General features: G+C 68.6%; 53 protein-coding genes (1 of these 53 cut by a window edge). 20 read left to right on the top strand and 33 right to left on the bottom strand.

What is annotated here, in order from left to right:
* The 13 genes from I2487_RS13460 to I2487_RS13400 all read right to left on the bottom strand — a co-directional run.
* On the bottom strand, positions 1-670 hold the 5' portion of the coding sequence (locus I2487_RS13460; protein WP_207170176.1) for a LacI family DNA-binding transcriptional regulator. Its footprint begins 392 nt before the window's first position; the window shows 670 of its 1062 coding nt (coding positions 1-670); its start codon is at positions 668-670; its stop codon lies off the left edge, out of view.
* A gap of 61 nt (positions 671-731) precedes the next feature.
* Positions 732-1865 carry a Gfo/Idh/MocA family protein gene (locus tag I2487_RS13455; RefSeq protein WP_207170177.1) on the bottom strand — a complete coding sequence of 378 codons (1134 nt, stop codon included), beginning with the start codon at positions 1863-1865 and terminating at the stop codon, positions 732-734.
* A complete protein-coding gene (locus tag I2487_RS13450) occupies positions 1862-2554 on the bottom strand; it encodes a ThuA domain-containing protein (protein WP_207170178.1) in 693 nt (230 codons plus the stop codon). Before I2487_RS13450 ends, I2487_RS13455 begins: the two co-directional genes overlap by 4 nt.
* Before the next feature lie 8 nt (positions 2555-2562).
* Complete coding sequence (locus tag I2487_RS13445; RefSeq protein WP_255546403.1) at positions 2563-3795, bottom strand: Gfo/Idh/MocA family protein; 1233 nt, start codon at positions 3793-3795, stop codon at positions 2563-2565.
* Between the two features lie 159 nt (positions 3796-3954).
* Complete coding sequence (locus I2487_RS13440; RefSeq protein WP_207170179.1) at positions 3955-4458, bottom strand: DUF421 domain-containing protein; 504 nt, start codon at positions 4456-4458, stop codon at positions 3955-3957.
* 64 nt (positions 4459-4522) lie between these two features.
* Positions 4523-6748 (bottom strand): SMP-30/gluconolactonase/LRE family protein, encoded by a 2226-nt coding sequence (locus tag I2487_RS15780; RefSeq protein ID WP_207170180.1) that lies wholly within the window; start codon positions 6746-6748, stop codon positions 4523-4525.
* Positions 6749-6905: 157 nt separating this feature from the next.
* A complete protein-coding gene (mmsB, locus tag I2487_RS13430) occupies positions 6906-8087 on the bottom strand; it encodes a multiple monosaccharide ABC transporter permease (protein WP_207170181.1) in 1182 nt (393 codons plus the stop codon).
* A 3-nt stretch (positions 8088-8090) separates the two neighbouring features.
* The gene (gene mmsA / locus I2487_RS13425; RefSeq protein WP_207170182.1) at positions 8091-9632 is read right to left on the bottom strand and encodes a multiple monosaccharide ABC transporter ATP-binding protein; all 1542 of its coding nucleotides are present in this window, start codon (positions 9630-9632) and stop codon (positions 8091-8093) included.
* A 171-nt stretch (positions 9633-9803) separates the two neighbouring features.
* Positions 9804-10964 (bottom strand): multiple monosaccharide ABC transporter substrate-binding protein, encoded by a 1161-nt coding sequence (chvE, locus tag I2487_RS13420; protein WP_207170183.1) that lies wholly within the window; start codon positions 10962-10964, stop codon positions 9804-9806.
* Between the two features lie 80 nt (positions 10965-11044).
* On the bottom strand, positions 11045-12598 hold the full coding sequence (gene araA / locus I2487_RS13415) for an L-arabinose isomerase (protein ID WP_207170184.1): 1554 nt from the start codon (positions 12596-12598) through the stop codon (positions 11045-11047).
* Entirely contained in the window at positions 12595-13368 is a 774-nt protein-coding gene (locus tag I2487_RS13410; protein WP_207170185.1) for an L-ribulose-5-phosphate 4-epimerase, read from the bottom strand. The genes araA and I2487_RS13410 overlap by 4 nt, the downstream gene beginning before the upstream one ends.
* The gene (gene araB, locus I2487_RS13405; protein ID WP_207170186.1) at positions 13365-15044 is read right to left on the bottom strand and encodes a ribulokinase; all 1680 of its coding nucleotides are present in this window, start codon (positions 15042-15044) and stop codon (positions 13365-13367) included. Before araB ends, I2487_RS13410 begins: the two co-directional genes overlap by 4 nt.
* Before the next feature lie 153 nt (positions 15045-15197).
* The gene (locus tag I2487_RS13400) at positions 15198-16226 is read right to left on the bottom strand and encodes a substrate-binding domain-containing protein (RefSeq protein ID WP_207170187.1); all 1029 of its coding nucleotides are present in this window, start codon (positions 16224-16226) and stop codon (positions 15198-15200) included.
* Between the two features lie 146 nt (positions 16227-16372).
* Between I2487_RS13400 and I2487_RS13395 the strand changes: the two genes are divergently transcribed.
* The 5 genes from I2487_RS13395 to I2487_RS13375 all read left to right on the top strand — a co-directional run bounded on the left by I2487_RS13395 (position 16373) and on the right by I2487_RS13375 (position 21427).
* Entirely contained in the window at positions 16373-17539 is a 1167-nt protein-coding gene (locus I2487_RS13395) for a Gfo/Idh/MocA family protein (RefSeq protein WP_207170188.1), read from the top strand.
* Between the two features lie 80 nt (positions 17540-17619).
* Positions 17620-18834, top strand: a complete 1215-nt coding sequence (locus tag I2487_RS13390; protein WP_207170197.1) for a dihydrodipicolinate synthase family protein — start codon at positions 17620-17622, stop codon at positions 18832-18834.
* Entirely contained in the window at positions 18831-19751 is a 921-nt protein-coding gene (locus I2487_RS13385) for a sugar phosphate isomerase/epimerase family protein (protein WP_207173064.1), read from the top strand. Before I2487_RS13390 ends, I2487_RS13385 begins: the two co-directional genes overlap by 4 nt.
* A gap of 38 nt (positions 19752-19789) precedes the next feature.
* Positions 19790-20218, top strand: a complete 429-nt coding sequence (locus I2487_RS13380) for a universal stress protein (protein WP_207170199.1) — start codon at positions 19790-19792, stop codon at positions 20216-20218.
* 30 nt (positions 20219-20248) lie between these two features.
* A complete protein-coding gene (locus tag I2487_RS13375) occupies positions 20249-21427 on the top strand; it encodes a glycerate kinase (protein ID WP_207170200.1) in 1179 nt (392 codons plus the stop codon).
* Between the two features lie 150 nt (positions 21428-21577).
* On the opposite strand, the gene I2487_RS13370 is transcribed toward I2487_RS13375, so the two are convergent.
* The 5 genes from I2487_RS13370 to I2487_RS13350 form a co-directional block, all read right to left on the bottom strand.
* Positions 21578-22369, bottom strand: a complete 792-nt coding sequence (locus I2487_RS13370; RefSeq protein WP_207173063.1) for a SurA N-terminal domain-containing protein — start codon at positions 22367-22369, stop codon at positions 21578-21580.
* Between the two features lie 166 nt (positions 22370-22535).
* Positions 22536-22868 carry a DUF202 domain-containing protein gene (locus I2487_RS13365; RefSeq protein WP_207170202.1) on the bottom strand — a complete coding sequence of 111 codons (333 nt, stop codon included), beginning with the start codon at positions 22866-22868 and terminating at the stop codon, positions 22536-22538.
* Positions 22868-23260 (bottom strand): DUF202 domain-containing protein, encoded by a 393-nt coding sequence (locus I2487_RS13360; RefSeq protein WP_207170203.1) that lies wholly within the window; start codon positions 23258-23260, stop codon positions 22868-22870. The genes I2487_RS13365 and I2487_RS13360 overlap by 1 nt, the downstream gene beginning before the upstream one ends.
* A 90-nt stretch (positions 23261-23350) precedes the next feature.
* Positions 23351-24538: a pirin family protein gene (locus I2487_RS13355; protein ID WP_207170204.1), complete on the bottom strand. Its 1188-nt coding sequence runs from the start codon at positions 24536-24538 to the stop codon at positions 23351-23353.
* Positions 24539-24648: 110 nt separating this feature from the next.
* Positions 24649-25071 (bottom strand): organic hydroperoxide resistance protein, encoded by a 423-nt coding sequence (locus tag I2487_RS13350; protein ID WP_345941441.1) that lies wholly within the window; start codon positions 25069-25071, stop codon positions 24649-24651.
* Between the two features lie 119 nt (positions 25072-25190).
* Between I2487_RS13350 and I2487_RS13345 the strand changes: the two genes are divergently transcribed.
* The 5 genes from I2487_RS13345 (at position 25191) to I2487_RS13325 (ending at position 29312) form a co-directional block, all read left to right on the top strand.
* Positions 25191-26525: a galactokinase family protein gene (locus I2487_RS13345; RefSeq protein WP_207170206.1), complete on the top strand. Its 1335-nt coding sequence runs from the start codon at positions 25191-25193 to the stop codon at positions 26523-26525.
* A gap of 19 nt (positions 26526-26544) precedes the next feature.
* On the top strand, positions 26545-27204 hold the full coding sequence (locus tag I2487_RS13340) for a pyroglutamyl-peptidase I (protein WP_207170207.1): 660 nt from the start codon (positions 26545-26547) through the stop codon (positions 27202-27204).
* A gap of 124 nt (positions 27205-27328) precedes the next feature.
* Positions 27329-27511 carry a hypothetical protein gene (locus I2487_RS13335; protein ID WP_207170208.1) on the top strand — a complete coding sequence of 61 codons (183 nt, stop codon included), beginning with the start codon at positions 27329-27331 and terminating at the stop codon, positions 27509-27511.
* 115 nt (positions 27512-27626) lie between these two features.
* Positions 27627-28253, top strand: a complete 627-nt coding sequence (locus tag I2487_RS13330; RefSeq protein ID WP_207170209.1) for a hypothetical protein — start codon at positions 27627-27629, stop codon at positions 28251-28253.
* Between the two features lie 66 nt (positions 28254-28319).
* Positions 28320-29312 carry an SDR family oxidoreductase gene (locus I2487_RS13325; RefSeq protein WP_207170210.1) on the top strand — a complete coding sequence of 331 codons (993 nt, stop codon included), beginning with the start codon at positions 28320-28322 and terminating at the stop codon, positions 29310-29312.
* Positions 29313-29373: 61 nt separating this feature from the next.
* Here I2487_RS13325 and dnaB read toward each other — a convergent pair whose 3' ends face one another.
* Both dnaB and I2487_RS13315 read right to left on the bottom strand, forming a co-directional pair.
* Positions 29374-30735 (bottom strand): replicative DNA helicase, encoded by a 1362-nt coding sequence (dnaB, locus tag I2487_RS13320; RefSeq protein ID WP_036475756.1) that lies wholly within the window; start codon positions 30733-30735, stop codon positions 29374-29376.
* The gene (locus tag I2487_RS13315) at positions 30732-32297 is read right to left on the bottom strand and encodes a condensation domain-containing protein (protein ID WP_207170211.1); all 1566 of its coding nucleotides are present in this window, start codon (positions 32295-32297) and stop codon (positions 30732-30734) included. Before I2487_RS13315 ends, dnaB begins: the two co-directional genes overlap by 4 nt.
* 84 nt (positions 32298-32381) lie before the next feature.
* On the opposite strand from I2487_RS13315, the gene I2487_RS13310 reads away from it, so the two are divergent.
* Both I2487_RS13310 and glsA read left to right on the top strand, forming a co-directional pair.
* On the top strand, positions 32382-33164 hold the full coding sequence (locus tag I2487_RS13310; RefSeq protein WP_345941438.1) for an alpha/beta fold hydrolase: 783 nt from the start codon (positions 32382-32384) through the stop codon (positions 33162-33164).
* Between the two features lie 695 nt (positions 33165-33859).
* Positions 33860-34870 carry a glutaminase A gene (gene glsA / locus I2487_RS13305; RefSeq protein WP_207170213.1) on the top strand — a complete coding sequence of 337 codons (1011 nt, stop codon included), beginning with the start codon at positions 33860-33862 and terminating at the stop codon, positions 34868-34870.
* Positions 34871-34994: 124 nt separating this feature from the next.
* Here the strand turns inward: glsA and I2487_RS13300 are convergent, their stop codons facing one another.
* The 6 genes from I2487_RS13300 to I2487_RS13275 form a co-directional block, all read right to left on the bottom strand.
* Positions 34995-36116 (bottom strand): LLM class flavin-dependent oxidoreductase, encoded by a 1122-nt coding sequence (locus I2487_RS13300; RefSeq protein ID WP_207170214.1) that lies wholly within the window; start codon positions 36114-36116, stop codon positions 34995-34997.
* Between the two features lie 226 nt (positions 36117-36342).
* The gene (gene rplI, locus I2487_RS13295) at positions 36343-36795 is read right to left on the bottom strand and encodes a 50S ribosomal protein L9 (protein WP_036475753.1); all 453 of its coding nucleotides are present in this window, start codon (positions 36793-36795) and stop codon (positions 36343-36345) included.
* A gap of 33 nt (positions 36796-36828) precedes the next feature.
* Positions 36829-37068 carry a 30S ribosomal protein S18 gene (rpsR, locus tag I2487_RS13290; RefSeq protein WP_036475751.1) on the bottom strand — a complete coding sequence of 80 codons (240 nt, stop codon included), beginning with the start codon at positions 37066-37068 and terminating at the stop codon, positions 36829-36831.
* A 114-nt stretch (positions 37069-37182) separates the two neighbouring features.
* Complete coding sequence (locus I2487_RS13285; protein ID WP_207170215.1) at positions 37183-37767, bottom strand: single-stranded DNA-binding protein; 585 nt, start codon at positions 37765-37767, stop codon at positions 37183-37185.
* A 56-nt stretch (positions 37768-37823) separates the two neighbouring features.
* Positions 37824-38123, bottom strand: a complete 300-nt coding sequence (gene rpsF / locus I2487_RS13280; protein WP_036475747.1) for a 30S ribosomal protein S6 — start codon at positions 38121-38123, stop codon at positions 37824-37826.
* 174 nt (positions 38124-38297) lie between these two features.
* Complete coding sequence (locus tag I2487_RS13275) at positions 38298-39617, bottom strand: M18 family aminopeptidase (RefSeq protein ID WP_207170216.1); 1320 nt, start codon at positions 39615-39617, stop codon at positions 38298-38300.
* A 58-nt stretch (positions 39618-39675) separates the two neighbouring features.
* Here I2487_RS13275 and I2487_RS13270 point away from each other — a divergent pair, with 58 nt between their 5' ends.
* The gene (locus I2487_RS13270) at positions 39676-39861 is read left to right on the top strand and encodes a hypothetical protein (RefSeq protein WP_207170217.1); all 186 of its coding nucleotides are present in this window, start codon (positions 39676-39678) and stop codon (positions 39859-39861) included.
* A gap of 14 nt (positions 39862-39875) precedes the next feature.
* Here the strand turns inward: I2487_RS13270 and I2487_RS13265 are convergent, their stop codons facing one another.
* The 5 genes from I2487_RS13265 to I2487_RS13245 all read right to left on the bottom strand — a co-directional run bounded on the left by I2487_RS13265 (position 39876) and on the right by I2487_RS13245 (position 45347).
* Complete coding sequence (locus tag I2487_RS13265) at positions 39876-40661, bottom strand: response regulator transcription factor (RefSeq protein ID WP_207173065.1); 786 nt, start codon at positions 40659-40661, stop codon at positions 39876-39878.
* A gap of 97 nt (positions 40662-40758) precedes the next feature.
* The gene (locus tag I2487_RS13260) at positions 40759-42180 is read right to left on the bottom strand and encodes a sensor histidine kinase (protein WP_255546393.1); all 1422 of its coding nucleotides are present in this window, start codon (positions 42178-42180) and stop codon (positions 40759-40761) included.
* Positions 42173-43093 (bottom strand): DUF2705 family protein, encoded by a 921-nt coding sequence (locus tag I2487_RS13255; RefSeq protein ID WP_207170220.1) that lies wholly within the window; start codon positions 43091-43093, stop codon positions 42173-42175. The genes I2487_RS13260 and I2487_RS13255 overlap by 8 nt, the downstream gene beginning before the upstream one ends.
* The gene (locus I2487_RS13250; RefSeq protein WP_207170221.1) at positions 43090-44001 is read right to left on the bottom strand and encodes an ABC transporter ATP-binding protein; all 912 of its coding nucleotides are present in this window, start codon (positions 43999-44001) and stop codon (positions 43090-43092) included. Before I2487_RS13250 ends, I2487_RS13255 begins: the two co-directional genes overlap by 4 nt.
* A 35-nt stretch (positions 44002-44036) precedes the next feature.
* On the bottom strand, positions 44037-45347 hold the full coding sequence (locus I2487_RS13245; protein WP_207170222.1) for a DUF418 domain-containing protein: 1311 nt from the start codon (positions 45345-45347) through the stop codon (positions 44037-44039).
* 74 nt (positions 45348-45421) lie between these two features.
* Here I2487_RS13245 and I2487_RS13240 point away from each other — a divergent pair, with 74 nt between their 5' ends.
* Complete coding sequence (locus I2487_RS13240) at positions 45422-46288, top strand: potassium channel family protein (RefSeq protein ID WP_207170223.1); 867 nt, start codon at positions 45422-45424, stop codon at positions 46286-46288.
* Between the two features lie 101 nt (positions 46289-46389).
* On the opposite strand, the gene I2487_RS13235 is transcribed toward I2487_RS13240, so the two are convergent.
* Positions 46390-47475: an inositol-3-phosphate synthase gene (locus I2487_RS13235; protein WP_207170224.1), complete on the bottom strand. Its 1086-nt coding sequence runs from the start codon at positions 47473-47475 to the stop codon at positions 46390-46392.
* Between the two features lie 142 nt (positions 47476-47617).
* Between I2487_RS13235 and I2487_RS13230 the strand changes: the two genes are divergently transcribed.
* Positions 47618-49030 (top strand): glycosyltransferase family 87 protein, encoded by a 1413-nt coding sequence (locus tag I2487_RS13230; RefSeq protein WP_207170225.1) that lies wholly within the window; start codon positions 47618-47620, stop codon positions 49028-49030.
* Here the strand turns inward: I2487_RS13230 and I2487_RS13225 are convergent.
* Positions 49016-50440, bottom strand: coding sequence for a CCA tRNA nucleotidyltransferase (locus tag I2487_RS13225; RefSeq protein ID WP_207170226.1), 1425 nt, complete (start codon positions 50438-50440; stop codon positions 49016-49018). The two genes, I2487_RS13230 and I2487_RS13225, sit on opposite strands and share 15 nt — an antisense overlap.
* A 123-nt stretch (positions 50441-50563) precedes the next feature.
* Here I2487_RS13225 and I2487_RS13220 point away from each other — a divergent pair, with 123 nt between their 5' ends.
* The 5 genes from I2487_RS13220 (at position 50564) to trxA (ending at position 56436) form a co-directional block, all read left to right on the top strand.
* Positions 50564-51118 carry an NUDIX hydrolase gene (locus tag I2487_RS13220; protein WP_518523729.1) on the top strand — a complete coding sequence of 185 codons (555 nt, stop codon included), beginning with the start codon at positions 50564-50566 and terminating at the stop codon, positions 51116-51118.
* Positions 51119-51244: 126 nt separating this feature from the next.
* The gene (gene murJ, locus I2487_RS13215) at positions 51245-52951 is read left to right on the top strand and encodes a murein biosynthesis integral membrane protein MurJ (protein WP_345941437.1); all 1707 of its coding nucleotides are present in this window, start codon (positions 51245-51247) and stop codon (positions 52949-52951) included.
* A gap of 69 nt (positions 52952-53020) precedes the next feature.
* Complete coding sequence (locus tag I2487_RS13210; RefSeq protein WP_207170227.1) at positions 53021-54946, top strand: hypothetical protein; 1926 nt, start codon at positions 53021-53023, stop codon at positions 54944-54946.
* A gap of 144 nt (positions 54947-55090) precedes the next feature.
* A complete protein-coding gene (gene trxB, locus I2487_RS13205; RefSeq protein ID WP_207170228.1) occupies positions 55091-56095 on the top strand; it encodes a thioredoxin-disulfide reductase in 1005 nt (334 codons plus the stop codon).
* Positions 56096-56109: 14 nt separating this feature from the next.
* Positions 56110-56436: a thioredoxin gene (gene trxA / locus I2487_RS13200; protein WP_036475735.1), complete on the top strand. Its 327-nt coding sequence runs from the start codon at positions 56110-56112 to the stop codon at positions 56434-56436.
* Positions 56437-56476 lie beyond the last annotated feature (40 nt).

Raw genomic sequence — 56476 nt, 5'->3', positions numbered from 1 at the left:
CCTGCAGCTCGGGCCGTGCGGGGAGCTGCGCCTCGGCGAGTCCGGCGAGGTATCCGCGCAGCCGCTGCCCCTGGGTGGCCTTGTCCAGCCCGGCCCCGTGCTCCGCGCCGCCCAGTGCCACGATCCGCCGGGCGCCGCGGGCGATCAGGTGCTGGACCGCCTCGCGGGCGGCGGATCGTGAGTTGATGAAGACCCGGTCGGTGCGGTGCTGCTCCACCTCGCCGATCAGCACGATCGGCGGCAGGTGGTCCAGGTGCTCGACCACGCTGTCCTGCAGCCGCACGGGATTCAGGATCATCCCGTCGATCAGGTGCGTGCGGGCCCGGGTCACCAGGTCGTGTTCCCGCGCAGGCTCCGCGGCGGTCTCTTCGACCTGCACCACCAGTCCCCGGGCGTGGGCGGCCTCCACCACCGCGTGGGTCATGCTGGCGGAGAAGGCGGCCCGCAGGTCCGGCTGCGCCAGCCCGATGACTCCGGACCGGCCGTTGCGCAGCCCGCGGGCGCTGAGGTTGGGCACGAAGTCCAGCTCCCGCATGGCCTGCTCCACGCGCAGCCGGGTCGGCTCCCGCACCTGGGCGCTCCCGGTGAGCACATTGGAGACCGTCTTGGGCGATACGCCCGCGCGCTCGGCGACATCGCGCATCGTGGGCCTGGAGCTGGGCGGGTTCATGGCAGCAAGCCTAGGCCTCAATCCACCCGGGCCGAGACCGCAGGGCCCCCGAGGTGGGGACTCATCGCTGGTCCAGCGGCACCGCGCTCGGACGATCCGCCCGGGAGCTGACGGTCACCGAGGCGCCGGTCTCCGCGGCGGTGAGCACCCCGGCCATCACCTCGAGCACATGCAGACCCAGGGCTCCCTGCGCGCGTCCCCGCGTGGGGTCGCCGTCGAAGGCGCCGGACCAGAACAGATCGGCCAGGCCGTAGCCCCGGGCGGCCTGCACGTAGCCGCCGGTGGTCTCCAGCGTCTGCCACTGGCCGCGGTCGCGGGCGATCTGCACCTCCCCGGCGAAGTGGTTCGGGTCCGGGACCGCCATCGAGCCTTCGGTGCCGTGGACCTCGATCGGCGGCGCCTGGCTGGCGGTGCCGTCGAAGCTCATCACCAGGGTGGAGATGGCACCCGACTCGTGGATCAGCGCGCCGGTGATGTGGCTCGGAGTGCTCACGCTCAGCTTCTCCCCGGCTCTGGGACCTGAGCCGATCTCGCGCTCGGCGCGCAGCGCGCTGGAGGCGCCGATGACAGAGGCCACCGGACCCAGCAGCGTGACCAGGCTAGTGACGTAGTAGGGGCCCATGTCCAGCAGCGGCCCGCCACCGGGCTGGTAATAGAAGTCAGGGTTGGGGTGCCAGCTCTCGTGCCCGGCGGTGACCATGGTGGCCACCGCGCTGATCGGGGTGCCGATCTGACCGGCGTCCACGGCTGCGCGTGCGGTCTGCACCCCGGTGCCCAGCACAGTGTCCGGAGCGCTGCCCATGACCACTCCGGCCGCCTCGGCGGCGGCGAGCATCTGCTGACCCTCGGCCACGGTCGCGGCGAAGGGCTTCTCCACGTACACGCCCTTGCCGGCGGCGATGGCGGCCAGCGAGGTCTCGGCGTGGGCCCGCGGGATCGTGAGGTTGATGACGGCTTCCACCTCCGGGGAGGCCAGCAGATCCTCGACGCTCATGCCCTGGGCGCCGCCGGTCGCGGCGACCTCACGGGCGCGGTCGATGTCCAGGTCGGCGACGGCGACCAGGTTCAGGTCCTGCAGCCGATTCAGCGTCTGAAGGTACTGGCCGCTGATGTTGCCGGCCCCGATGATCCCGAGGTGGAGCCTCCGCGGCGACTCTTCCGCTGATCCCTGCGGTGACCCTGCCCCGGCGCTCATCGGCTGGCCCAGAGCATGCCGCGCTCGATCATGGTGCGCACGTTCGGGTTCGACAAGACCTCGACGCGGTGCCCCGGGGTCGAGACGAAGACCCGGCCCTGTCCCCAGCGGCGGGTCCAGATCGCCGGGTTCACATGCGGGCGCTCCCAGTCGTCGAAGTCGCGCTTGGGCAGCGTGGTGGTGGCGAGCACGTCGATGAGCTGGTCGTGGAGCACCCAGTACTGTTCGGTGACCAGGTCGAAGCTCTCGATGCCGGCGGTGATCGGGTGATCGGCGGCCTCAGGGACGATGTCGATGCGATGCGGGGTGTAGTAGTCGGACTGCTCCCCGGTGCGCTCGTCGGGGTGCACCGCCGGGTGGTGGGCGAACTGCCCGCCGATCAGCTGCAGGTATCCGTCGCTGGCCCGGTAGGAGTCGGCGATGCCGCCGTGCCAGCCCGCCAGCCCGGCGCCGCCGGCGACGGCGGCGCGCAGGCCTGCCAGCTGGTCCTTCTCGATGGTGGACATGGTCATGCACTGCACGATCAGGTCCACGGACTCCATGGTCGCGGCGTCGGCGTAGACCTCCGGGGATTCATGGATCGCCACCTGGTAGCCGCTGGCCTGAAGGAAGGGCAGGAACATCTCGGTGGCCTCCACGGGCTGATGCCCGTCCCAGCCGCCGCGGACGATGAGTGCGCTCTTGGTCATGGTCTCTCTCAGTCTTGGGGTTCGGGTCGATGGACCGGGGTGTAGCGACTGGCGTCCTGCGCGCTGGCCTCCACGGCGTGGAGCACCCGCTGGACCTTCAGCGCATCCGCGAAGTCAGGGCGCGGACCGGTGCCGGTCTCCAGGGCGGCGACCACGTCGGCCACCTGGTGCACGAAGAGGTCCCCGTAGCCCAGGCCGTGGCCCACCGGCCACCAGTGATCGGTATAGGGGTGCACCGCATCGGTGACCTGGATGGTGCGGAAGCCCTGGGCCTCCTGGTCGTCGCGGGCGTCGAAGTACTCCAAGGTGTTCATCGACTCGAAGTCGAAGGCGATGGAGCCCAGGCTGCCGTTGATCTCCAGCCGGTTGGCGTTGCGGCGTCCCTGGGCGAACCGGGTGGCCTCGAAGACGCCGATGGCTCCGCCGTCGAACCGGGCGGTGAACGCCGCGGCGTCGTCGACCGTCACCGGTCCGCGCGGCGCGCCGGCTTCAGCACGGCCGCCCAGTCCCTCGGCCGCGCCGGCCAGCGGGCGGGTCTCCACGAAGGTGTGCAGCATTGCCGAGACGCCTTCGATGAGCTGTCCGGAGACCCACTGGGCGGCGTCCACGGAATGGGCGCAGATATCGCCCAGGGCTCCGCTTCCGGCCTGGTCCTTGTCCAGCCGCCAGTTCAGCGGGGTGTCGGCGTCGCTGAGCCAGTCCTGGAGGTACTGGGCCCGCACATGCCGGATCTCTCCGAGCCGCCCCTCCTCGACGAAGCGCTTCGCCAGCGCCAGCGCGGGGGTGCGGCGGTAGCTGAATCCGCAGAAGGTCCGGGCCCCGTGGGGCGCGGCCTGTTCGGCGGCCGCCGTCATCGCCTCGGCCTCGGCCACCGAGTTGGCCAGCGGCTTCTCGCACAGCACGTGCTTGCCGGCGGCCAGGGCCGCCAGGGCGATCTCGGCGTGGGTGTTGCCCGGGGTGCAGATGTCGACGACGTCGATGTCCTCGCGTTCGACGGCGCGGCGCCAGTCGGTCTCGATCTCCGCGATCTGAAGCCGATCCGCGGCGGCCCGGGTGCGGGCCTCGTCACGACCCACGAGCAGGGCGAGCTCGGGCGGAGCCGGCATGGAGAAGAACCTGGGCGCGGTCCGCCAGGCGTGGGTGTGGGCGACGCCCATGAACGCATGCCCGATGATGGCCACCCGCAGAGGGCGCCCGGCGGACGTCGGGGCGGGCTGGTGAACTTCGGTGGACTCGGTCAATCGGACTCCTCGGCGGCAGCAGGAACGTGATCCGCGTCAACCTTACGCCTTGTGTCGCAAAACACATCACCGCGCAACTAATCATGTCCTGCGGCGCCGAGGCGTGCGACGGTCCGGCTCCGACACTCCGGCTCAGCGGGGTCGCTCAGTCGAGGTCACTCAGCCGAGGTCGCGCAGGGCGGAGCCGTCGCCCAGGCTCTGCGCCGAGATCACGCTGAGCGTGCCGTTGGTCTCCAGCACGACGGCGCCGATGCTGCTCAGGTCCCCGGAGCCGCTGCTGCGGATGGCCTGGTGCACCTCGGAGGCCGAGAGCCGGTTGCGACGCAGCTGCTCCTGCTGCATCTCTCCGTGCCAGAACACCACGGCAGGCCGCGCCGTGATGAGGGTCCGGAACTTCGGCGCCCGCGCGGAGATCCAGGCGAGGATGAACTGCAGTCCCGCGAGCAGGACCAGCGCCAGCGCACCCTCGGACCAGGACACGTCGCTGCTGAGCAGGATGGTCGCGAGCACGGAGCCCAGTGCCACGGTGACGATGAAGTCGAAGGCGTTGAGCTGACTCAGCGTCCGCTTCCCGGAGAGTCGGATCACCAGGATCAGTACGGCGTAGGCGGCCATGCCGATCAGCAGCACCCGGCCCAGATCTGACCATGTCTCGAACCACATGTGTGTCTCGCTCTCCGGCGCCGGCAGCGCCCCGGCGGGGTGCGGCCGTGGCCTCGGTGATGTCCTAGCCGCGCGGCTCCTCGCCGAAGAGCAGATCGTTCAGGAACGCGTTGCGGAACGTGCCCTTGGGATCCAGCTCCTTCGCGAGACGGGTGAAGTCGCCCAGCCGGGGGTAGAAGCTCGCGATGTCGGTGGTGGCGAAACGCTTGCCCCAGTGCGGCCGGGCCCCGAGCGGGAGCAGCTGCTCCTCCAGGCGCGGCAGCAGCGCGGCGACCTCCGCCTCGCGCTGCAGCCAGGTGAAGTGGAACCCGACGGTGTCTCGACCGGAGGCGCCGCTCATCCACTGCTCGTCGGCTGCCATCGTGCGGATCTCGCTGATCAGCAGCAGCGGTTCGATCTCGGAGCTGAGGGCGCGCATCCGGCGGAGTCCCTCCACGGCGTTCTCGCGCGGAAGCAGGTATTCGGTCTGCAGCTCGTCGCCGTTGCTGGGGGTGAAGTCCAACCGGAAGTGCGGCAGGCGCTGGTCCCAGCTGCCCCATCGTCCGCCCTGTTCCGTGGCGAACTCCGGGGGTCCTCCGGCGAGACCGATGTCCTCGCGCCGTGCGGCGACGCCGAGCACCTCGGCCGGGGGCTCCTGCGTGGACTTCATCCAGACCAGCCCGAAGTCCTCCCCGGCCCAGCGGGTGAACAGGCTGACGCTGTAGGCCGCGCCTGCGAGCTCCTCGAAGTTCTCCAGCACGCCCTCCCAGCTGACCCCGTCGTAGATGTCCTGGCGGACGTCGAAGCTGGGGATCACGTCGAGGGTGAGCGTGGTGACGACCCCGAGGGCGCCGAGGCTGACCACTGCGCCGTCGAAGTCTGCGTCGCCGCGGCTGAAGGTGCGCAGGCTGCCGTCGGCCAGGACCATCTCCAGGCTGCGCACGGAGGAGGCCAGCGGCGGATTGCGGTCACCGGAGCCGTGGGTGCCGGTGGCCACCGACCCGGCCACGGTGATGTGCGGCAGCGAGGCCATGTTCGGCAGCGCCCAGCCCTCGGCCTGCAGCGCGGCGGCGAGGTCCCCGTAGCGGGTGGCCGCGTCGAAGGTGACCGTGCCGGCCTGGGCGTCGAGGGTGAAGACCCGCGGCATCGCGGTGAGTTCGATCAGGGTGCCGGTGGTGTCGGCCACGGAGCTGAAGCTGTGCCGGCTGCCCAATGCCTTGATCCGGTCGGACTCGGCGACGATCCGGGCCAGCTCCTCGATGGAGCGCGGCCGGACCAGTCGGTCGGCGGAGTAGGTGAGGTTCCCGGCCCAGTTGGCCTGCGGCTCCTGCCCGGAGCTGCGCAGATGGCTCACCGCGGGGCGTCCCGCGACGCTGACCTCGGCGGTGATCACCCGACCGTCGTGCTCGATGGGCTCCTCGAGGTTCTCGGTGGCGGAGGTGACCATCACCCGGTAGGGCGGGGCTGCGCTGAGCGCGATGGAAGTGGGCTGCCGGACCGGAACGGCGATGCGTTCGAGCAGCTCCCCGGACGGTGAGTAGCGGTGCAGGCAGGAGGCTCCCCAGACCGCGGACCAGAGGCAGTCCTCGGCGTCGACGGTCATCCCGTCGGGGCCGCCCTCGCTGATGTGGATGAAGTCCTCCCCGGCGTCGAGCGCACCGGTGGCGATGTCCACCCGGTAGCGGCGGATCCAGCCGGTGGGGGTGTCGGAGAGGTACATCGTGGCGCCGTCGGCACTGAAGGCCGGGCCGTTGGGGATGGCCAGGTCCTCGAGCACGATGTGGATCGCCCCGTCGGGATCCAGCCGGAGCAGGAAGCCCTGCCCGGCGTCGCCGTCGTAGGCCATGGCGCCGGCCCAGAAGCGGCCGTGCGGGTCGGCCACGGCGTCGTTCATCCGCAGCGGCACCGAGGAGCGGCCGGCGGCGGGTTCGCCCAGGGTCTCGATGACCTGCAGCTCACCGGTGGCGGAGCGTTCCAGCAGGGCCAGGCCCTTGCCCAGTGCCGCGACCCAGCGGCCGTCGGGTGCGGAGCTGTGCTGGCGCACCGGGGCCACAGCGCCGAGCGGCTGGTCCAGGCTGCCCTGCGGGGTCAGTCCCGAGCCGGGCTCGGCCGTGGTGGAGTACAGGGCGCCGTCCAGGATGTCGACCAGCACGAAGGGGTGCTGGGCGGCGTCGGGCTGCCGCGTCTCCGGGACCGGGCTGATGCCGGTCTCCAGAAAACGCGCGCCTTCGCCGAGGAAGAGCCGACGCTCGTCCACCGGGGCCCATTCGCTGAGGACTACCGAGGTGTGCTGTGCGGAATCGATGGTCATTCCCTCATACTTCCAGACGTGGGCGGTGTCACGGTGCGCGATGTCGCCCGGACGTCCTCGAGTGCGCGATCCTCCCAGGAGTTCGGCCTGACCTGGCCGGATCACCTGATCGGATCGCACACTCGAGGACTGCCACGGGCTCGCCGCGGGATGGGCCTCAGGCGCTGACCGAGGACCGCTTCTTGCTCCAGACGTCGTAGGCCACGGCCAGCACCAGCACCACGCCTCGCACCACGTTCTGCGTGGACTGGTCGATGCCCATGATCTGCATGCCATTGGACATCACCGCCATGATCAGACCACCGATGATCGCGCCCTGGACCTTGCCCACGCCGCCGGTAACCGCCGCGCCGCCGATGAAGGCCGCGGCGATCGCGTCCAGCTCGAACATGTTTCCCGCCGCAGGCTGGGCCGAGTTCGAGCGGGCCGAGTAGACGATGCCGGCGATGGCCGCCAGCACGCCCATGTTCACAAAGAGCATGAAGTTGACCCTGCGGGTCTTGACGCCGGAGAGCTTGGCGGCGTCGAGGTTGCCGCCCATGGCGTAGATGTGGCGGCCGAAGACGGTGCGCTGGGTGACGAAGCCGTAGATCAGCACGAGCGCGGCGAGCAGCACCAGCACATAGGGCATCCCGCGCGAGTTGGCGAGCTGCCACCCGAAGGCCATGATGACGGTGATCACCAGAAGCACCCGGACGGCGAACAGCCACAGAGCTTCAACCGGCTGCTTGTATTCGAGCTTGCGCATCCGTGCACGCCACTGCTGGACAGCGAAGCCCACCGAGGCGAGCGCGAAGATCACCAGCGTGAAGAGGTCGTAGCCGGGTCCGCCGAGCAGCCCGTTGGAGAAGCCGCCAGCGATCTGTCGGTACTCCTCCGGGAAGGGGGAGAGTGAGACGTTGTCCAGCACCTGCATGGCCAGTCCGCGGAAGATCAGCATGCCTGCAAGGGTCACGATGAATGCGGGGATCCCCACGATCGCCACCCAGAAGCCCTGCCAGATGCCCACCAGGACACCGGTGATGAGTGCGGCGATGACGCCCACCCACCAGGGCATGCCCTCGCGGATCACGACCACTGCGGCCACGCCGCCGGTGAGCGCCACCACCGAACCTACGGAGAGGTCGATGTGGCCGGCGACGATGATCATCACCATGCCGATGGCGAGGATCAGGATGTAGGAGTACTGCAGCACCAGGTTCGTGATGTTTCCCGGGCTGAGCAGCGTGCCTCCGGTGAGCACCGTGAAGAGCAGGACGATGAGCACGAAGGCGATGTAGATGCCGCTCTGACGCAGGTTTCGCGTCATGAGCTCGATGAGATTTGATGTACCGGTCATGCCTCAGTCCTTCTCCATAGTCATGAGCTCCATGAGGCGCTCCTGGGTGGCATCTTCCACGGGCAGCTGCCCGGTGATCCGGCCAGAGGACAGCGTGTAGACGCGGTCACACATGCCCAGCACCTCGGGCAGCTCGGAGGAGATCACGATGATCGCCTTCCCGGAGGCCGCCAATTTATTGATGATCGAGTAGATCTCGTATTTCGCGCCGACGTCGATGCCGCGGGTGGGCTCGTCGAGGATCAGCAGCTCGGGTTCGGTGTAGAGCCATTTGCTCAGCACCACCTTCTGCTGGTTGCCTCCCGAGAGCTTGCCCAGGACCGACATGACCGTGGGCGCCTTGATGTTCATCGAGGTGCGGTAGCGCTCTGCCACCGCGATCTCTTCGTTCTCGTTGATCCAGCCGCGCGGAGCGATCCGCTTCAGCGCGGCCGAGCTCACGTTGCGGCGGATGTCGTCGATCAGGTTCAGCCCGTAGCGCTTCCGGTCTTCACTGACGTAGGCGATCCCCGCCTTGATCGCGTCGGAGACGGTCTCGATCTTCACCGGCTCTCCGTGCATATACACGGTTCCCGTGATGTCTCGGCCGTAGGACTTCCCGAAGACGCTCATCGCCAGCTCGGTGCGTCCGGCACCCATGAGTCCGGCGATCCCGACCACCTCCCCGGCGCGGACGTTGAGCGACGCTCCGTCCACCACCTTGCGTTCCCGCTGGGTCGGGTGCCTGACGTGCCAGTCCTCGATGCGGAAGACCTCTTCACCGAGGGTCACGTCCCGCTCCGGGTACATGTTCTCCATGTCCCGCCCGACCATGTCGCGGATGATCCGTCGGGTGAGGTCCTCACCGTTGGCGGAGGCTTCCGCCATGTCGATCGTCTCCACGGTGCTGCCGTCCCGGATGACCGTGGTCGAGTCGGCCACTGCAGCGATCTCGCCGAGCTTGTGCGAAATGATGATGCAGGTGACGCCTTCCTCGCGCAGGTCTCGGATGAGACCGAGGAGGTGGGCGGAGTCGTCGTCGTTCAGCGCGGCGGTGGGCTCGTCGAGGATGAGCAGCTTCACATCTTTGCTGAGCGCCTTGGCAATCTCGACGAGCTGCTGCTTGCCCACCCCGAGGTGGCCCACCGGGGTCACCGGGTTCTCTCGCAGACCGACCTTGTCCAGCAGGGCCGCGGCCTCAAGATTGACGTCGTGCCAGTTGATGATTCCTGCGCGACTCTTCTCATTTCCCAGGAAGATGTTCTCTGCCACCGAAAGGTGTGGCACCAGTGCAAGCTCCTGGTGGATGATGACGATGCCAAGGTCCTCGGAGTCGTTGAGTGAAGAGAAGCTCACCTGCTTCGACTCGAAGTGGATCTCGCCCTCGTAGGTGCCTGCCGGATGCACGCCGGAGAGCACCTTCATCAGGGTGGACTTTCCTGCCCCGTTCTCGCCGCAGACCGCGTGGATCTCTCCGCGGCGCACCTGCAGGTTCACGTCTTGGAGCGCCACCACCCCGGGGAATCGCTTGGTGATGGAGCGCATCTCAAGGATGTTCTCGTTCATGGGCCCTCCTTAGGACCTCTGCCGAAGGTCGGGCCCGGGGCTTCCGCCCCGGGCCCGACCGGCGAAACTGGTGAGCCGTGCTCAGCTCAGTGGCAGATCGAGCTGGGCACCCCCGCAGGGGTCCTGGCCGATCGATGTCCCCGCGCTATCGGGGTCGCTGCTCGATGAGGATCACTGCTGGCCGGACTCGACCTGCTCCTCGGTGTAGAAGTCAGACTCCACGAGGATCTCCTCGTAGTTCTCCTCGAGGATCATCTCCACCGGCAGCAGGTAGGAGGGGATCACCGCGGAGCCGTTGTCGTAGCTCTCGGTGTCATTGGCCTCAGGCTCTTCACCGTTGAGGAAGGCGTCGGCTGCGCTGACAGCTTCGTCCGCCAGGTTGCGGGTGTCCTTGAAGATGGTGGAGTGCTGCACGCCCTCCGCGATCAGCGAGACCGAGGCGATCTCGGCGTCCTGGCCGGTCACGATCGGCAGACCGTCCTCGATGGTGTCTCCCATGCCATCGCTGCGCAGGGCGTTGATGATGCCGCGAGAGAGCGGATCTGCCGGGGAGAGCACGCCGTGGAGCTCCTCATCACCGGCGTAGTCGCTGGTGAGCAGGTTCTCCATACGCTCCTGGGCGGTCTCCTGCTCCCAGCGCTGGGTGGCTGCCTGCTCGATCGTGGTCTGGCCGGAGGGAACTGCAAGGGTCCCGTCCTCGATGTATGGCTCGAGCACATCCATCGCACCGTCCCAGAAGAAGCGGGCGTTGTTGTCATCCAGGGAGCCGGCGAAGAGCTCCACGTTCAGCGTCTCCTCGGGGGCGTCATCGGCTTCCTCGAAGTTCTCGTCGAAGACTCCCAGGCCGTAGAGCAGAGCGTTGGCCTGCTCCTGGCCCACGGCGAAGTTGTCGAAGGTGACGTAGAAGTCGACGTTCTCGCTGTTGGTCAGCAGCCGGTCGTAGGAGATCACCGGAATGTCCGCCGCGGCGGCGGCGTCGAGCTGGCTGGTCAGCGCCGAGCCGTCGATGGAGGCGATGATCAGCGCGTCGTACTCCTGGGTGATCATCTGGTCGATCTGCTGCTGCTGGGTCGGGATGTCGTCATCGGCGAACTGCAGGTCAGCGGTGTAGCCGAGCTCTTCCAGGCCCTCCTCCACGGAGGCGCCGTCGTTGAGCCAGCGCTCGTAGGTCTGGGTCGGCATCGCGACGCCCACTGTCATGTCCTCCGGTGCGGCATCCCCTCCGCCGGCGTCGTCGCCGCCGTCGCTGCCCGCGCCTCCGCCGGAGCATGCGGTGAGGCCCAAAACCAGGGCGGCCGAGACGCCCAGCATCTTCATTGATCGGTTCTGCATGATGTTTCCTCCTGGGTTTCGTGCCTGCCCCTGCGGTAGGCACGTGGTGCGAGTGATCGATTCATATTCCAGCGCCAGGGCTAGAGCCCCTGCGCAAGTCGGTGGTAGGCCGCATTGAAGCGCAGCTCCTTCGCGAAGCCGCGGGCGGTGGTGTCGGCATCGATGACCGCCAGCTCCATGCCGGCGATCTCGGCGAGGTCCTCGAAGGCCTGAAGCCCGGCCCCGGTGGAGAGCACCGTGTGGTGGGCTGCCCCGGCGGTGAGCCAGCAGGTCGCCGAGGTCGCGAAATCGGGCCGCGGCTCCCAGACCGCGCGGGCTACCGGAAGATTCGGCAGCGGCTGATCCGGAGCCACCAGGTCCACCAGGTTCGCGGTCAGCCGGAAGCGTTCGCGCAGATCCGACATGGCGACGACGACGCCCTCGCCGGGATCGGTGTCGAAGACCATCCGGACCGGGTCCTCGCGGTCGCCGATGCCCAGCGGGTGGATCTCGATCCGCGGGGTGGTGGTGGTCAGTGAGGGGCAGATCTCGAGCATGTGCGCGCCGAGGATCTTTTCCTTTCCCGGGGTCATCTCGTAGGTGTAGTCCTCCATGAGCGAGGCACCGCCGTCCAGGCCGTGCCCCATCACCTTCGCGGCGCGGACCAGCAGGGCCGTCTTCCAGTCCCCTTCGGCACCGAACCCGTAGCCGGCGCTCATCAGTCGCTGCACGGCCAGACCGGGAAGCTGACGCAGTCCGCCGAGGTCCTCGAAGTTGGTGGTGAAGGCGGAGAATCCGCCCTCTTGAAGGAAGGAGCGCATGCCGGCTTCCTGGCGGGCGGCGTAGGCCAGCGACTCACGGCGGGCGCCGCCTTCCTGCAGCTCCTCGGCGACGTCGTAGTGCGCGTCGTATTCCGCCAGCAGCGCGTCCACCTGGGCATCGGTGACGGCGTCTACCCGTGTCACCAGGTCGTTGACCGCCCAGGTGTTGATCGAGGTGCCCAACCGGATCTCGGCCTCGGTCTTGTCTCCCTCGGTGACCGCCACATTGCGCATATTGTCCCCGAACCGGCACACCCGCATGTTCTGCAGCTCGTTCCATCCGGCTGCCGCACGTGCCCAGCTGGCCACCTCGGCCTGGACCCGGGGATCGGAGCTGTGCCCGACCACGGTCTTCCGGCGCACCCCGGTGCGGGTGGCGATGTAGCCGAACTCGCGGTCCCCGTGGGCGGCCTGGTTCAGGTTCATGAAATCCATGTCGATCTCCGCCCAGGGCAGCGCCATGTTCGCCTGGGTGTGGAAGTGCAGCAGCGGCTTCGCCAGCGCCTCGAGCCCGGCGATCCACATCTTCGCCGGGGAGAAGGTATGCATCCACACGATCACCCCGAGGCAGTTCTCATCGGCGTTGGCCTCCCGTGCGGCGGTGCGGATCGCGTCGCGCTCGGTGAGCACCGGTTTCCACACGATCTGGACCGGGATCTGGTCGGCGGCGTCGAGGGCGGCGGTGACCTGCTGGGACTGCTCGGCGACCTGATCCAGGGTCTCGGATCCGTAGAGGCCCTGGGACCCGGTGAGGAACCAGATGGACTTTCCCTCGAAGGGTGAGGCCGACGGGGCCGAACCGGGGGTGCTCGATGTATCGGCAGCGGTGCTCATGCGTGGTCCTTCTGTCCATAGACGTTCTGGTAGCGCGCGTAGAGCGCGTCGATCTGGTGCTGGGCGATCCGTTCGGGCTCTCCGTAGGCGCGGGCGTAGTGCACGGTGCGCGCGACCTCCTCGCAGAGCACCGCGGCCTTCACCGCCTGGCGGGCATCGGCACCGATGGTGAAGGGCCCGTGGCGGTCCATCAGCACCGCCTTGGACCGGGAGGCTTCCAGGGTCTCCACGATCCCGCGGCCGATGGAGTCGTCCCCGATCAGCGCGAAGGGACCCACGGGGATGTCTCCGCCGAACTCATCGGCCATCATGGTCAGCACACACGGGATCGATTCGCCCCGGGCCGCCCAGGAGGTCGCGTAGGGGGAATGGGTGTGGACCACCCCGCCCACGTGGGGCATGTGCCGGTAGACATAGGCGTGGGCGGCGGTGTCGGAGGAGGGGCTGAGCCCGATGGAGGTGTCGTCGTCGATCTTGACCCCGTCCAGGGTGCAGACCACCATGTTCCCGGGCTCCAGCTCGTCGTAGCTGACCCCGGAGGGCTTGATCACGAAGAGTCCTGACACATCACCAGAGACGTGGCCCGAGGCCTCGGCGGCGGCCTGGGCAGCCTCCTGCGGCAGGTCCACCCGCGCAGAGACATTGCCGGCGGTCCAGGCCACCAGGTCATTGCGCGGCAGCTCGGCGTGCAGCGCTGCCACAATCTCTCGGGCCTCGGCGATGGCCTCGCGGGCGGTGGGTGAGAAGTCGTTCAGGTGCAGGGCGCTCATGCGCTGACCTCCTGGTGGTGGGCTCGACGCCGGATGGCCTTGAGCCGGCGCATCACGTCGTTGCCGCCTCGGCCGAAGTGATCATGCAGCGTCCGGTATTCGGCGTAGAGCTCGTCATAGGCCGTGGCCGCCTCTGGCTGCGGGGTGTAGGCGTTCTTGCGGCGTCCGCCCATGACGGCGCCGGCGGCGGAGACGTCCGGGTAGGCGCCGGCCGCGACGGCGGCGTGGATGGCCGAGCCCAGGGCGGGGCCCTGGGTGGAGACGATGGTCGAGATCGGGAGCCCGGTGATGTCGGCGTAGAGCTGCATCAGGAAGGAGTTCCGCAGCAATCCCCCGGCGACGACGAGTTCGGTCACCGGGACGCCGGAGTCGTTGAAGGCCTCGATGATGGTGCGGGTGCCGAAGGCGGTGGACTCCAGCAGGGCGCGGTAGCCGTCCTCGGGCCTGGTGGCCAGGGTCGCACCGAGCATCAGCCCGGAGAGCTCGTGGTCCACCAGCACCGAGCGGTTGCCCGAATGCCAGTCCAGGGCGATCAGACCGTGCGCGCCCACCGGCTGCGTGGCGGCCTTCTCGGTGAGCAGCTCGTGGACGCTCAGGCCCCGGGCTTCGGCCTCCTCGCTGATGCTTCCAGGGACCTGGTTCGCCACGTACCAGGCGAAGATGTCACCGACGCCGGACTGTCCGGCCTCATAGCCCCAGAGCCCGTCGGTGATCCCGCCGTAGACGGCCCCGCACATGCCGGGCACCTCGGCCAGGTGGTCTCCGTTCATCACGTGGCAGGTGGATGTGCCCATGATGGCGACCATCTGTCCCGGTGCGACGGCGTCGGCGGCCGGAGCGGTGACGTGGGCGTCCACGTTGCCCACGGCCACGGCGATGCCCTCGGGCAGCCCGGTCCACTCCGCGGCGGCGGGGCTGAGTCCCCCGGCGCGCTCCCCGAGCTGCCCGATCCGGTGCTCGAGCTTCTCGGTGACGAAGCCGGAGAACTCGGGGTTCAGAGCGGAGAGGAACTCGGTGTCCGGGTAGCTGCCGTCCTGGTAGATGCCCTTATAGCCAGCGGTGCAGGCGTTGCGCACGTACTCGCCGGTCAGCCGCCAGACGATCCAGTCGGCGGCCTCGACCCAGTGGTCCATGGCCGCGTAGATCTCGGGATCCTCCTCCAGGACCTGCAGGCCCTTGGCGAACTCCCATTCGGAGGAGATGAACCCGCCGTAGCGATTGATCCAGGACTCCCCGCGGGAGTGGGCGAGCTCGTTGATCCGGTCGGCCTGGGCCTGCGCGGCGTGGTGCTTCCAGAGCTTCACGTAGGCGTGGGGCCGGTCGGCGTATTCGGGCAGCTCGTTGAGCGGGGTGCCCTGCCGAGTCGTGGGCACCATGGTGCAGGCGGTGAAGTCCGTGGCGATGCCGATGACCTGCTCAGCAGCGACCCCGGCTGCGCGCAGCGCCGCAGGGACCGCGGACTTCAGCACGTCGACGTAGTCGGCGGGGACCTGGAGCGCCCATTCCGGGGGCAGCGGCTCGTCGCGGTGGGCGGTGAGCGTGGCATCCATGACCGCGTGGCGGTATTCGTGGACCGCGGAGCCGAGCTCGGCGCCGTCGCTGATGCGCACCACCAGGGCGCGTCCCGAGAGCGTGCCGTAGTCGACACCGATGACGACTGCGTCCGCAGCAGGCATGGAACACCGTTCTTCCTTGAGCTGGATCTGACGTCGGGCAGATCCTGACCGATCGGCAGTTTTGAGGCGTGATCTGGATCACGTGATCTGCGTCTCAGCAATGTTAACGTTAACATCGCACTCCGCGTCAAGGCTTTCTCAAAATTTTCTGGATCAGCGGCGGAAGGCGGTGGATCCGCGTTCGATCAGTTCCGGGGAGATGAAGTTCGGCACGTGGGTCAGTCCGTCGGTGAGATCCAGCAGCAGCTCCAGCGCCGCGCGTCCGGCCTCCTCGAAGGGCTGGCGCACCGTGGTCAGCGGCGGGGAGAAGTACCCGGCGGCATCGACGTCGTCGAACCCGACCACCGAGATGTCTCCCGGGACGCGGATCCCGCGCTCGGCCAGCGCCCGGATCAGTCCCAGGGCGATGAAGTCGTTGGAGGCGAAGATCGCATCGGGCAGCGGAGCCCCGCGGAAGAGCTCCTGGGCGGCCTCGTAGCCGGCCTCGGCCGTCCAGCCTGCGGCCCGGATCATCGGTGGTGCGCTGAGATCAGCGACGGCGAGCGCCTGCCGCCACCCGACCACACGCCCGCGGGCGTCGAACCAGTCCATGGGTCCGGCGATGTGGGCGATCCTGCGGTGGCCGCGTTCGATCAGGTGCGTGGTGGCGCGGCGCGCGCCGAGCTCCTGGTCGATGCCCGCCACGTTCATGTTCCCGGCGGGCCAGAGCCCGGAGGTGACCAGCACCAGCGGCACCCGGGCAGAAAGCTGCTTGGCCGCCTCGGCCAGCGCGGGCACCGGGGTGATCACCACGATCCCCTCGATTCCGTGGCTGAGGAAGAACTCCAGCGTGGAGTCCACCGTCTCAGCGCGCTGATCACGGACCACACTGAGCGCGGTGGCGTAGCCGCGCTGCCGGGCGGCGTTCTCGATCGCCCAGGTCATCCGGGTGGGGCCGAAGTCGGTGTCCCCCTGGCTGACCACGCCGATCAGACCGGTGCTCTGGGTCTTCAGTGCCCGGGCCTGGCTGTTGCGCCGGTACCCCAGGGCGGCCATGGAGCGTTCGATCCGCTCCCGGGTGTCCGGGTGCACCGTCTCGGGAGCATTGAGCACCCGGGAGACGCTCTGGTGCGAGACACCGGCATGTTTGGCGACGTCGACCATCGACGGCCGCCTGGCACCCTTGCGCTTGGCCACGCTCACCTCGCGGCTCCTCTCCCCTGCTCGAGACGATCCTGCCACATCCGCGCACCCACGCGGATCCCGAATTGTGACGTTTGACACAACTAACTCGGTGAAATAGTTTGGAAAGCGCATTCCCACTCGTGCCTCCTAGGAGTTCCCTCACCATGTCTGAGCCCCGCGTCCTGCGCATCGCCATGAACGGCATCACCGGCCGAATGGGATACCGCCAGCATCTGCTGCGCTCGATCCTGCCCATCCGTGATCAAGGCGGCATCACCTTGGCCGACGGGTCCACCGTCACCGTCGAGCCCATCCTGATCGGGCGCAACGAGGCGAAGGTCAAGGAGCTGGCCGCGAAGCACGACGTCGAGCACTACGGCACCGATCTCGACGCTGTGATCGACGATCCCTCCGTGGACATCGTCTTCGACGCCTCGATGACCTCGTTGCGCCACGCCACCCTGTCCAAGGCCATCGGCGCCGGGAAGCACATCTTCACCGAGAAGCCGACCGCCGAGACCCTCCAGGAGGCCGTGGACCTGGCGCGTCAGGCCCAGGCGGCAGGCATCACCGCCGGGGTCGTGCATGACAAGCTCTACCTCCCGGGTCTGATCAAGCTGCGCCGTCTGGTTCAGGAGGGCTTCTTCGGCCGGATCCTCTCGCTGCGCGGGGAGTTCGGCTACTGGGTCTTCGAGGGGGACCACCAGCCCGCCCAGCGCCCCTCCTGGAACTACCGGCTCGCCGACGGCGGTTCGATGACCACTGACATGTACTGCCACTGGAACTACGTGCTCGAGAGCATCATCGGCCCGGTCAAGACCGTGACCTCCAAGACCGCCACGCACATCCCGCAGCGCTGGGACGAACACGGCGAGGCCTACACCGCCGACGCCGACGACGCCGCCTACGGCATCTTCGACCTCGAGACACCGGAGGGCGATCAGGTCATCGCTCAGATCAACTCCTCCTGGGCCGTGCGGGTCTACCGCGACGAGCTCGTGGAGTTCCAGGTCGACGGCACCCATGGCTCCGCGGTCGCCGGGCTGACCAAGTGTGTGGCCCAGCAGCGCGCCCACACCCCGAAGCCGGTGTGGAACCCTGACCTGCCGGTCACCGAGTCCTTCCGTGAGCAATGGAGCGAGGTGCCCGCCAACGCCGATCTGGACAACGGCTTCAAGGCGCAGTGGGAAGAGTTCCTCTCCGACGTCGTGACCGGTCGCGAACACCGCTTCGGCCTGCTCTCCGCCGCTCGCGGGGTCCAGCTGGCCGAGCTCGGACTGCGCTCCGCCGCTGAACGCCGCACCCTCGACATCCCGGAGATCACGCTGTGAGCGCCCCCGGCCTCGAGCGCATCACCGGCGCAGGCGGCAGCGCCGAGGAGAACCACCCCGTGCCGACCACCACGCCGGTGCTGCCCACGCTGCGGCTGCCCTCTCCGGAGGGACAGCTGCTGGACTACACCATGGCGGGTCCCGCAGACTTCGCTCCGCCGAGCCGGCCGCTGACCTCCCGGAAGGTCTACGCCGCGGCACACGTGGTGCCGGTGATGACCGCCGAGAACGTCCCCGGCGCGCCCGCGCAGCTGGACTGGGAGGCCACCCTGGCCTACCGGCATGAGCTGTGGTCCTACGGGTTCGGCGTCGCCGACGCCATGGACACCGCCCAGCGCGGGATGGGCCTGGACTGGGCCGCGACGAAGGACCTGATCCGCCGCTCGGCCGCCGAGGCCGCCACGGTGGTGCGCACGCAGCGCCACCCGGCGGTGGTGGGCCGCTCGGTGCGGGACCTGCTCGCCTGCGGCGCCGGCACCGACCAGCTGGACCCCGCATCCCTGGAACCCGGAACCGCAGGCCTGGATGCAGTGCTCGCCGCGTACCGCGAGCAGCTCGCCGTGGTCGAGGACTCCGGGGCCAAGGTCATCCTGATGGCCTCCCGCGCGCTGGCCAAGGTCGCCGGCGGCCCGGAGGACTACCTCGCGATCTACTCGCAGCTGCTTGACCAGGCCAAGGAGCCGGTCATCCTGCACTGGCTGGGCCCGATGTTCGATCCCGCGCTCACCGGCTACTGGGGCTCCACAGGCGTCCCGGCGGCGACCAGCACCTTCCTGCGACTGATCCAGGAGAACGCCGAGAAGGTCGACGGCGTGAAGGTCTCGCTGCTCGACGCCGCACACGAGAAGCAGCTGCGCGCCGCTCTTCCTCAGGGCGTCCGGCTCTACACCGGTGATGATTTCAACTACCCGGAGCTGATCCACGGCGAGGACGGCGTGCACTCCGATGCGCTGCTGGGCATCTTCGCGGCCATCTACCCGGCGGCCTCCGCGGCGCTGCAGGCCTACGACGCCGGAGACCCGGAGCGCGGCCTGGCGATCATGGACTCTACCCGGGCGCTGGGCCAGCACATCTTCGCCGCCCCCACCCTGTACTACAAGACCGGCATCGCGTTCCTGGCCTGGCTCAACGGCCACCAGAGCGGATTCCAGCTGGTGGGCGGGCTGCATTCGGGACGCTCACTGAGCCACCTGGCGCACACCTTCGTGCTCGCCGATCAGGCCGGACTGCTGCGGAACCCGCAGCTGGCGGCCGAGCGGATGTCCGCGCTGCTGAAGACCGGAGGGCTCGGATGAGCTTCGAACTCTCACTCAACACCGGCACCACCCCGCACCTGAGCCTGGAACAGGCCGCCGAGGCGGTCGCCGCCTCCGGGCTCAGGCACATCGGCCCCTGGCGGCACCTGGTGGAGCAGGCCGGCGGGGCCGAGAAGGCCTCGGCGATCATCGCCGCCGCCGGTCTCACCGCCACCACCCTGTGCCGCGGGGGGTTCCTCACCCCGGCGGACCCGGAGGGCCGCCGAGTGGCGCTGGAGTCGAACCGGGCGGCGATCCGTGAGGCGGCGATGATCGGCACCGCCGAGCTGATCATGGTGGTCGGTGGGCTGCCGGCCGCGGCACACCTCATCGATGCCCAAGACGGCGCCATGGAGCAGAGCAGCGCGGACAAGGACATCCTCGGCGCCCGCGAACGCGTGGCCGAGGGCATCGCCGAGCTGGTCCCCTACGCCGCCGAGCATGGGGTCCGGCTGGTGCTGGAGCCGCTGCACCCGATGTACGCCGCGGACCGGGCGGTGCTCTCCACCCTGGGCGAAGCTCTGGACCTCGCGGCCCCGCACCCGGCGCAGACGGTCGGCGTCGTCGTCGACACCTTCCATGTCTGGTGGGACCCGCAGCTGCGCGAGATGATCGCCCGGGCCGGCGCCGAGCACCGCCTCGCCAGCTATCAGGTGTGTGACTTCAACCTCCCGCTCGCCGCCGACGCGCTGAAGTCCCGCGGCATGATGGGCGACGGCTATGTGGACTTCCCCACGATCAGCCGCTGGGTGGCCGAGGCCGGCTACACCGGCCCGGTGGAGGTCGAGATCTTCAACCAGCAGATCAATGACCAGGACGCCGCGACCACGCTGGAGACCATGAAGCAGCGTTATGCCCAGCTCGTCCTGCCCGCCCTGCAGGGTGCGCGCCCAGCCGCCGAAGCTCCAGTACGCTGATCTGTGGTCACCCTCACACCTCAAAGAAGGAGAACACCATGACAGGTCCGATCATCGTCGGCGTGGACGGAAGCCCGACGGCCCAGCGCGCCGCCCAGAAGGCCCGCGATCTCGCGCTGAAGCTCGATGTCGCGCTGCATGTGGTGTCCGCGCACACCGACTCCACCATCGAACACGTCAACAGCGGCTCGGACCAGTGGGTGGTCTCGGGTGCCGACAACGCGCTCTACATCGCCGAGCAGGTGGTCCGAGGTCTGCGCACCCCCGGGCTGAAGATCCACGCGGGATCGGCTCAGGGCAAGCCCGCGGAGGCGCTGATCGACTACGCGGAGAAGGCGGGCGCCCAGCTGATCGTGGTGGGCAACCAGCGCATGCGCGGAGCCCGTCGGGTGCTGGGCAGCGTCGCGAACACCGTGTCACACACGGCAGGCTGCGACGTCTACATCGCCAACACCTATGTCGACTAGGACCCGCAGACACCGGGAGATCCGCAGACGATGAGCACCGCCGCCGCACCGCGCATCGTCTGCGTCCCGGACTCCTTCAAGGGCTCCGCGACCGCGGCCGAGGCGGCCGCGGCCATGGCTCACGGCGCTCGACAGGTCTTCGGCGCGGCCGAGATCCTCGAGCTGCCCTTCGCCGACGGCGGCGAGGGCACCCTGGAGGCGCTGCTGGCCGCCTGGGGGCGCACTCCGGAGACCGTGGAGATCTGTGACGCGCTGGGGCGACCGGCGACCGCGCAGTACGGGCGCTCTGCCGACGGGCGTACAGGGGTGATCGAGGCGGCGCAGGGCAACGGGCTTCCGCAGGTCTCCGATGTCGCGCCGCAGCCGCTGCGCGCCGACACCTTCGGAGTCGGGCTCATCGCTCGGGCGCTGCTGGCCGAGCCGGACTGCACCGAGATCCTGCTGTGCATCGGCGGCTCCGCGAGCACCGACGGCGGCACCGGGCTGCTGCGCGCCCTGGGCGCCGAGTTCCTCGACGCGGACGGGGCGCCGGTGGTCCCCGGCGGCGCGGGCCTGGCCGAGATCAGCTCCGTGGACCTCAGCGCGCTGGAACCCCGGGCCCGCCAGGTGCGCTGGCGGGTCGCGGTGGATGTGGACAATCCGCTCACCGGCGAGCGCGGGGCGGCGGCGGTGTTCGGGCCCCAGAAGGGCGCGACGCCGGAACAGGTCGGTCTGCTCGATGCTGGTCTCGCCCGACTCGCCGAGGTGCTGGGCGCGCTGGACGAGACCGATCCGGAGCTGCTGCGCGAAGCCGCAGGCTTCGGCGCGGCCGGCGGCATGCCGCTGGCGCTGAGCGTGCTGCTCGGGGCTCAGGTGCTGCCGGGTTCACAGATGGTGGCCGAGGCGCTGAACCTCGAGGAGACCCTGGCAAGGGCGGATCTCGTGATCACCGGGGAGGGCTCGCTGGACGCCCAGTCCCTCGGCGGCAAGGTGGTCCAGGCCGTGCAGCGCTGCGCCCCGGCCGAGGCAGCGGTGCTGGTGATCGCCGGGACGGTCCAGCTCAGCCCGGAACAGTGCCGCGCGGCCGGGCTCACCGCGGCGTTCTCGATCGCCCCCGGGGCGGCCTCACTGCAGGATCTGCTGGACCGGGCTGTGGAGCTGATCACCGACACCACGGCGCAGGCCTGCGGGCTGCTGAGCCACAGCAGATCATCACCCAGCCTGCCCTGACCCGGTGGGCGACGGAGCAGGCTGCGGGAGGCTGCGACGCGACGGGCTGGGACACGGCGGGCCGTGTCACGACGGGCCCTGACGCGACGGGCTGCGACTCACGGCCGCCGGTGAGCCATCGGCGGGCCGTGAGTCACGAGCCATCGTGGATCAGAGGTGCGTCTGCACGTCTGCGTCGGAGCGGAGCTCCGCCACATGAGCCTGTGCGGCCTCGCTGCGGGCCTCGTCGGTGAGCTGCGTCTCGAGGTCATCGCGCACCTCGTCGAACGGCGGGATCTCCGCCTCCTCAGCGCCCTCGGCACCCTCGGCACCTTCGGCGCTCTCTTGGGCGGCCACAGCCTCGTCGTAGGTCTCCCGAAGCTCCTCCTCCGAGGGCTCGGGGACATCGAGCTGCTCGAGGACCTGGTTGATCAGGACCTGGCTCTCGGCGTTTGAGGTGAGCTGCTCCTCGTCCATGCCCTGTTCTTCGTAGGCCTCGATGAACTCCTCGGAGGAGCCCATGCCGGCGGACTCGGCGGCGTCACTGATGATCGCGTCAACCTCCTCCTGGGAGGCCTCGTAGCCCTCCTCCTCGGCGTCCTGGAGCAGCAGCTCGTTGCCGATCATCGATTCCAGGGTCTGCTCCTTGAGCTGATCCTGGTCCGGCTCCTCTCCGGTCATCTGAGACTGCATCGCCATCTGCTGGAACTGGGACTCATAGAGCACGGTGAAGTCCTCGCCGGTGAGCTCGTCGCCGTTGACCTCCGCCACGACCTCGGGGATGTCAGAGGTATCGGCCTCTGGCATCTCGGGCTGCTCACCGCTGGCTCCCGCTTCAGGGCCTGCGGCCTCTTCCTGCGAGCTCTGCTCCTCGGCTCCGGCCTCGCCGGACTCGGAGTCGGGTGAGTCGCTGCATGCGGACAGGGCCAGCACGCCGGCCAGCGCGAAACCGGTGGTGATCATTTTCTTCGACAAGGCAAGGACCTCCTGTTGGTAGTCGAGCGCGAAACGTAGCACGGTGGGCTCAGCACAGAGACCAGGCCGCGTTCAGGCCGGGTTCAGGTCAGCGGCTAACGAACAGGTCAGCGCCCCGAGGGCAGGTCAGCGGAAAAGGGTTCACGCCAGCTGTTCAGCTTTGGGCCAGCACGGCCAGGATCCCCAGGAGGCCGAGCACCGCGGTGGCCAGGGTCGTGATCAGCACGGCGGGCACATCGGCCTCCACCTGCTCGGCCGCGATGCCGCGGGACTGCCGGGAATACCGCCGCCGCTGGGTGGCGTAGATGGCTCCGGCGACGACGGCGCAGCTCAGCGTCAATCCCACGGTCCAGAGGCCGTAGTGCGGCAGCCAGCGTAGGAAGACCGCGCCCACCACGGCGAAGAGCATCATGGTCCGGCCCCAGGAGAGCACCGTGCGTTCGGGCTGGAGACCCGGATCCGCGTGCAGTGGCGCCGCCGGGGACATCAGTCCAGCACCACCAGCACGATGACCACAGCCATGGCGACGCCGGAGGCGAAGCTCAGCAGCGGGATGATCAGCGGCATCGGGAGCGGACGACCCAGGCGCATGCTGCGCTCCACGTTGAGCCAGCGCATCGCCGCACCCACGCTGATCAGCAGTCCTACGCTGATCGTCAGCACCGAGACCACGGTGCGGTAGGGATCGGCGAACACCTCGGCGGCGAAGGCTTCCACGGCGACCCCGCCGGCGAGGAACGCCAGCGCGGTGCGGATCCAGGCCAGGAAGGTGCGCTCGTTGGCGAGGGTGAAGCGTGGGTCCGGCTCCTGCCCATGTGCCAGCAGGCGGGAGCTCAGGCGTCCCCGCTGCGGGTCCGCGCGCACTGGGTCTTCGCTCACTGAGCCTCCTGCTCGCCGGTCCTGGTGCCGCTCACGATCTGAGCAGGACAAGTCTTGCACAGCAGTCGACCCTCGTCGGGGCCGTCTCGTTCAGCCGCGGGGCTTCATCCGGGTGTTGGGCAGCTCCGGGGCCGGCAGCGGAGCGGCCTGGCCGGGCGGGAAGTCGCCGAACTGCGGAAACGGCCGTCCGTCGTCGTAGCGGGCCTTGGCCAGCACATCGCGCAGCCGACCGTGCACCGGGCTGCCCAGCGCGCCGGAGGGGACCGGGACCTGGTGCTCCGAGCCGTCGGCCCGGGCCGCACGCTCGGTAGAGCCGTTCTCGGCGGCCCCGGGCTGCATGTGCAGCGGAGAGTCCTGCGCCGGGGGTTCGAAGCCCATCTCTGCCTGGTAGGCGTCGCGGAACGCCACGATCTCGTCATGACTGCGTCCCACGAAGTTCCACCACATCACGATCTGCTCGCCCAGGGGCTCGCCACCGATGAGCAGCGCGAGCACCGGCTCCTTCAGCGCCTCCACGCGGAGCATGGTGCTCCCGGTCTCGGTCACCGCCAGATGATCCTCTTCCACCAGCGCGCCGTTGAGCCGCACCGCACCGGAGATCCGCAGCAGCCCATGCTCATGGCCGGCGGGGACCTCGATCTCGAGGACCGTGCCCGGCTCGAGGCGCAGCTGCGCCCCGGTCAGCGGGAGATAGGTCTTCACCGGCGAACGCTGACCCAGCAGCTCGCCCAGGAAGACCCGGGCCTCCCAGCCGGGCCCCTGCACCGGATCCGGGCGGTCGGTCTCCAAGGAGGGCTCCACGAAGCGGTGCGCATCGGGGAAGGCGTACCAGAGCTGGGCGCCATGCAGCACGGTGGTGTCGGCGGAGGAGTACTCGGAGTGGCTGATCCCGCTGCCGGCGTTCATCACCGCCACCTCACCGGGGCGCACGGTGGCCCAATTTCCTGCGGAGTCCATATGATCGATCCGACCCTCGAAGAGCCAGGAGACGGTGGCCAGTCCGGTATGCGGGTGCCGGGGCACCCGCATCGGCGTGGCCTGCGTCAGGTCATCGGGCCCGTAGAAGTCCAGGAAGCACCAGGCGCCGACGAGAGATCGGGCGCGCTGCGGAAGGGTCCGGCGCACCGTCATCGCCCGCGGCCCGCCCAGCGGCACCGTTCGCGGCTCGAGCAGCTCCACCCCGTCCTCGGCGCGGGTGACGCCATCGCGCAGACCCTCATAGGTGTAGGGCCCGTTGATGCAGACCTGCTCCTGCGGTTCGGTCTCGGTGCTGCTCATCGACGTCTCCTCTGCTGCGGGTGACCAGCTTCAACCCTGAGTATTTCAAAGTTGAATGAATAAGCCCAGGGTGTCCGCTCCGGGCGCAGGGGGCGCGCCAAAGACCCGCCTTAGTCCTCGGAGACGGTGACCGTGACCTCGATATTGCCGCGGGTGGCCTTGGAGTAGGGGCACAGCGCGTGGGCCTTCTCAGCGAGCGCCTCGGCCTGGTCCTGATCGACGTGGGGGATGACCACCTCGATGACCACGGCGAGACCGAAGCCGCCGTCCTCGTCCTTACCGATGCTCACCTGCGCCCCGACCGAGGAGTCGCTCACATCGGCGCCCTCCCCGGAGGCGATCTTGCGCAGCGCCCCGTGGAAGCAGGCGGCGTAGCCGGCGGCGAAGAGCTGCTCCGGATTCGCCCCCTCCCCCGAGCCGCCCATCGGCGCGGGGGTGCTCAGATTCAGGTCGATCATGCCGTCTGAGGTGCGGGTGCGCCCGTTGCGTCCATCGCCGGTGGCCAGTGCTTCTGCGGTGTACACGGTCTCGATCGCCATGGAGAGATCCTTTCGATAGTCCTGCAGGGTCTGCCGCTGCCGCGATGGTTCCGCAGCAGTGCAGGTCATTCCCATAAAACACCACACCGCTGTGAGTGGCACAATGGAGAATCGTGCGAACTACCGATGCCGTCTGGATTGCCCCTGGCGAACCACAAGAGATCCAATCTGACCTGGTCAGCCGCTTCCAACAGGAGTACGGCCGGGCAGCTTCGGGCACCTGGTTCGCCCCGGGCAGGGCCAATCTCAACGGCGAGCACATCGACTTCCACGCCGGCCGCTGTCTGCCCATGGCCCTGGCACACGGGACCTATGTGGCCGCGGCTCCTCGCACCGATGGCAGGCTTCGCCTGCGCACCCTTGACGCCTCTCTCGACGACGGGGTCACCACCGTGAGTCCGGACCAGATCGGACCAGACGCGGCGCGAGAGCAGGCCCACTGGAGCCACTACGTCTCCGGGGTCCTCTGGGCGCTGCGCGAACTGGGCAGGTCCCAGCCGGCGTTCGCCGTGGATGAGGGCTTCGGCGCCGACCTGTTGGTGGTCTCCACGCTGCCCATCGGCGGGGGCCTGTCCTCCTCGGCCGCCCTTGAGTGTGCCTCGATCCTCGCGTTCCTCGCCCTGGGCACCCCTTTCGGCCAGGACAATCCACACCAGAGCCTCAACGCCGCGCTGACCCGGGAGAACCGCCGAGACCTCGCCGCCGCCTGCGTGCGCGCCGAGGTCGAGGTCGTCGGCGCCGGCACCGGAGGCCTGGATCAGACCGCGGCGATGCGCGCCCGGCCGGGCAAGGTGCTCTCCTTGGACTGCCGGGACTTCAGCGTCACGCCCCTGGACATCGGCTGCATCCTTCGCGGCTACCGGCTGATCGCGGTGGACACCGGGGAAGCACATCGGCTGGCCGACGGCCAGTTCGGGGACCGACGCGCAGACGCCGAGGCCGCAGCAGGCCTGCTGGGCTTCGACCGGCTGCGCGACGCGCTGCCCGAGCGCCCGCGCAAGGTCGACGTCTCCCACGTGCTGGAGGAGTTCGATCGGCTCGCGGAACAGCTCGAGACGCTCCAGGGGCGCAGCATCGCCGCCTGCCGGCGGCGACTGCGGCACGCCCTGACCGAGATGGTGCGCTCCGAGAAGCTGCATCATCTGCTCTCCGGGGAGGCCTACGGCGTGCGCCACATCGCCTCCACGGTGGGTGACATCCTCACCGCCGGACACATGAGCATGCGCGACGACGCCGAGGTCTCCTTCGACGTCGCCGACCTCGTGGTGGAGACCGCGCTGGCCCAGGGCGCCGAGGGGGCCCGGCTGATTGGGGGTGGCTTCGGCGGGTCGGTGCTGGTGCTGATCACCCCCGCGGCGATCCCCAAGCTCACCTTCGCGCTGGAACGCATCAGCCGCCGCATCCGCCTGCTCGACGTCGCGCCCTCCTCCGCCGCGCAGGCGCTGTGACCGCGCAGCGGAGCACACCATGAACCCTTCACCGACCGTCCTGCTGACCGGCTTCGAACCCTTCGCGGGGATGGACCACAACCCGTCCTGGGACGTGGTCACCGATCTGGCCGACGCCGCCGCACGCACCGTGCTGCACGCCCAGCAGGTCCATGGCGAGATCGTGATGCGCACCGCGCTGCTGCCGGTGGAGTTCCATGCCAGCGCCGATCTGATGCTCGAGCAGCTCGCCGAGGCCGCCCCAGATCTGGTGATCGCTGTGGGCCTGGCCGCCGGCACCGATGTGGTGCGGCTGGAGCGGGTGGGACTGAATCTGCGCGATGCCCGGATCCCTGACAATGCCGGGCACCAGCCCACCGAAGAACCCGTGGTCCCGGGAGGCCCTCCTGCGATGTTCTCCACCCTGCGCCTGAAGGCGGCCCATGCCGCGATCAGCGCCGCCGGAATCCCCGTGGCGCTCTCGCTCAGCGCCGGAAGCTTCGTGTGCAACAACCTGCTCTATGCGCTGCTGCACGCGGTCCAGCCCTCGACGCCGGCCGGATTCGTCCACGTCCCGGAGCTGTCGGCGGCCGGGTCTCCGGTGAGCCGCGCGCAGGCGGTGCGGGCGATGGACCTGCTCCTGACCGAGGCGCTGCACCAGGGACCCGATCTGCAGATCCCCGCGGGCCTCCTGCACTGAGCTGCCCCGCCACCCGGCCAAGGTTGACCTCGTGCCCAGCTCATTTTCAGAGACCCTGCTTAGAATCCAGGTCAGAACGTTTTGCCCATCTACCAGGCACGATTCTGCCAAGCGAGGTGCACGAATGTCATCTCATCCCGCACATTCCTCCCCCCAGGAGCTGGACCCCCCGGACCCGGTGCCCTCCGATCGACAGGCGCCCGGGCTCGGTCGATCCAATTCCGACGTCACCGTCGCGATCACCCTGGGCGTCGGCATCGGGGTGATCGTCTTTCTCCTGGCCCTGCCCTACCTCGGTGGGATCTGATCTCTGAGCCGGCCACTCCCCCACTCCCAAGGGATGGTTCGCCTCGGGCCCACGTGCACCGCGCCGCTTCGACCGGTGTCCTGGTCAGGCCCGAGTCCCGGTACGCTGACACGCTGTGAGCACCAGCAAGAAGTCCACCGCCAAGCGGCCCGCCGGAGGGTCCTCGACTACGCCGCGAAGGCGGAGCACCACGGCCGCGCGCCGACCCGCCACCCGAACCACCGGGAAGGCTCGGTCAGCAGGGAAGGCTCAGCCGGCTGGGAAGGCTCGGTCAGCAGGGAAGGCCCGGACGGCTGGAAAGTCCCATTCAACCGGCAGAGCCCAGTCAACGGGCAAGTCCCGTCCAACGGGCAAGGCCGCTCCAAGGGCCAAGGCCGGGGCGAACGCGAGACCCCGGGCGGCCTCCGCGCCGGAACGCCGACCCAGCGCCCTGCGGCGCTTCGCCGGAGACTGGGGCCGGTATCTCTGGGCGGTGATCGTCACCGTGGTCATCGCCGCGCTGCTCTTCGAGTTCACCATGATCTGGACCATCGGGGTGGGCTTCTACATGTTGGCCCTGGGTGAGTTCACCGGGCTCTGGATGCTGGTGGGCGGATACGCCATGGCCTGCACCCCGGCGGCCTTCGGGCTGCTCATCGCCACCGGCCAGTTCTGGAGGTCCCTGACCCACTCGCTGTGGATCGGGCTGCTCTACGGCACCCTGGGGTTCACCTTCCTCGACGTCATCCTCGGCGCCCTCTGAACCCAGCTTCCCCAGACCGCGAAGTGGGATCCTGGAGATCACCGATCATCTCTCCGGAAGGCACCCATGTCTGCTCAGCCCTCACCGGCTCCGGCATCCCGCGCGATCCCGCCGTCGAGCCCGGCCACACTCTCCGGGCGGATCGCCTTGGTCACCGGGGCCACCCGCGGAGCGGGCCGCGCCATCGCCCGCGAGCTCGCCGCTTCCGGAGTGGTGGTGTACTGCACCGGGCGCTCCACGGCCCAGGCCCCCTCGGACTACGGCCGAACCGAGACCGTGGAAGAGACCGCGCAGCTGATCCGTGACGCCGGCGGCACCGCGCATCCGGTGATCGTGGATCACCTCCAGGTGGAGGAGGTCCAAGCGCTGATCCAGCGGATCGACGCCGAGCAGGGCCGGTTGGACATCTTGATCAATGACATCGGCGGAGAGGCCTATGTGGAGTTCGGCAAGACGCTGTGGGATTCCGACCTAGCAGCCGGCAAGAAGCTCTTCGACACCGGATTCTCCACGCATCTGAACACCAGCCACGCCGCACTGCCGCTGCTGATCCGCAGCTCCGGGGGCCTCGTGGTGGAGGTGACCGACGGGACTCGCACCTATAACGCCTCCCACTTCCGCGAGAACGTCTTCCACGACCTGACCAAGACGGCGGTGGACCGGCTGGCCTTCGCCCAGGGCCATGAGCTGGCCCCTCATGGCGGGACCGCCGTCTCGGTCTCCCCCGGCTGGCTGCGCTCAGAGATGATGCTCGACGGCTTCGGGGTGACCGAACAGACCTGGCGCACCGCCGCCGAGGCCAACGGCGGAAAGACCGAAGTGGTCCCGCCCTACGAGTTCGTCATCTCCGAGACCCCGGCGATGCTCGCGCGCGGGATCACCGCGCTTGCGGCGGATCCGCAGCGGAGGGCATGGAACACCCTCTCGACAAGCTCCTTCGAGCTGGCTCAGCATTATGGCCTCACCGACGTCGATGGATCCCGGCCCGATGCGTGGCGCTTCATCACGGATCTGGAGACCACCGACGCCGCGACGCTGGAGGCCTCGGACTACCGGTGAGCCTGGGTCCTGCGCCCGGCAGCGCAGACCAAAGAGCCGGCGGCACAGACCAAGAACCCGGCTAGAAGTCGCGGGCCATGTCTTGAAAGCGGGCGTAGTGGCCCTGGAACGCCACGGTGATGTCGCGGGTGGGACCGTTACGGTTCTTCGCGACGATGATGTCGGCCTCGCCGGCGCGCTCGGTCTCCTTGTCATAGACCTCGGGCCGGTGCAGCAGCATGACCATGTCCGCGTCCTGCTCGATGGACCCGGATTCACGCAGGTCTGAGACCTGCGGCTTCTTGTCCGGGCGAGACTCGGAGCCACGGTTGAGCTGGGACAGCGCGATGATCGGGACGTCGAGCTCCTTGGCCAACAGCTTCAAGGTACGGGAGAACTCGCTGACCTCCTGCTGACGGGACTCCACCCGCTTGCCCGAGGAGAGCAGCTGCAGGTAGTCCAGCACCACGAGCTTGAGGTTATGGCGCTGCTTGAGCCGGCGGCACTTCGCCCGGATCTCCATCAGCGACATGTTCGGGGAGTCGTCGATGAACAGCGGCACATCGTTGAGCCGGTCCACCGCCTCGGACATCTTCTCCCAGTCCTCATCACGGATATTGCCCTTGCGCAGGTCGGAGAACAGGATCCGGGACTCTGCGGAGAGCAGACGCATCGCTATCTCATTGCGGCCCATCTCCAGGGAGAAGAAGGCGGCGGTCATCTTGTTGTTCACCGCGGCGGCGCGGGCGAAGTCCAGCGCCAGGGTGGACTTACCCATGGCGGGGCGGGCGGCGATGATGATCATCTGTCCGCCGTGGAAGCCGTGGGTCAGGTCATCGAGTTCGCGGAACCCGGTGGGAATGCCGGTGAGTCCGCCGTCGTGGGCGGAGTTGGTCTCGATCTCATCGATCGTGGGGCCCAGGATCTCGGAGAGCGCGACATAGTCCTCGCTCTGCCGGTTCTCCGCCACGTTGTAGATCTCGGACTGCGCCTGGTTGACGATGCCCTCGACCTCGCCGTCGGCGGTATGTCCGAGCTGCACGATCTTGGTCCCGGCGTCGACCAGGCGGCGCAGGATCGCGCGCTCGCGCACGATCTCGGCGTAGAACCCGGCGTTCGCGGCGGTGGGCACCGACTGGGCCAGGTTGTGCAGGTAGGCGGGGCCGCCGATGCGCTGCAGCTCACCGCGCTTGGTCAGGTGATCCGAGATGGTGACCACGTCGGCGGGTTCCCCGCGTCCGTAGAGGTCGATGATCGCGTCGTAGATCAGCTCATGCGCGGGGCGGTAGAAGTCTGAGCCGCGCAGCACCTCCACGACGTCGGCGATGGCATCCTTGGAGAGCATCATGCCGCCGAGCACGGACTGCTCGGCCACCATGTCCTGCGGGGGCGTGCGGGAGTCCACCCCTGCGGGCGATCCGGTGTCGTAGAGCTCGGTAGTCACCCCTCCACGATACTCGGTGCACGCAGTCCCTCGACCACTGCCTCCAGCCAGGTGTGCATCGTCTCTCGAGCCTGGGGAGTATCGGGATAGCGGCAGCGCAGGTGCAGCCCGGTCTCGTTGACCACGAACCAGATCATCACCCCGTCGGTCTGGACCACGGCGGAAATGTGCTGGGCGTTGAGCGCCTCCTCCACGTTGACCGGGAGCCTGCGGTGATCGAGCCAGCTCATCGCGAACATCCCCGGCTCGGCGGGCATTCCGCCATAGGGGCGCATGATCGGGGCCAGCGGATGCGAGCCCAGCCGGATCGCCTCCTTGACGGCCTGGTAGCTGCCGCGCAGGCTGTCGTCGTCGTTCTCCAGCACCGCGTTGGTGATGAACCAGCCCACCGAGTCGAACCAGCGCGGCTCGTCTCGGCTGTGCACCGGGAAGACCGTGCGCAGCGGCTGGTCGCCCAGTTCGCGGAAGAGCCGGGTCATCACCGAGACGGCGACGGCGATCAGTCGGACCCCCTCGGCCTTGGCGTGGGCCTCCAGCTTGTTCAGCTCTGCGGAGTCCAGCACGTCGCGGACCTCGACCTTCTCACTGACCGGCAGGGAGATGTCACCCAGCGGCAGCGGGAAGGTCGGCATCACCCCGCCCCCCGCCTCCAGGATCTCGCGCCAGCGGGTGACCACCGCCTCGGGGGGAAACGGCTTGGCCTCCATCGCCCTGGTGTGGGCCGCGAAGGACTCGGGCACCGGGAGCCCCTGGGCTGCGGGATGACCGGCGCGCAGGTTGTTGAGCACCGCGTTGAAGTCTCGGACCAGCACCAGCAGGGACCAGGCGTCCACGTGGGAGTGGTCGGAGCCGATGACGATCTGCGGCGAACCCGCGGTATCGCGCACCGCGGCTGATTCACCGTCGTCGATGACGCAGAGCCGATGCGAGGGCGTGCCGAAGGGATCACAGACGGTGTCGAAGTGGGCGCGCAGGGCGGCCTTGACCTCGGCCGCGTTGAGCTGCTCCCTCGGCGCTGCCAGGTGCGCCGTCTGCAGCGCCGCCCGCGAGCCTGTGCTGAATCCTATGGGAGCCCGGTGCGGCTCGGGGGCCGAGAGCTGCTCCCAGGTGCCGGGCAGCATCGCGACCTCCTGCAGCACCAGGTCACTGATCGGTCCGCCGGAGTCTCCGCCTGGACCGGTATTGGCGTGATGTGTGTCACTGCGGCGCGGAAGATGCTCGGGCCGCCAGTCGAAGACCGTGCGCAGCGTGCCGTGGCGCTGGATCACCACCTGCCAGACGGCGGCGATCTCCTCCAGCGAGGCGGGGCCGTCGAGCTGAAAAGAAACCGCCATCCACGATCCGGGCCGAGACCCGAAGCTGACATGGCGGTTCTGGTCGAAAGAGACCGGAAGCCCGCCGGGTGGATCAGAGGCCTGGGCACCGTTCTGCGCAGGCTCGACGCTGAAACCGGCTCCGGAGCCCCGGCCCGGCGCGACGGCGGCGGCAGGCTGGGCCACCACCGAGTAGCTGGACAGACGTCCTGGCCTGGCGTGCATCTGCGCCACATTGGTCAACCGCATACGGCGTAGTCTAGGTGGCGTTCACTGCACTGGCATGCTTCCGGCGCAACTTTTTGTTCACCTGAGATGGAGGAGTCGGAGACCGTGGGGCTTTTCCAGACGGCGGGGGCGAAACTCGCCTACGAGGTCGCCGGCGAGGGTCCGACCTTCGTCCAGCTGCATGGACTGACCTCCTGCGCCTCACGGGAGCAGCGCGCCGGGCTGGACATGACGCTCAGCCTCGATGACTGCCGGATCCTGCGCTACGACGCCCGCGGTCACGGCTCCTCCACCGGCCGCGCCGTGCCGGAGGACTACCTGTGGCCCCGGCTCGCCGAGGACCTGCTCGCGCTGCTCGACGAGCTCGCGCCGGGAGCGAAGGTCCACGCCGCGGGCCCCTCGATGGGCGCCGCGACCCTGCTCTATGCCGCGCTGCGCGATCCCGAGCGCTTCGCCACGCTGACGCTGATGGTTCCACCCACGGCGTGGGCGACCCGCGCGGGACAGGCCGAGACGTATCAGAGGTCCGCCGAGCTGATCGAGGACCACGGGATCGGCGCCTTCGTCCGGGTGGGACGCCAGGTGCTGCCGCCGCCAGCCCTGGCAGACCGGCCCAAGGAGCGCGTCCCGGCGGTCAGCCAGGAGCTGCTGCCCTCGATCTTCCGAGGGGCCGGGGTCAGCGATCTTCCCAGTGCGGAGAAGATCCGCGAGCTCAAGGTGCCCACGCTGATCCTGGCCTGGGTGGATGACTATGCCCACCCGGTCTCCACCGCCGAGAAGCTGCACGACCTGATCCCGAACTCACGGCTGCAGATCGCAGAGACGCCCGAGGAGCTGGACACCTGGCCGCGCCGGGTGGCGCGCTTCATCGCTGCACACCCCTGCTGAGCGCCCCAGACGGGACCAGGCTGCGGGGGCGGAGACCGGATCGCCGGAAGACCCAGCAGGATCACGGGCGGTGAGCGCGTGATCCCCTTCCCTTGGCCGGTCTCCCGGCGACCCGATATGCCCCAGATCCTGCCGCTGGGCCTCCCACGCTGTGCACGCGGGGACGCGGTGACCAGGATCTCCTCTGTTTCTCCGAGGCCTCAGACACGTCGACCACGGGCCAGCCTGAGAACATGCCTGCCGGCGCCGTGTCTCCGCTCCCGCCGCAGACTGCGGCGCCGCGTGAATGCGCGCTGGGCGGGGCCCAGCCAATATTCACGTCCGAGGGACTTTCCACACTTTAGGTCCCGAGCCCAGCAGGGGCAATAGGCCGAAATGCTCCTGCCTGTGGAGTAAATGTGGACTACGCGGCGTGTCTTGTGCACAACATGTGCAGCAAGCTGTGGATAACATCCCTGTAACACCGCAATTACGCTTCTGACCAGTAGTTTTGTCCTGACACGCCTGTGCACCACGCATGACAGATACCAGTTTTTCCATCATTGCGTCGTGTTGCCGTAACCCCCTCGTTAGGTGTATGGACCCTTGGACTCCCGGTTTTCCACAAGTTGTCCACACCCTGGTGAGAACCTGTCCGGCGGATCGGCGGATCCCAGCGGGTAGCGTGGGAGGACCAACCCCCGAGGAGACATCCGGTGCACGAGTCGATCAACACGTACCTCCGTGAGGTGCTCAAGGAATCCAGCGCGGATGTCAGCGGCAAGCTCGCCGCCTACATCCCGCGGCTGCGAGACGCCGATGAGAACCTGCAGGCGCTCGCCCTGGCGACCGCAGACGGACAGGAATGCTCAGCCGGGGACGACGAGCACCTGTTCACCATCCAGTCCATCTCCAAGCCGTTCGTCTACGCGCTGGCGCTGGATGACATCGGGCTGGACCGAGTCCGCGAGATGGTCGGGATGGAACCCTCCGGCGAGGCGTTCAACGAGCTCTCCCTGGAAGGGGGCACCGGGCGGCCGCTGAACCCGATGATCAACGCCGGCGCCATCGCGACGCACCACCTGGTGGATCACACCAGCCACGAGGAGCACCCCGGTGGCCGGCAGAGCGACTCTCGCACCTCCGAGGTCCGCAGCCGCACCACCCGGATCCTCGATGGCATGTCGGCCTTCGCCGGACGTCCGCTCGAGATCGATTGGGACGCGGCCGAGGAGGAGTACTCCACCGCGTATCGCAATATGGCGATCGCTCACATGCTGAAGTCTCACGGCTCCCTGGAGACCGAGCCCGATGAGGCCGTGCGCGGCTATATCGATCAGTGCTCGATCCTGGTCACGGTCAAAGACATCGCCCGGATGGCCGCCACACTGGCCAATAATGGGATCAACCCGGAGAACGGCCAGCGGGTGGTCTCCGCCGAGTCCGCCCGCACCACGCTGGGCATCATGGCGACCTGCGGGATGTATGACGCCTCCGGGCGCTGGCTGACCCAGATCGGCATCCCGGCGAAGTCGGGCATCTCCGGGGGCATCATCGGGGTGCTGCCCGGTCAGGTCGGCATCGCCTCCTTCGCGCCGCGGCTGAACGAGGAAGGCAGCAGCGTCCAGGGCGTGGCGATGTTCCAGCACCTCTCCAACGAGCTCTCGCTGCATCTGATGAGCAGTGAGCGGATCAACGTGATCGAGGAGCTGGAACGCCGCGGCTGAGCCGGACCTCCAGGGTTCGGGCGAGGCCTGAGCCTGGACCGCGCCCCCACGGGCGGCGCCAGCTCGTGCCGTCTCTCGGGCGGCGCCGTCTCACGCAGTCTCTCGGGCAGTCTCTCGGGCAGGCTCAGGCGGCCGCCGCTGTGCCGCCTCCTGGGACCGGGTCGCGACCCTCGGCGCGGCGACGGGCCAGGACCTGGTGCGTGGGCGCCTCAGGGGTGCTCTGCGGGGCGCGTGCGGCCACCTCTCGTCGCAGCACCGGCACGACCTCCTCCCCGAGCAGGTCGATCTGCTCCAGCACCGTCTTCAGCGGCAGTCCCGCGTGGTCGATCAGGAAGAGCTGACGCTGATAGTCCCCGGCGTAGTCTCGGAAGCTCAGCGTCCGCTCGATGACCTGATCGGGTGTGCCCACGGTCAACGGGGTCTGCGCACTGAAGTCCTCGAGTGAGGGTCCGTTGCCGTAGACCGGCGCCCGGTCGAAGTAGGGCCGGAACTCCCGGATGGCGTCCTGCGAGTCCCTGCGCATGAACACCTGGCCGCCCAGGCCCACGATGGCCTGCTCGGCCGGCCCATGGCCGTAGTGCGCGTAGCGAGACCGGTAGAGCTCGATCATCCGGCCCGTGTGTTCCTTGTTCCAGAAGATGTTGTTGTGGAAGAACCCGTCGCCGTAGTAGGCGGCCTGTTCGGCGATCTCCGGTGAACGGATCGAACCATGCCAGACGAAGGGTGGGACGTCATCAAGCGGACGCGGCGTGGAGGTGAATCCCTGCAGCGGGGTGCGGAAGCGCCCGGAGAAGTCGACCTCAGTCTCGCGCCAGAGCCGGTGCAGCAGCGCGTAGTTCTCCAGCGCCAGCGGAATGCCGGTGCGGATGTCCTTCCCGAACCAGGGGTAGACCGGTCCGGTGTTCCCCCGACCCAGGGTGAGATCCACGCGCCCCTGGGCCAGGTGCTGCGCGAAGGCGTAGTCCTCCGCGATCCGCACCGGGTCGGTGGTGGTGATCAGCGTGGTCGCCGTAGAGAGCTGGATCCGACTGGTCTGCGCCGCCAGGTAGGCCATGAGGATCGGCGGGTTGGCCGGAGCCACGAAGGGCGGGTTGTGATGCTGACCGACCGCGAAGACGTCGAGCCCGACCTCTTCGGCCCGTTTCGCGATCGCCACCATCGACTGGATCCGCTCGTGCCCGGTGGGCACCCGTCCGGTTCTCGGATCCGGTGTCATGTCGCCGATGCTGAATATGCCGAACTGCATAGCTGCTCCCTGCGCCGTCACGGGTGGCCCGGTCCATTCCGGCCACTGGTTCAAATTTGAAGCACGCCCAGCATAACCCGCGCCGCCCCGCGATCATTCCCCTCAGACGCCCCTGCTCGCGCGTCGGCCGGGGCTCCCGTCAGGGCATGAGAAAGCCCCGGCCTCCCGCAGGAGTCCGAGGCTCTCTCATGTTTCAGCCGGGTCCGGCTGGGATGCTGCGTGCTGCCTACTTCGAGCCGACGACCTGCAGGTCGAGGGTCGCAGAGACATCAGCATGCAGGCGGACGGTGGCCTTGTAGCTGCCGACTGCCTTGATGCGTGCGGGGATCTCGACGGTGCGCTTGTCGATGGAGCCCAGGCCGGAGGCCTCGACCGCATCGGCGATCTGTGCGGAACCGACGGTTCCGAACAGGCGACCGGAGTCGCCGGTCTTCACGGTGATCTTCACGGGGGCAGACTGCAGCTTGGTGGCCACTGCCTGTGCTTCCTCGACCGTTGCGATCTCGCGAGCCTTGCGAGCGGAGCGCAGGCGCTCCACATCCTTTTCGCCGCCCTTGGTCCAGGCCAGTGCGAAGCCACGCGGCAACAGGTAGTTGCGTGCGTAGCCGCTTCTGACGTCGACCACATCTCCGGAGGCGCCGAGACCGGTCACTTCCTGAGTCAGGATGAGCTTTGCCATGGGTTGTTCCTTTCCTTCCCAGTCAGTCCTGGATCAGCCGCGGCCTGCGCCGGCGTACGGCAACAGTGCGACTTCGCGAGCGTTCTTGATCGCCTGGGCGATCTTTCGCTGCTCCTGGACAGTCACGCCGGTCACCCGACGTGCGCGGATCTTGCCTCGGTCGGAAATGAACTTCCGCAGCAGAGCGGTGTCCTTGTAGTCGATGACCGTGATGTCAGCAGCCTTCAGCGGGTTCGCCTTGGGCTTTGGCTTCTTGAGTTCAGCCTTTGCCATCGTGGTGCTCCTTCTCATTCTCGGAGCCCGCACCTGTGGGATGCGGGATGGTGGATAGTGTGTGTGTTCAAGCCGCTGTTCGCGGGCTCGAGGAGCGCGTGGCGCTGCTCAGGCTCAGAACGGTGGCTCGTTGTTGTCAGGGGTGCCCCAGCTTCCGCCGCCGGAGGGCTGGCCGCCCCACGGATCCTGCGGTGCGGAATCGTTGTTCCACCCGCCGCCGGAGGAGGAGCCGCCTCCGCCGGAGTTTCCTCCGCCGAAGCCGCCGCCGGAGGCCGCGCCGCCGGCGTTGCCGCCGCCGAACCCGCCTCCGCCGCTCGGACGGCCGCCTTGGCCGCCGCTCGAGCGCTGGACGCTGGCCGTGGCGAAGCGCAGCGAGGGACCGATCTCATCGACGTCGAGCTCCCAGGAGGTGCGGTTCTCCCCCTCCTTGGTCTGGAACGACCGAGCCTTCAGGCGACCCTGCGCGATCACGCGGGTGCCCTTGGTGAGGGACTCGGCGGCGTTCTCTGCGGCTTCACGCCACAGCGAACAACGCACGAAGAGAGTCTCTCCGTCCTTCCATTCGTTTGCTTGACGGTCGAAGAACCGCGGCGTAGACGCGATGGCGAAGTTGGAGACCGCGGCACCCGAGGGGGTGAAGCGGAGCTCTGGATCTGCCGTCAGGTTGCCTACAACGGTGATGATGGTCTCGCCGGCCATGGAAATGCTCCTTGGTTGCTGGTTCGCCCTGACAGGTGGATGGACCACCTGGAGGATTAATCGATCTTCTGTTCCTCGGGGCGGGTGATCTTGGTGCGCATGATCGTCTCGTTCAGGCGCAGCAGTCGGTCGAGCTCGGCGGCGGCGTCAGGAGTCGAGTGGAAGTTGACGACGGCGTAGACCGCTTCCGTCTTCTTCTGGATCTCGTAAGCCAGGCGGCGACGGCCCCAGACATCGACGTTGTCCACGGTGCCGCCGTCCTTCTTGACGACCTCCATGTACTTGCCGAGAGTCGGTTCCACGGTGCGCTCGTCAACCTCGGGGTCGACGAGCACCATCAGTTCATAGTGACGCATTGTGTTAACCCACCTCCTTTGGCCTTGCGGTCACGGGATTTCCGTAACAGGAGGGTCTATCTGCATCTGCATCTGGGCCTGTTCCTCCGCCCTCGGCATGAGGGCAGGAAGAATCAAGGTCAGACAACCTGCACCATCGTACCGGCTTTGCGCCCGGGCGACGAACGCGCCCGCTCAGCTGTTGAGCGAGGTGGTGAAGAAGCTCGCCACGGCGTCCCGGAGATGGGCGATGTCCTGGACCCCGCACATCTCCCGGGCCGAATGCATCGAGAGCAGCGCGATCCCGACGTCGACCGTGCGGATGCCCAGCCGGGTGGCGGTGATCGGCCCGATGGTGGAGCCGCAGGGGAGGTCGTTGTTGGAGACGAACTCCTGGGTGGGCACTCCGGCGGTGCGGCAGACCTGAGCCCACATCGCCGCCCCCGGGGCGTCGGTCGTGTAGCGCTGGTTGGCGTTGATCTTCAGCAGCGGACCGCCGTTGGGCAGCGGTCGGTTCGCCGGGTCATGGCGTTCGGAGTAGTTCGGGTGGACCGCGTGCCCGGCATCGCTGGAGAGGTGCCAGGAGGCCGCCAGCGCCTGAGCCCGCTGGGTGGTGGTGGCATCGGGCTGACCTGCGGCTCGGCCGAGGCCTTCATAGATCCGGCCGAGGACCTCTTCCAGGAAGGGCCCGGCGGCGCCGGAGCGTGAGGCCGAGCCCAGCTCCTCGTGGTCGAAGGCGGCCAGCATCGGAATCACCGTGCCGGCCTCGGCCGCCTCCGCGGTGCCGATCAGGGCACTGAGCCCGGCGTGGACCGAGGAGAGGTTGTCGAGCCGGCTCGAGGCGAGGAACTCCTGCGCCGCACCGAAGGTCGCCGGGGCCTGGGCGTCGGCGAGGACCACGTCATAGCCGTCGACCTGGGCGGGGTCCACCCCGGCGGAGGCGGCCAGCAGGCCCAGCACGTCGGCGGCAGCCGCCTGCTCCGCGGAGCAGGCGAGTCCCAGGATCGGGGCGGTGTGCGCCTGCTTGCCCAGCTTGAGGCCCTCGTTGACCTGGCGGTCCAGATGGATGGCCAGCTGCGGGATGCGAGCCACGGGCCCGGTGGAGGCCAGGTGAGTGGCTCCGTCGCGGGTGACCAGGCGTCCGGCCAGGCGCAGCTCCCGATCCAGCCAGGAGTTCAGCAGCGGTCCCCCGTAGACCTCGACGCCGGCCTGCAGCCAGCCCTGGCTGATCATCGTGGACTTGGGCTTGAGCTTGAACCCGGGGGAATCGGTATGTGCCCCGAGAATGCGCAGCGGGGTCACCGGGGAGGCCCCGGCCGGCACCACCCAGGCCAACACGGCTCCATCGCGGACCACGACGTAGCGTCCGGGCTCGGCGGGCCAGTCCTGATGCTCGCCCAGCTGGGTGAATCCGGCGCTGACCAGCCGCTGCGCCGCCACGGTCGCCGCATGGAAGGAGGAGGGCGAGGCGGTCACATAGTCTGCGAGGTCTTGGATCAGCTCTTCGGATGTCATGCTCGCCATCCTAATCAGAGGTCTCGATTCCTGTGGGGCCCGCTGCTAGCGTGGCCGCATGTCATCGATATGGGCTGGCCTTCTCATCAATCTCCTGCTCTTCGTGGCGCTGCTGCTCATCGTGATGTTCGTGCTGCACGCCACGATCCGCGCCGCGGTGCGCAATGCGCTGCGCGACCACGACACCTACCGCGAGGAGCAGTCCCAGGCCGCAGATCGGATCCGCAGCCGGTCCGAGACCTGACCCGCCGGGCACCCCTAGAGCGGACCGAGGAGCCCGGTCTGGAACACGTAGACCACGGCCTGCACCCGGTCCCGCAGCTGCAGCTTGGTCAGGATCCGACGCACATGGGTCTTCACCGTGGCCTCGGAGAGGAAGAACTTCGCGGCGATCTCCGCGTTGGAGAGACCCTCGGCCACGGCGAAGAGCATCTCGGTCTCGCGCTGGGTCAGGGGTTCGCGCGGAACTCCGTCGTCCATCGCCTCGGCGATCTCCCGACCATCGGGCAGCGGCCGCCCCGTGCCGGCCGCTGCGCCAGCCGCTGCTCCGCGAGCGCCGCCGGCCGCGCCGTGAGCTGCCCCGCCGCCGGAGCCCTGCGCCGCCGAGGGTGCGATCCGCGCGCCACCGCGCAGGTAGACCTCCAGCAGCCGCTGGGTGATCCGCGGGGCCACCACGGCGTCGCCCTCTGCCACCACGCGCACCGCGTGGACCAGGTCCTCCGGGGTGACGTCCTTGAGCAGGAAGGCGCTCGCGCCGGCTTGAAGTCCGGAGAAGGCGTATTCGTCCAGGTCGAAGGTGGTCAGGATGATCACGCGGGTCTGCGGGAACTGCGCGACCACCTTCGTGGTGGCCTCGATGCCGTCCATCCGGGGCATCCGCACGTCCATCAGCACCACGTCCGGGCGCTGGCCAGGGGGGAGCGCGTTGAGCGTCTGCAGCGCCTCGATCCCGTCTGCGGCCTCGGCCACGACCTCCAGGTCCTCCTCGCCCTCGAGGATCAGCCGGAAGCCCATCCGGAGCAGGTGCTGATCATCGACCAGCATCACCTTCAACGGGTCGGTGCGCGGCTCCTCCCTGGGCGCAGCGGCCCCGAGGTGTGCGGGGTGTGCCGCGTCGTCGTGGTGGTGGTTGTTCACCGGGTCATCCCTTCTGCGGCGGTTCCAGCACCGCGCGCACCATCCAGCCCCGGCGCGGTGCCGGGCCTGCGTAGACCGAACCGTTGTAGAAGCCGGCGCGCTCCTCCATGCCATGGATCCCCTGGCCGCTGCCCACCGATTCACGGCGCTCACCATGGGCCGGGTGCACGCCGTCGTCGGTGATCGTGAGCACCACCTGACCGGTGGCCGGCATTCCCAGCGCGGCCTGGTCCGCCGCGCTGAGGCCTTCGGAGCGCAGCCGTCGCGACTCCTCCAGGCCCGGACCGGCGCGGTGTTCGATGTGCACCGTCACCTCGGTGACCAGGCGCCCGTAGCGCAGCACGTTGGTCAGTGATTCCTGGATGATCCGGTGCACCGTGAGACCGAAGCCGGCGTCCTCGGGCAGCGAGGGCCCGGTGAGGCTCACGGTCAGCGGCAGGCCCGCTTGGCGGAAGTTCTCATAGAGGTCTTCGAGGGATTCCCCGATCGGGCGGCGGGCGGCGCCGACGTCCTGGCCCTCGCGCAGCACCCCGATCACGCGACGCATGTCTCCCAGCGCGGTGCGGCCGGTGCCGGAGAGCTCTTCGAGGACCTCACCGGCGCGGTGCGGATCCTTGCGCGCCACGATCCGGGCGCCGTCGGCCAGCGAGATCATCACCGAGAGCGAATGGGCGATCACGTCATGCATCTCTCGAGCGATCCGGTTGCGCTCGGCGACCTGGGCCAGCTGCTGGCTGCGCCGGGCCCACTCCAGGACCTCCTGCTCGTGGCTGTGTCCGCGGCGCACCGCGGCGCCGATGCCGGCCGAGATCCCGACGCTGAAGAACATCGTCACCGCCAGGATGCTCAGCGACTCGACCTCGTTGAGTCCCATCGGATCGTAGTAGTTCTCCATCCACCAGCTGGGGCCGTTCCGGGAGATCCAGGTGTCCATGCGCAGGAAGGTCAGGTAGCCCAGCACCGTGGCCGGGAGCCCGGTGATCAGCCCGACCAGCAGCCCGCGCTGCCGCGCCACGGAGTAGGCGGCGAAGCAGAGTCCCCACATCTGCACGCCCTGCCAGGGGTAGAACGCCAGCAGCGCCGCCTCGGCCAGGGCCACCAGGGCGAGCACGCTCAGCGGATGCGAGCGTCGGAAGCACAGCGCCGCGATGATCACGCCGTAGCCGAGCAGCAGCCACAGCGCGCCGCGGCCCAGGTCGTAGAAGGCGTACGGGTAGACCCACAGGGCCAGCAGCACATAGACCCCGATGACCACCGCGTCCATCGACCTCGGATGCCTGCGGAACCAGCCGCGCAGGCCGCGCCGACGCACGATCGCGAGATCCTCGAAGCCAGGGGGGAAGACCTGCCCCGTGGGGGATTCGGAGGGCGCCTGGGTGATCACGGCATCGACTCTACCCAGCGGCGCGGCACCGGGGTCAGGCATCGCGTCGCGTGAACAGCAGCCATCCCGGGATCAGCACGAGCCCGGCCCAGGCCAACAGCAGTGCGCCGGCCAGCGGCACCGGCAGGTCTGTGGCCAGCGAGGCGCTGCCGGCGGTGAACTGGCGCTGAAGCGCGAAGATCTCGAAGCGCGCCAGCTCCTCGACCCACGGAGCGAAGTCGGTGAGCGCCTGCAGCAGGCCCAGCGCGATCGGTCCGCTGAAGAGCAGCAGGCAGTAGGTGACCACCGCCCCGGCGGTGCTGCGCAGCAGCGCGCCGAGTCCGAAGCCGAGCGCGGCGGTGATGATCACCACCGCCGCACTGCTCAGCGTCATCCACCAGAGCTCGGGCTCCCACAGCGGGGGCATCACGTCGTAGAACCCCGCCAGCGGCAGCAGGACCAGGAAGCAGAGCAGCATCAGCGCCGCGGTGAGCGCGGCGATGAAGCCGCAGACCGCCAGCAGCTTCGCGGCGAAGAATATGCTGCGGTTCGGCACCGCGGCCAGCGAGGACCGGATCGAGCCGGAGCTGTGCTCGGTGGTGATCGCGACCGCCGCGAGCGCCCCCATCAGCAGCGTGATCAGGGTGAAGCTCGCGAAGGCGTTCTCGAACAGTCCCAGCCCGGTGAGCTGCGCCTCGGTGTCCTGCAGCGAGGTGTCGGCGAGCAGGTAGCGGGTGCTGAACACGGTGGCGGTCAGCGTGAGGACCATCACCGCGAGTGCGGCCAGGCTCAGCCACCAGTTCAGCCGAAGGCTGGTCAGCTTCAGCCACTCCGCACGCAGCGCACGGGCGAAGCTGACCTCGGCGGCGCCCAGCGCCGACCCCGTGCTCGCAGCCGAGGTCGGGCTCGCCGCCGACGCGGTGCTCCCAGCGTCGGGGTGGGCGCTTCCCGGGGCGCGGGAGGTATTGGCGTTCATACGAGTCCTCCGGAGCGGTGTTCGACATAGTTCCCGGTCAGCCTGAGATAGGACTCCTCCAGGGAGGAGTGCAGCGGAGTCAGCTCATGGACGACCGCACCGATCTCCAGGGCCCGGCGGCCGATGCTGCGGGCATCGATGCCGCGCGCCTCGAAGGTCTCGGCGTCCTGGCAGACCAGGGTGATCTGGGCTCCGGCGAGCGCGGCCATGAGCGCCTGCGCGTCCTCGGTGCGCACCAGCACCCGGGTCTCTCCCGCGGGGTCGATGAAATCGCCCAGCGGCTGATCGGCGATGATTCGCCCCTGTCCGAGCACGATCAGGTGATCGGCGGTCTGCGCCATCTCCGACATCAGGTGCGAGGAGATGAACACGGTCCGTCCCTGGGCGGCGAGTCGGCGGACCAGCTGGCGGACCCAGCGCACGCCCTCCGGGTCCAGTCCGTTGATGGGCTCGTCGAAGATCAACACCCCGGGGTCTCCCAGCATCGCGGCGGCGATCCCGAGTCGCTGCGTCATCCCCAGGGAGTAGCTCTTGATCCGTCGGGTGGCCACGGAGCTGAGTCCGGTCATCTCGATGACCTCCTGGACCCGGGCCTTGGGGATGGCGTGGGTGGCGGCCAGGATGCGCAGCTGCTGCTCCCCGGTCCATCCCGGGTGGCACGCCCCGGCGTCGAGCACCGCTCCGACCTCGCGCAGCGGGGCGCGGTGTTCGGCGTAGGGTCTGCCGTTGATCGTGATCTGCCCGGCGCTGGGCCGGTCCAGCCCCATGGCCAGCCGCATCGTGGTGGACTTGCCCGCGCCATTGGGACCCAGGAAGCCGGTGACCCGGCCGGGCTCCAGCGCGAAGCTGATCCCGTCCACCGCGGTTCGCTCCCCGTAGCTCTTGGTCAGGCCGCTGGCTGTGATCATGGCTCCACGCTAGGTCCGCACCGGTGCGGTGCGCATCACGCTGAAGGATGATCCTGGGTCGGTTTCACGTGAAGCGGCTTCGCCGCGTAGGTCCAGGCGCGCAGCGGCGCCTCCATCGGGCCGCGGTCGAAGAAGCGCAGCCACAGGTGTGAGATCCCGAGCTGGCCCAGCCAGAGCCCGACGATGACGCCGCCCACCTGGCTCGCGCTCAGCTGCCCGGCCAGTCCCAGGCCCAGCGGGGCGCCCAGCGCGGAGAAGATCAGCGCGAGCACCAGGGACTGGCCCAGGTAGTTGCTCAGCGACATCCGTCCGGCAGGGGCCAGGAGGCGCACCAGCCAGCTGAACCCGCGGTGGCGCAGGATCAGCAGCACCGCCAGGACATAACCGGTGGCCTGCACCGGTCCCGCGAGGAAGATCAGTCCTGCGCTGAGCGTCTCGGCGCCCAGCCCGCCGGCTCCCGGTTCGCCGCCCCAGACCATCCACGCGGCGGTCACGCTGAGCCCGCCGCCCACCGCGAGGGCGGGCAGCATGACCGAGACCAGCCGCGTCGTGGCGATCTCTCCGGCGAGGATCTGCTCGATCATCCGGGCTCGTCCGATCACCAGCCCCAGCAGGAAGGCCGCGAACGCGATGGGCCCCTGCACCAGCAGCATCGAGGGGGCCACCAGCGCGTAGGCCTCCAGCTGGAACGCCAGGTAGCTGCCGAGGCTCCCGGTATAGGCCGCTCGGGCCTCCTCGGTGGCCATGATCAGCCCAGAGCTCTCCATCGCCTCCGGGCTCATCCCCGCGCCCTCCGTCATCGCCGCGCCCTCCAACATCGGAGCGGACTCCAGCCACCAGGTCAGTGCGCCCAGTCCGAGGAGCGCCAGCGCCACCACGGTCCAGAGCCCGGCGGCGAGCAGCAGCGCGGCCCGGGTGCTGATCCGGCGCAGCCCCAGCAGCGCGAAGCCCAGGACGGCGTAGGCGAGCAGGATGTCGCCCACGAAGAGGAAGATCCCATGCAGCAGCCCCAGGACCACCAGTCCGGCGAAGCGGCGCTGTGAGCGGGAGACCTCGCTGACCCCGGCGCGGTGCGCGGAGCTCCACTGCAGCACGAAGGCCAGACCGAAGAGGAAGGAGAAGATCACATAGGACTTGCCCTCGAAGATCGCCGTGGCGGCGAAGGCCACCCACTGATCAGCAGCCGCGAACGCCCCGGCGCCGCCTCCGGAGCCCGTCTCGCCCAGTCCGGCGGAACGCCCGCCGCCGGCGAGGTTCTCCGGAAAGGCGAAGTACCAGATGTTCACGGACAAGATGCCCAGCAGGGCCAGCGCGCGCAGCGCGTCCACGGCGTGAAGTCGTTCCATCCCCCCAAAATACCGGGCCCTGCCTGCGCCACGGACGGTAGGGTCGCAGGAAACCATTTCGTCGGGAGAGTTCTTTGGGCACTGTACTGACCATCGCCGGAATCTCGATCATCCTGGTGGGACTCTGGGACATGTTTCACCAGCTGATGCACCCGCGTGGTTCAGGCAGGCTCAGCGGCTTGGTCTTCTCCGCGGTGTGGGGGCTCTCCCGGGCCACCGGTCACCGGTTGGGCTTCGCCCTGGGACCCGGGACGATGGTCGCAATAGTGCTGCTGTGGGTGTTGATTCAGGGGATCGGCTGGGCGTTGATCTACCAGCCGCACGTCTCCGAGGGTTTCCTCTACTCCGACGGTGTGAACCCCGGTGACTATGCCAGCTTCGCCGAGGCGCTCTACATCTCGCTGGTCTCGTTGGCGACGCTGGGCTTCGGCGATGTGGTCGCCGTGGATCCTTGGCTGAGACTGGTGACCCCGCTCCAGGGCCTGACCGGGTTTGCACTGCTCACCGGCGCACTCACCTGGTTCGTGCAGGTCTATCCGCCGCTGCTCCGGCGCAGATCGGCGGCGCTGACGCTCAGGGCGCTCCAAGAGACCGGCTACGCCGAGAACCTCCATGAGCTTCAGCCCTGGGCGGCGCAGATCGAGGTGGATCGGCTCACCGAACGGATCTCGGACATCTGCGTAGATCTCTCCCAGCACAGCGAGACCTATTACTTCCAGGTTGATGCGGCCGGAGTCTCCTTCTCACACCATCTGCCCTACGCCCTGGCCCTGCAGCGAGCCGCTGAAGGATCCCCTTCTTTGGAGGTGCGGATGAGCGCGGCGAAGCTCGGCACCATGCTGGACCAGCTCGCCTCCACGCTGAGCCCGAGCTTCGTCTCGGGAGAAGGCCTGGAGCAGATCTTCGCGGCCTACGCCGCTGACCACCCACGGCCACGCTGACCGACTTCTTCGTTTCACCGGGGTGCACCGGGGCGCGCGCGCAACACCAGCGACGCCGGACGTCAGCTGACACCCGCGCCCCGGTTCAACACCAGGTGGGCTCAGCGGTCGACCTCGCCGCGGATGAAGGCCTCGACCTTCTCGTGGGCGACGTCGTCGTGGAACTGCTCCGGCGGGGATTTCATGAAGTAGCTCGAGGCCGAGAGCAGCGGTCCGCCGATGCCGCGGTCCAGCCCGATCTTCGCCGCCCGGATCGCGTCGATGATCACCCCGGCGGAGTTCGGTGAGTCCCAGACCTCGAGCTTGAGCTCGATGGAGACCGGGGCGTCGCCGAAGTTGCGGCCCTCCAGCCGGATGAACGCCCATTTCCGATCGTCGAGCCACTGGATGTAGTCGCTGGGCCCGATATGGACATCGCGGTCCGCCAGCGGCGCCGAGGTGTTGGAGGTGACCGCCTGGGTCTTGGAGATCTTCTTGGACTCCAGCCGGTCGCGCTCGAGCATGTTCTTGAAGTCCATGTTCCCGCCCACGTTGAGCTGATACGTCCGGTCCAGGTGGACACCGCGGTCTTCGAAGAGGTGGGCCAGCTCGCGGTGCGTGATCGTCGCCCCGATCTGGGACTTGATGTCGTCCCCGACGATCGGCACTCCTGCCTCGGTGAACTTGGCCGCCCATTCCGGGGTGCCCGCGATGAACACCGGCAGCGCGTTGACGAAGGCCACCCCGGCGTCGATCGCGGCCTGCGCGTAGAACCGGGCGGCCTCCTCGGAGCCCACCGGCAGGTAGCAGACCAGCACATCGGCCTGGGCCTGCTTCAGCGTGGCCACCACGTCCACCGGCTCGGCCGCGGACTCCTCGATGGTCTCCCGGTAGTACTTCCCGAGTCCGTCCAGGGTGGGTCCGCGCTGCACGGTGACCCCGGTGGCCGGGACATCCGCGATCTTGATGGTGTTGTTCTGCGAGGCGGTGATCGCCTCGGCCAGGTCCAGGCCGACCTTCTTCGCGTCGACGTCGAAGGCTGCGACGAACTGGACGTCGCTCACGTGATAGTCCCCGAATCGGACATGCATCAGCCCTGGAACCCGCTGATCATCGGGGGCATCCTTGTAGTATTCCACGCCCTGGACCAGTGATGCCGCACAGTTTCCGACGCCGACCACGGCGACTCGGATGGGATGTTCTGCCAAAAGTGCTCTCCTTGGGGTCTTGCAGCTTGGTCTCCCAGCGCGGCGGGGGTCCCGCCGCGAGCTGGAAGGTGATCTCAGTCATATTGGTGTCTCTGAGTCAGAAGCCTATAGCGAGTCGACCTCGGAGGTTATCGTGGACCCGATGACCAAGCCCCCGAAGGACGGACCCCCGGTCGCTCCGACCCGGGATGACCCGCTGCTGCGGCACCTCTCGGAACGCTTCGGCGGACCCGCAGGGACCCGGCTGCGCCCTCGGGGCAACCCGAGCCGGGTGTTGTTGGGCCTGACCGTGCTGGGAATCCTGCTCTCGGCGCTGACCAGCCAATATTGTCGGATCAACGGCTGGGGCGGGGTCGGGGTCTATCACGCGGGCTGTTATTCAGACATCAGCGCGCTCTTCACCCAGCGTGAACTCGGCCAGGCGCCCTGGGGTCCGCTGATCGGTCCGAGCTACTTCGAGTACCCGGTGCTCACCAGCCTGGTCGCGGCGCTGCTGGCGGCCTCGACCCGGTTGCTGCTCACCCAGGAGCTGACCGCGGCGCTGGGCTGGTCCGCCGAGCGCGCCTCGCTGCTCTACTGGGACCTCAGCTTCGCCGCGGCCGCGCTGGTGTGGCTGGTGCTGGTGCTGGTGGTGATGAAGGCCGCCGGTGCACGTCCCTGGGACGCCGCGATCGTGGCGCTCTCCCCGGCGATCATCTTCGGCATCGGGATCAACTGGGACATCTGGGCCGTGACCGCGCTGGCCCTGGCGATCCTGGCCTTCCAGCGCGGTGCCCATGTCAGCGCCGGGGTGATGATCGGCGTCGGGGTGTCCTTCAAGCTGTTCCCGCTGTTCATGCTCGGTGCGGTGCTGGTCCTGGTGCTGCGCCGTGACACCCGGCTGGGGCTTCAGGTCTTCCTGCGCGTGCTCGGCGGCACGGCGGCCAGCTGGCTGGTGCTCAACATCCCAGCGATGGCGCTGAGCTTCACCTCCTGGTCCCAGTTCTTCGAGCTCTCGGCCGAGCGCGGCGCCGGATACTCCTCGCCCTGGCACCTCTGGCAGCTGCTCGCCGGGGACCGCGGCGGTCCGAGTCCCGAGCTGATCTCGGGCCTCGGGCTGGGCCTCTTCGCCGCGGCCTGCGCGGGGGCGCTGGTGCTGGGACTGCTGGCGAAGCACCCGCCCCGGATGGTGCAGCTGCTGTTCCTGATCGTGGCGGCATTCCTGCTGCTGAACAAGGTCTATTCGCCGCAGTTCATGATCTGGCTGATCCCGCTCATCGCGCTGGCGGCACCGCGCTGGCGCGACGCGCTGATCTGGCAGGGGTTCCAGCTGCTGCACTTCTGGGCGGTGTGGATGTACCTGGCAGGCATCGTGGGGGACCAGGACCCGCAGCATTCCTTCGACACCGCGCTCTACATCGCCGCGGTGCTGGGTCATATCGGTGCCACGATCTATCTGATGGTCCAGGTGGTGCTCGACATCCTGCGCCCGGAGCGGGATCCCGTGCGCCGCGCGAACCCGGATCCCGCGCCTGGTGGCCGGACGCAACCGGTGCCGAGCTCAGAGCTGCGCTGAGGCCCAGTCCTTCAGGATCTGCACCGCGTCCTCGCGGGACACCGGCCCATGCTCCATGCGGTGTTCGAGCAGGAACTTATACGCCCGGCCGACCTCGGGGCCGGGGGGTATCTCCAGGACAGCCATGATCGCCTCCCCGTCGAGGTGCGGCCGGATCCGGTCCAGCTGCTCACGCTCGGCCAGCTCGGCGATCCGGGCTTCGAGGTCGTCGTAGGCGTGATCGAGCCGGGCGGCCTTCTTCTTGTTCCTGGTGGTCACATCCGAGCGGGTGAGCCGGTGCAGCCGCTGCAGCTGGTCACCGGCGTCGGTGACGTAGCGGCGCACCGCCGAGTCGCTCCAGCCCTGGTCGCCATAGCCGTAGAAGCGCATGTGCAGCTCCACGAGCAGGCTCACCGCGGCGATGGTGGCCTTGTCGAAGCGCAGCTCCTGCATCCGCCGGCGGGTCTGCTTGGCGCCGACCACGTCGTGATGCCGGAAGCTGACCCCGCCGCCGGGTTCGAAGCGGCGGGTCTTGGCCTTGCCGACGTCGTGCATCAGGGCCGCGAAGCGCAGCACGAAGTCCGGGCCCGGCACCGGGCCCTCCTCCTCGGTCTCCAGGGCGCAGGCCTGTTCCAGCACCTGCAGGGAGTGCTGGTAGACGTCCTTGTGCCGGTGGTGCTCATCGTCGGTGAGCTTCAGCGCGGGCACCTCCGGGAGCATGATCTCGGCCAGGCCGGAGTCCACCAGCAGGTCGATCCCGGCGCGCGGGTCGGCGCCGCAGATCAGCTTGACCAGCTCCTCGCGGATCCGCTCCGCCGAGACGATGCTCAGCCGCTGGGACATCTCGGTCATCGCCGCGCGCACCTCTTCGGCGACGTCCAAGCGCAGCTGCGAGGCGAAGCGGGCCGCGCGCATCATGCGCAGCGGATCATCGGAGAAGGACTCCTGGGGAGTGGCGGGGGTGCGCAGCACTCGCAGGTGCAGGTCCTTGACCCCGCCGTGCGGGTCCACCAGTTCAAAGCTGGGCAGCTTCAGCGCCATCGCGTTGACCGTGAAGTCGCGCCGGACGAGGTCCTCGCCCAGGTCGGTGCCGAATTTGACCTGGGGCTTGCGTGAGCCCGGGTCGTAGGCCTCCGCCCGGTAGGTGGTGATCTCGATGGTGTCGGCACCCTTGCGGATCCCGATGGTGCCGAAGTCCCGGCCGATGTCCCAGTGCGCCTCGGCCCAGCCGGAGACCGTCTCGATGATCTGATCCGGGGTGGCGGCGGTGGTGAAGTCCAGATCCGGGGAGGTCCGGCCCAGAAAGAGGTCCCGCACGGGACCGCCCACCAGGGAGAGTTCGAAGCCGTGGGCGGCGAAGCGTTCGCCGAGTTCGACGACGACCTCGGGCAGCCAGGCGCCGTCGGGGAAACCAGAGGGAAGGTAAGGCATAGCGCAAACAGTGTCCCATATGCCGCGCCCGGGGAGCCCCGGATCCGCGCCAGCACCGGCATGCGCGCTGCGCTCCGCGCCGGACTCCGTGATCCGCGCGGCACTCCTATTAGAGTGTCGGGTATGAACAGACCGGAGACCGGCGATGAACGGCGCACCCCATTGACGGTGTCAATGGGTGCCCGGCGCATGCCGGCCCGGCAGTCCACGCGGCAGCAGGGCAGCCTCCCGACGGTGGAGGAGGTCAGCGCCGGAGGGGTGATCATCCGCCCGGCCGCCGCAGGGTTCGAGGTCGCCATCATCGCCCGGTACAACCGCGGCGGCCGCCTGGAGTGGTGCCTGCCCAAGGGCCACCCGGAGGGCACCGAGACCTTCGAGGAGGCCGCGCTGCGCGAGGTCGCCGAGGAGACCGGGATCGAGGGGGCGATCCTGACCTCGCTCGGCAGCATCGAGTACTGGTTCACCGTCCCCTCGCACCGGATCCATAAGACCGTGCACCATTACCTCATGGAGGCTGTGGGCGGGGAGCTCAGCATCGAGAACGACCCCGACCATGAGGCCGTCGACGTCGCCTGGGTGGACCTGGATGCGCTGGAACGCACACTGTCCTTCCCCAACGAGCGCCGGATCGTGAATCTCGCCCGTGCGGTGATCGATGAGTCGGTCCAGTCCAGCTGATCCGGCTATAGTCCACTGACGATGACTGCTGCTTCCCCCGGACAGACCGAGACCGGTCCACCGCCTCCGCCCTCGACTCCCTCGACCCCAGGCCCCTCGACCCCGGGCCCCGCGACCCCTGGTCCCGTGAGCCCTGACGCCTCGACTGACCAGAGCCACCTCCCCGCGAAGGGCCTGGCCCGCGCCAGCGCGATCATGGCCGCCGGCACCCTGGTGTCCCGGGTGCTCGGCATCGTGCGCACAGCGCTGCTGGCGGTGGCGATCGGCGGCACCACCCTGGTGGGCGACGTCTTCGAGAAGGCCAACACCGTCCCCAACGTGGTCTACCTGCTGCTCGCCGGCGGCATGTTCAACGTGGTGCTGGTCCCACAGCTGATCAAGGCCGCGCGGCGCTCCGATCGGGGCGCAGACTACACCTCGCGGCTGCTCACGCTGACCATCACGGTGCTGGCGGGGTTCACCGTGCTGCTCACCCTGGCGGCCTACCCGATCATCTCCACGCTGACCCGCAACTGGACCGAGCCGATGCTCGCCCTGGGCACCGCCTTCGCGATCTGGACCCTGCCGCAGATCTTCTTCTACGGGCTATACGCGGTCACCGGGCAGGTCCTCAACGCCAATGCCCGCTTCGGCTGGTACATGTGGGCCCCGGTGCTGAACAACCTGATCGCCATCGGGGTGATCATCAGCTTCATCCTCACCTTCGGCCAATACGCCGCCAGTGATGACCAGCTCACCGAATGGACCACCCAGCAGACCATCTGGCTGGCAGCCGGCCACACCGTGGGCATCATCGCCCAGGCGCTGCTGCTGCTGTGGCCGCTCTCCCGCCTCGGCCTGAAGCTGCGCCCGAAGTTCGGGCTCAAGGGCATGGGCCTGGCCTCCACCGGACGGATCGCCGGCTGGACCCTGGTGACCATGCTGATCGGCAACATCGCCAACCTGCTCTACATGCGGCTGATCTCGGGGGCCACCGCGGTGCGTGAGGAGATGGGCGCGCTCGGCGCCGGGGTGCCCGGGGAGTACGCCGCCAACGTCGCGGAGCTGATCGCGATCCTGCCGCATTCGGTGTTCGTGCTCTCCATCGCCACGGTGCTGTTCAACCAGCTGGCCCGGGCCATGGACACGGGCCGGTATGGCAGAGCCCGGGAGATCATCAACGAGGGCCTGCGGATCTTCGCCATCCCGGTGATGTTCGCCATGGTGGCGGTGCTGGTGCTCTCCGGCCCGCTGGGCAGGATCTTCAGCGGCTCCGCGGAGAACGCCAACCTCGCCGGCGCGGCGATCGGGCAGCTGCTGGTGCTGCTCGCCTTAGGGATGCCCTTCCGTTCGGCCAGCTTCTACCTGATGCGGGTCTTCTACTCCGCCGAGGATGCCAAGACCCCGATGCTGATCTACGCGATCATCGCGGTAGTCGGGCTGAGCACCGCCTATGGTCTTGCCGGGGTCGTGCCTGATGAGCAGATCCCCTACCTGGTGATCGGGCTCTTCTCCGCGCTGCACATGCTGCAGTACCTGATCGCTCATCTCCTGGTGGTCCGGCGCTGGGGCGGCTTCGACTTCGCCTCGGTGCTCAGCGCCTATCTGCGCTCCGGTGCCTGTGCCGGCGTCGCCGGACTGGCAGGGGCCGCCGCGCTGTGGCTGCTCGGCGGCTATGACTGGGGCTTCGCCTGGGACTCCATCTTCACCGCGGTGCTCAGCTGCGCCGTCGTCGGCGTGGTGATGGCGGTGGTCTTCGTGCTGATGCTGCGCGCGCTGCGGGTCAAGGAGTTCACCGCCGCGATCGCACCGCTGGCGAGGCGCGTGCCAGCACTGTCCCGCCTGGCCCGGTAGGCTTGACCTGATCTGACCTGGCTGTCTGCGATTGGGTGGCCAGGATGTTTCCCGGACCGAGGAGGACTTGTGGCGCAGCCTTTCGGCGTCGGCGATGTGGTGGGCGGGCGGTACCGCATCACCCACCACGTGGTGACGTCAGCTGATCAGGACATCGTCTTCCAGGCGAGCGACGAGGTCCTCGACCGGGACGTGAGCATCCTGCTGGCCTCACGCTCGAACGCCAAACAGGTGGCCACCTCCGCGCGGGAACTGGCGATGGGCTCCCGCGACTCCGACGTCCAGGTGCTTGATCTGGGCCTCGCCGAGGAGCGGACCTACCTGATCTCCTCGCTGGTCGATCCCAACACCCTGCTGGATCTGGTGGTGCCTGACACCGCGCCCTACGTGGAGCCGTTCTTCACCGACTCGCTGGGCTCCGAGCTCTTCGGACAGTCCCGGATCATGGAGCCCGAGACCTACGAGGACGACGACGAGTACTACGCCGGACTCCACGCCGGCTCCGCCGAGGACCGCTCCGAGGATCCCGCACGTCGCTTCCGCCGACGCCGGCCCGCCTTCCTGGACAAGGTCTCCGACTCGCTGAACCGCCGGCTGAATACCGAGAACGACGCCGCTGCCCACGCCGTCGCTGCAGGTCAGGCGGACCAGGGCCAGGCGGATCAGGGTCAGGCGGACCAGGGCCGTGCGGCCGCCGCGGCCTATCTGCTCAGCGACATGGAGGTCACCAGCGCGGACCCCGCAGCCGACACCGCCGAGGACTTCTCCGGCACCCGGGAGAGCTTCACTGCCGCTTCCGCCGAGTCCTTTGAGGGCCGCGAGCCCACAGCCCCTGAGGAGGACCGCTCCTCCGCACCCACCGAGGCTGGCGCGGACGCCGCATCCGGTGACTCGGAAGGCTTCGCGCCACAGGACTCATACCCCGACCAGCCTGCGCCGGCCCAGGACGCCGAGCGGCTCGACGGTGATGAGGTCGTAGATGACCCGCCAGACTCCTTCGTGGAGGACGAGGATCTCCCCCTGGCGCCCGCCGCTCCGGCGCTGGCCCCGCTTCCCGGTCCCGCGCGCTCACGAGGACTCAGTGACGCGGTCTCTTTCACCGGACTGATCCGGCCGGTGCCACGCCTCGAGGATGACGCGGCCCTGCAGGCCCCCAGCTCCGCCGCGGCTCCCGAACTGCACAGCTCCAGCCCGGCCCGCACCGGGCACTCCGGCTCCGAGGGTCCTGTCGCCGCGGGCCTCTCCGGGGCAGCGGCGGAAACAACGGCGGCCGAGCCCGCCGACACGGATTTCCAGGATGAGAAGCCTGGCATCGGCCGATGGATCACCGCCGCGGTGCTCGCCGCGGTGTTGCTGGTCGCTGCCGTGGTGATGTTCATGAACCTGCGCGGCGGCGAGACGCAGGACGCCTCCGACCAGCAGGACCAGGAGGAGGGCGCAGGGGACGCCGGCGCCGAGGAGAGCGGTGACGAGGGAACTGAGGAGGGCGATCAGGAGCCCGGCACCGAGGAGTCCGCCCCGACCGAGGCCGAGTCCGTGGAACCCGAGATCGCGAACATCACCCGCGTGGTGCCCGACTCCCCAGACCTGATCTCGGACCGGGATGGCCAGCTCGCCAACCTTCTGGACGGGGACCCCGCCACCACCTGGGTCACGCTGTCCTTCGCGACCGCTGACTTCGGCGGCTTCAGCTCCGGCGTCGGCCTGGTGGCGGAACTCCAGGAGCCCGCCGAGCTGTCCGCGGTCACGGTCACCCAGGAGGGTGACTCCTCGGGAGGATCCTTCGAGATCCTGGTCAATGACACGCCGAGCTTCGAGGGCGCAGAGCAGGTCGGCAGCGGCACCCTGAACTGGAACGAGACCACCGTGGAGGTCGAGTCGGAGGGCGAGGTCGGCTACGTGATCCTCAACATCACCGAGCTGCCCAGTCAGGCCACCCCGAATGCGGACGGCCTGCCCTTCAGCGCTGAACTGGCCGAGATCTCCCTGGACTGACCCTCGGGGCCGCAGTGGGGGCGCAGTGGGGGCGCAGTGGGGTCGCACACACCGCTCCAGTAGGCTGGCGGGTGATGGAATAGGCTGTACATCGATGATGTTCAATATTCCAGACACCACGACCGTTGCTAAGGACATGTGATTGTGACTGAACAGACCCCTGACCAGGTTCACGACGTGGTCATCATCGGCTCCGGCCCTGCTGGCTACACCGCTGCCGTCTACATGGCACGCGCGAACCTCAAACCCATCATGCTCACCGGCTCGGTGACCGCCGGAGGTGAGCTGATGAACACCACCGACGTGGAGAACTTCCCCGGCTTCCCAGACGGCATCATGGGGCCTGACCTCATGATGAACATGGAACAGCAGGCCCGACGCTTCGGGACCGACATCCGCCACGAGGACGCCACCGCGCTCGTCCTGGACCGCCCGGTCAAGCAGATCACCACCGGAGCCGGAGACGTCCTCCACGCCCGCGCAGTGGTGCTTGCTACAGGCTCCGCCTACCGGGAGCTCGGTGTCCCTGGCGAGAAGGCCCTCTCCGGACACGGGGTCAGCTGGTGCGCCACCTGTGACGGCTTCTTCTTCCGGGAACAGAACATCGCCGTGGTCGGCGGCGGCGACTCGGCGATGGAGGAGGCGCTGTTCCTGACCAAGTTCGCCTCCAAGGTCACGGTCCTGCACCGCCGTCAGGAGCTGCGCGCCTCCCAGATCATGGTCGACCGGGCCAAGGCCAATGAAAAGATCGAATTCATCTGGAACACCGAGGTGACCGAGGTTCAGGGCGAAGGCAAGGTGAGCCGCCTGATCCTGCGTGACACCACCACCGGCGAGCCCTCCACCCTGGATGTGACAGGACTCTTCGTCGCGATTGGTCATGACCCGCGCACCGAGCTCTTCAAGGATCAGATCACCCTGACCGAAGAGGGCACCGCCTGGGTCGAAGGCCGCACCTCGAGGACCTCACTCCCAGGAGTCTTCGCAGCCGGAGACGTGCTGGACCCGACCTATCGCCAGGCGATCACCGCCGCCGGCTCCGGGTGCGTCGCAGCTCTCGACGTCGAACACTGGTTGGCCGACACCTTGAACTCTGAGGCGGCGAAAGTCCCGACCCCACCGACCAACACTGCCCCCGTCCCGTCCTAAGAAAGGAGATCTACATGTCAGATCTCAAGAACGTCACCGATGCAAGCTTCGAGCAGGATGTCCTGCAGGCCGACAAGCCGGTCCTGGTGGACTTCTGGGCAGAATGGTGCGGCCCCTGCCGCATGCTGACTCCCATCCTCGAGGAGCTGGCCGCCGAGAACCCCGAGAAGATCGAGGTCGTGAAGGTCAACGTGGATGAGAATCCCGGCACCGCCGCGAAGTTCGGCATCACCTCTATCCCCGCCGTCTACGCCTTCAAGGGTGGCGAGCATGTCCAGTCCTCCATCGGCGCGAAGCCGAAGCAGGCCCTGGAACAGGAGTTCGCTGACCTGCTGAAGTAGACACCGGCCTCACCACCTGAGGTCGAACAGGCGGGGCCCG

It is taken from the genome of Nesterenkonia sp. E16_10, from assembly GCF_017347085.1.
Classification (GTDB): Bacteria; Actinomycetota; Actinomycetes; order Actinomycetales; family Micrococcaceae; genus Nesterenkonia.
This window is presented reverse-complemented; position numbering and strand designations above follow the sequence as displayed.

Coding starts and splice junctions, on each gene's coding strand:
- I2487_RS13335 (WP_207170208.1), top strand. CDS start 27,329: ATGTCATCTCATCCCGCACATTCCTCCCCCCAGGAGCTGGACCCCCCG.
- I2487_RS13355 (WP_207170204.1), bottom strand. CDS start 24,538: ATGAGCAGCACCGAGACCGAACCGCAGGAGCAGGTCTGCATCAACGGG.
- I2487_RS13365 (WP_207170202.1), bottom strand. CDS start 22,868: ATGTCCCCGGCGGCGCCACTGCACGCGGATCCGGGTCTCCAGCCCGAA.
- I2487_RS15780 (WP_207170180.1), bottom strand. CDS start 6,748: ATGACCATCGATTCCGCACAGCACACCTCGGTAGTCCTCAGCGAATGG.
- I2487_RS13375 (WP_207170200.1), top strand. CDS start 20,249: ATGAGCACCGCCGCCGCACCGCGCATCGTCTGCGTCCCGGACTCCTTC.
- I2487_RS13265 (WP_207173065.1), bottom strand. CDS start 40,661: ATGCTGGTCGATGATCAGCACCTGCTCCGGATGGGCTTCCGGCTGATC.
- I2487_RS13245 (WP_207170222.1), bottom strand. CDS start 45,347: ATGGAACGACTTCACGCCGTGGACGCGCTGCGCGCGCTGGCCCTGCTG.
- I2487_RS13300 (WP_207170214.1), bottom strand. CDS start 36,116: ATGCAGTTCGGCATATTCAGCATCGGCGACATGACACCGGATCCGAGA.
- chvE (WP_207170183.1), bottom strand. CDS start 10,964: ATGCAGAACCGATCAATGAAGATGCTGGGCGTCTCGGCCGCCCTGGTT.
- I2487_RS13275 (WP_207170216.1), bottom strand. CDS start 39,617: ATGACATCCGAAGAGCTGATCCAAGACCTCGCAGACTATGTGACCGCC.
- I2487_RS13370 (WP_207173063.1), bottom strand. CDS start 22,369: ATGATCACCACCGGTTTCGCGCTGGCCGGCGTGCTGGCCCTGTCCGCA.
- I2487_RS13325 (WP_207170210.1), top strand. CDS start 28,320: ATGTCTGCTCAGCCCTCACCGGCTCCGGCATCCCGCGCGATCCCGCCG.
- I2487_RS13250 (WP_207170221.1), bottom strand. CDS start 44,001: ATGATCACAGCCAGCGGCCTGACCAAGAGCTACGGGGAGCGAACCGCG.
- I2487_RS13455 (WP_207170177.1), bottom strand. CDS start 1,865: ATGAGCGCCGGGGCAGGGTCACCGCAGGGATCAGCGGAAGAGTCGCCG.
- I2487_RS13270 (WP_207170217.1), top strand. CDS start 39,676: ATGTCATCGATATGGGCTGGCCTTCTCATCAATCTCCTGCTCTTCGTG.
- I2487_RS13225 (WP_207170226.1), bottom strand. CDS start 50,440: ATGCCTTACCTTCCCTCTGGTTTCCCCGACGGCGCCTGGCTGCCCGAG.
- mmsB (WP_207170181.1), bottom strand. CDS start 8,087: ATGACCGGTACATCAAATCTCATCGAGCTCATGACGCGAAACCTGCGT.
- rpsR (WP_036475751.1), bottom strand. CDS start 37,068: ATGGCAAAGGCTGAACTCAAGAAGCCAAAGCCCAAGGCGAACCCGCTG.
- I2487_RS13450 (WP_207170178.1), bottom strand. CDS start 2,554: ATGACCAAGAGCGCACTCATCGTCCGCGGCGGCTGGGACGGGCATCAG.
- I2487_RS13230 (WP_207170225.1), top strand. CDS start 47,618: ATGACCAAGCCCCCGAAGGACGGACCCCCGGTCGCTCCGACCCGGGAT.
- rplI (WP_036475753.1), bottom strand. CDS start 36,795: ATGGCAAAGCTCATCCTGACTCAGGAAGTGACCGGTCTCGGCGCCTCC.
- trxA (WP_036475735.1), top strand. CDS start 56,110: ATGTCAGATCTCAAGAACGTCACCGATGCAAGCTTCGAGCAGGATGTC.
- I2487_RS13285 (WP_207170215.1), bottom strand. CDS start 37,767: ATGGCCGGCGAGACCATCATCACCGTTGTAGGCAACCTGACGGCAGAT.
- I2487_RS13255 (WP_207170220.1), bottom strand. CDS start 43,093: ATGAACGCCAATACCTCCCGCGCCCCGGGAAGCGCCCACCCCGACGCT.
- I2487_RS13340 (WP_207170207.1), top strand. CDS start 26,545: ATGAACCCTTCACCGACCGTCCTGCTGACCGGCTTCGAACCCTTCGCG.
- rpsF (WP_036475747.1), bottom strand. CDS start 38,123: ATGCGTCACTATGAACTGATGGTGCTCGTCGACCCCGAGGTTGACGAG.
- I2487_RS13260 (WP_255546393.1), bottom strand. CDS start 42,180: ATGCCTGACCCCGGTGCCGCGCCGCTGGGTAGAGTCGATGCCGTGATC.
- I2487_RS13395 (WP_207170188.1), top strand. CDS start 16,373: ATGTCTGAGCCCCGCGTCCTGCGCATCGCCATGAACGGCATCACCGGC.
- I2487_RS13385 (WP_207173064.1), top strand. CDS start 18,831: ATGAGCTTCGAACTCTCACTCAACACCGGCACCACCCCGCACCTGAGC.
- araB (WP_207170186.1), bottom strand. CDS start 15,044: ATGCCTGCTGCGGACGCAGTCGTCATCGGTGTCGACTACGGCACGCTC.
- I2487_RS13440 (WP_207170179.1), bottom strand. CDS start 4,458: ATGTGGTTCGAGACATGGTCAGATCTGGGCCGGGTGCTGCTGATCGGC.
- I2487_RS13315 (WP_207170211.1), bottom strand. CDS start 32,297: ATGCGGTTGACCAATGTGGCGCAGATGCACGCCAGGCCAGGACGTCTG.
- I2487_RS13410 (WP_207170185.1), bottom strand. CDS start 13,368: ATGAGCGCCCTGCACCTGAACGACTTCTCACCCACCGCCCGCGAGGCC.
- mmsA (WP_207170182.1), bottom strand. CDS start 9,632: ATGAACGAGAACATCCTTGAGATGCGCTCCATCACCAAGCGATTCCCC.
- I2487_RS13380 (WP_207170199.1), top strand. CDS start 19,790: ATGACAGGTCCGATCATCGTCGGCGTGGACGGAAGCCCGACGGCCCAG.
- I2487_RS13220 (WP_518523729.1), top strand. CDS start 50,564: ATGAACAGACCGGAGACCGGCGATGAACGGCGCACCCCATTGACGGTG.
- araA (WP_207170184.1), bottom strand. CDS start 12,598: ATGAGCACCGCTGCCGATACATCGAGCACCCCCGGTTCGGCCCCGTCG.